The organism is Pseudokineococcus lusitanus, from assembly GCF_003751265.1.
Lineage (GTDB): Bacteria > Actinomycetota > Actinomycetes > Actinomycetales > Quadrisphaeraceae > Pseudokineococcus > Pseudokineococcus lusitanus.
In genome coordinates, this window is record NZ_RJKN01000013.1 from 1 (window position 1) to 49,923 (window position 49,923).

Sequence of the window (49,923 nt, forward strand, 5' to 3'; positions counted from 1 at the left end):
CCGCCGCCGAGGCCGTGGACGCCGGAGACCTCGCGGGTGGCGATGCCGGCGATCTTGGAGACGACCTGGTCGGCGATCGAGGTGGTGCCCTGCGTCGTCTGGAGCGCCGTGCCCGTCGTGCCCTTGGTGTCGCGGGCGGTGGTGGCGGAGGTCTGCTGGCTCATGGTGGTCCTTCCGTCCTGCGCCCGGCCGTGTGCCGGTCGCGTACACCAGGTCAGACGCGGCTCACGGGCGGTCGTCACGCGCGATCTCTGTGACGTGGGTCACATGGCCGCGTGGCGGCGCTACGGGGCGACGACGAGCTCGGCGGCGACGGTGCTGTCGGTGCCGGAGACGAGGCGGTAGGTGCCCGGCGTGGTCGGGGCCTGGACCGTGACGAGGCGGACGAGGGGGACGTCGACGGTGATCGTCCCGTCCGCGCTGGTGAGGACCTGGTCGGCGGTCGTGTGGTTGACGAAGGAGATGTAGGCGCCGGGGCGGACGGGGCCCTTGACGCGGGTCTGGCCGTGCTCGCCGAGCATGACGGTGACCTCGAGGTCGCCGTGGTCGTGGACGACGCGGCCGTCGGCGCCGACCGTGGTGCCCGGGGCGCTCGAGGAGGCGCTCGAGGGGGCGGTCGTCGCGTGGCAGGCGTGGGCGTCCGCGGGGGCGTCCGCGGGGGCGTCCGCGGGGGCGGCCGTTGCGGCGGTCGTCGGGGGCGACGGCGCGGGGACCGTGCCGTGGTGCCCGCCGGCCGAGGCGGCGGGTCCTGCGTCGGGGCCACCAGCCATGAATCCCCGGCCGAGAGCCCCGGCCAGGAGCACGGCGGTGAGCGCGGTCACGACCTGGAGGGCGCGACCCCGGGCCTTCGTCGACGTCGGCGGTGAGGCGGTCATCCGGCACGCGCCCCTCGGTCGTCGTCGGGCGGCGGGTGGTGCGCCGTGAGGCGCGCGACCGGTCGGTCGCGCGCCCCACGGGTCGTGCAGGTGGTGCGGGTCGGTCAGTCCTGCGCGCCGCGGCGACGCAGGAGGACGACGCCCGCGGCACCGGCGGCGGCCAGCGCCGCACCGCCGACGACGAAGGTCGTCGTGCTGCCGGACCCGGCGACGCCGCCGGCGCCGGTGTCCACGCCGCCGCCCGGCATCGACATCTGGGCGACGTCGAGCGTGCCGCAGGCGGCCGGGTTCGTGGCCTCCTCCGGCAGCGAGGGGTCGAGGTCGGAGGGGGTGTCGCCGTCGTAGGTGCCCGAGCCGTTCTGGTCGACGCCGTGCAGGACGACGACGCCGTCGCCGTCGGCGATCTGGTCGGCGACCTCCTGCGAGACCTCGATGGTCCGCGAGTAGGAGGCGTCGCCGACCGGGAAGCGGTCGACGGCCAGGCCCGAGTCGGGCGAGGTGTCGCCCTCGGTGGTGAGGGAGACGGCGATGGCGCCGTAGCGGTCCGCGGCGTCGGAGACCTGCAGGGCGCCGTCGGCGCCGGAGCCCTCCTCGTCGTTGGACGGGCAGGAGTTCGTGCCGCCGATGTGGATGTGCTGGGCGTGCGGGGCGTCGGCGAGCAGCCCGTTCGGGGTGATGTTGATCCTCAGCTCGGTGCCGTCGATCGAGCCGGTGACCTCGGCGGTGACGCCGGAGTCGTTGAGCTGGGTGAGGTTGCCGGACAGGTCGGTGGCGTCGGCGGCCATGGCCGGGGCGGCCAGCGGCAGCGCCGCGAGCCCCAGGGCCGCGGTGAGGGCGAGCGTGCGCGGGAGAGCGGTCACGTGGATCTCCGTCCGGTGCGGTAGACGTGCGGGAGTCGCGTCGGTGCGACCGCCCGGTCCGAGAGGTCTCGGCCCGGAGGACAGCGGAGCACGCTCTGTCGCAGACGGCTACTTCGAGTGACGACCGTGACCTGATCGTGATCCAGCGGTCACGGCCGGTGCGTCGTTCCGGCGTCGAGCCGGACCGCCAGGACGGCGACGTCGTCCTCCGGCTGCGGCGGCAGCATCCGGGCGAGCAGCCCGTCGACGAGCCCGTCGAGGTCGGCCTCCTCGGTGGCCAGCCCGGCGACCACCTCGTCCAGCCGGTCCAGCCCGTGGCGCAGCGACCGGTCCCGGCGCTCCACGAGACCGTCGGTGAACAGGAGCAGGGTGGACCCGGGCTCGAGGACGACCTCGTGGTCGCTGCGGTCGGTCGAGGGCAGGACGCCGAGGAGGAGGTCGCTGCGCGGGGCCGCCAGGTGCATGACGGCGCCGTCGGGGCGCACCACCACGGCGGGCGGGTGCCCGGCGTTGGACCAGCGGACGCGGGTCACGCCGTCGCCCCGCCCGCCGGGGACCCGCTCGAGGCGGACCACGAGGGCGGTCGCCGTCGTCGTGATGCCGAGGGCGGCCATCGCCTCGTCGGTGCGGGTCAGCAGCCGCGCGGGCGTGTCGTCGCTCGTGGCCCCGAGGGTGCGCAGCGCGCCGCGGACCTGGCTCATCGCGGCGGCGGCGCGGGTGTCGTGGCCGATGACGTCGCCGATGACCACGACGGCGGCGCCGCCGGGCTGGGTGAAGGCGTCGTACCAGTCGCCGCCCACCTGGGCCGCCTCGGCGGCCGGGACGTAGCGCACCACGACCTGGGCCCCGTCGGGCTGCGGGGGGTCGGTGAGCAGCGACTGCTGCAGGCCGGCGGCGAGGTCGCGCTGCTGCCGGTAGAGGCGGGCCGAGTCCAGCGCGGTGCCGGCGCGGTCGGCGACGTCGGCGGCCGTGGCCAGCTCGTCCGCGGTGAGCGGCGCGCGGTCGGGCCCCTGGAAGAGGCTCAGCAGGCCGACGACCCGGCCGCGGCCGCGCAGCAGGAAGACCGCCCCGCTGCTCGGCGCCAGCCGCCGCAGCAGGTCCTTGCCGGGCCCGTCCCCGGGCATCGCGGCGGTCAACGTGGCCGTGGCGTCGTCGACGACGACGTGGCGGTCCTCGCGCAGCGCGCGCCACACGGGGGCGCTGCCGTCGAGCTCGTCCAGCCGGTGGGCGGCGTAGTCCCGGACGGTGCCGCGGAGCTCCTCGTCGTGGTGCCAGCTGCCGACGTCACGCAGCCCGCGGTGCTCGCGACGGCCCGCTGAGGGCTCCGTCGCCCGGCGCCCCCGTGCCCGACGCGCGGGGCCGACGGCGGGCGCGTCGTCGTCGAGCAGGCTGACGAGGCACCAGTCGGCGAGCTCGGGGACGACGAGGCGGGCGAGGGCGCCGACGGCTGCCTCCGGGTCCTCGGGCGACGAGGTGAGCTCGCGCGTGACCGCGGCGAGCAGGGCCAGCCGCGCCGCGGCGCCCTCGGCGGCCTGCTGCGCCCGCTTCCGCGCGGTGATGTCGAGGAAGTACAGCGCGACGCCGTCGCCCTCGGGGGTGGCCCGCACCTCGTACCAGGCGTCCAGCGGTGCGGGGTAGTACGCGTCGAAGGTGACCGGCCGGCCGGTCTTGGCGGCCCGGCGGTAGCCCGCCTCGAACTCGGTGCCGGCCGTCGCCGGGAAGAGGTCCCAGATCACCCCGCCGACCAGCTCCTCCCGGGGGCGGCCGAGGGCCCGGACGGCCTGGGCGTTGGCGAAGGTGACGACCCAGCCGCCGTCCATGGCCAGGTACCCGACGGCCATGGCGTCGAGGATCTGCTCCGTCCGCGTCGCCGCGGCCCGCACGCCGGTGATGTCGAGGGCCGCGCCGAGCAGCCGGACGGGCGCCGACCCCTGCGGGCCCGGGAGGGTGGCGCCCCGGGCGGCGACCCACCGCACCGTGCCGTCGGGCAGCACGATGCGGTACTCGGCCCGGTAGTCGCCGCCGTGGGTGGTGGCCTCCGTGACCGCGGCGACGGTCGCCTCGCGGTCCTCGGGGTGGATGTGGGCGTAGACGTCCTCGGGGCGGCCGCCGAAGGTCCGCGGGTCGAGGCCGGAGAGCTCGAGGAGGCGCTCGTTCATCTCGAGCTCGCCGCTGACCAGGTCGAGGTCGAAGGTGCCGAGCTCGGCGGCGGCGACGGTGAGGTCGAGCAGCAGGCGGCTCTGCCGGTGCTCCGCGGCCAGCGCCGCGAGCTCCAGCTCGGCGGCGGTCGAGTCGGCGACCTGCTGCAGCAGGTCGACGTCGGCCGTCGTCCACGTGCGGGCCGCGGCGTCGAAGGCGCACACCGCCCCGACCGCCCGGCCCTCCGCGTCGAGGAGCGGGGCGCCGAGGTAGGCGCCCACGCCACCGTCGGTCACGGGCCACAGGTGGCGCACGCGGGCGTCGGTGCCTGTGTCGTGGACGACGAGGGTCCGGCCCGAGGCGGCCGTCCGGGCGCACAGCCACTCCGCGAGGTCGAGGGGGCCGTCCGCCGTGCGGTCGCCGTACGCGGGCAGGTCCTCGGGCTGGGGCCCCGCGGCGCCGACGCGCGTCTGGAGGTCGTCGAGGAGGACCACCCGCGCGGAGGCGCTGCCGACGAGCTGCGCGGCCCACCGGGCGAGCACGTCCAGGCGGCGGCGCGTCGCGGCCGTCGCCACGGCGTCGGCGGTCGCCGCCGTCAGCCGGCGGGCTGCGGCGGTGCGGCCGCGGTCGGACCGGAGGGCGGCCGCGGCCCGGGCGGCGTCGTCGGCGGGACCCGACGCGTCGTGTGCCGACGCCCCGTCGTCCCCCGCGCCCGTCATGCCCCCATTGTGGGTCGCCCGCGGGTGCCGGGGGCGGCTCCCGGTGCGACGCTTCCGTTCGCAGCGCCCGGACGGACGGTGCACGACGACGGAGGAGGGGGCGCGGGTGCCCGGGAGCGTGCGGGGGGCGTCGGCCGCCGGCCTCGCCGACGCCGACGACACCGCGCTCGTCGCGCGCGCGCAGGAGGGCTACACCGCCGCCTTCGAGGAGCTCGTGCGCCGCCACCAGGCCCGTGCCTTCACGCTGGCGTTCCGCCTGCTGGCCGACCGCGGCGACGCGCAGGACGCCGTGCAGGAGGCCTTCGTCAAGGCGTGGACCAAGCTCCCGGGCTTCGACGGCCGCGCGGCGTTCTCCACGTGGCTGCACCGTGTCGTCGTCAACCAGTGCATGAGCACGCTGCGGCGTCGCCGGCCCGTGCCGGTGCCCGACGACGTGGAGCGGCCCGCGCCCGTGCGGACCGAGCAGGTCGTCGAGGAGCGGGCGCGGGGGCGGGCGCTGCGGCGCGGCGTCGCGGGGCTGCCGGACGACCTGCGGGCCGCGCTCGTGCTGACGACCGTCCTCGAGCAGGGCTACGACGAGGCGGGGCTCCTCCTGGGGGTCCCCGCGAGCACCGTCCGGGGGCGGGTGGCGCGTGCTCGGCGCACGCTGACGGCGGAGATGGAGGGGTGGTCATGACCGGGGACGAGGACGTCACCGCGGGGGACGTGCTGCCGTGCGGCCGCCCGACGGCGCCCCTGCTCGAGCTCGTCCTCGAGGGGCGGGTGCACCCGCCGGACGACGAGCGGGACGAGCGGGACGAGCACCAGCGCACGTGCCCGCACTGCCGCGCGCTCGTCGACGACGTCGAGCGGCGCTGGTCCGCCGTCACGGCCTCGCTCGTCGAGCCCGAGACGCCGCCCGCCGACCTCGTCGACGCCGTCATGGGCCGCGTCCGGGCGCTCGGGCCGCGCACGGGCCGGGTCGTGCTGCCGGGCGACCGTGGCGAGACGCGCGTGCGCGGCGTCGTGCTCCAGCGGGTGGCGGAGGAGGCCGCGGGCCGGGTGCCCGGGGTGTCGCTGGCGCTCGTCCGCGACGTCGGCGAGGGCACGGGCGGGGCGCCCGCGGCCCTCGTGCTGTCGCTCGTCGCCGTCCACGGGCGTGACCTGCCGGCGCTCGCGGAGCTCGTGCGGCGCGAGGTGGGTGCGGCGCTGGCGGCCGTCGTCGGCGTCGACGGCGTGCGGGTGGACGTGCGGGTCGACGACCTCGCCGTCGGCTGAGGCCCGGGGCGGCGCACCGGACCGCCGCACGCACCGGAGGCCCCGCCGGGTGCACCATCCGGGAGGAGCCGCGACGACGCGGCGCTCGCGACGGAGGGGGCCGGCATGGGCAGCAGCAGGACGCGCGCGGGGGGCCGCCGGAGCCGGGCCCGGCGCCCGGCGTCGCTCGTGGTGGGGGCCGCGGTCGTCCTCGCCGGCTGCGCGACGGGCACGGGCGGCGACACCGCCGACGTCACCTACGACGGCGACGCCGAGGTGTCGGGCGAGCTCGTCGTGGCGGGCTTCGGGACGGGCGACGAGGTGGGCGAGACCCGCTTCGCGCTGGCCCAGGAGGCGCTGCCCGACGTCGACGTGCAGCTCGTCGAGGGCGACCTCGACATCCAGCAGTTCCTCTCCGCCGTCGCGGCGGAGGACCCGCCGGACGTCATCAACGCCAACCGGAACCAGATCGGGACGCTCGCGGCGCGCGGCGCCGTCCTGCCGCTCGACGACTGCCTCGAGGGCGAGGGCGTCGACCCGGGCGTCTACCGGGAGTCGGCGCTGGACCAGGTCACGCTCGACGGGACCCTCTTCGGCGTCCCGGAGTTCAACCAGGTGCAGGTGCTCATGGCGAACGGCGACCTGCTGCAGGCCGCCGGCCTCGACGTCGCCGACGTCGACGGGTCGAGCTGGGAGGGCGTCACCGCGGCCGCCGACGCGATGGCCGTGACCTCGGCCGGCGGGGTCGACGTCATCGGCTACGACAGCAAGCTGCCGGAGTTCCTCCCGCTCTGGTCGGCCGCCAACGGCGTCCGGCTGCTGTCGGACGACGGGCGGACCGCGCAGCTGGACGACCCCGCCGTCGTCGAGGCGCTGACCTTCGCCGCCGACGTCTACGCGCGGCAGGGCGGCTTCGGGGCCGTCAAGGCCAACCGCGACGCCCAGGACTTCTTCGGCGCCGAGAACCAGTACGCCACCGGCGTCCTCGGCGCGATGCCCTTCGAGCAGTGGTACCTCAACGTCCTCAACGAGGTCTCGCCGGACGTCCCGCTCGTCGTCGCGCCGTTCCGCGACCGCCAGGGCGCGCCGATCGCCTACACCGCCGGGTCCGCCTGGGCGGTGCCGACGGGCAGCGCCAACCCCGAGGCCGCCTGCCGGCTGGCCGTGACGATGACGGCGACGGACACGTGGATGGCCGCCGCGCAGGCGCGCGTCGACGCCGTCGAGGAGAGCGGGCGCGTCTTCACCGGCCTCCTGACCGCCAACGACGAGGCGGACGAGCGCATCCGCGCCGAGCTGGTGCCCACCGACGCCGGGGAGCCGTGGCAGAGCGGCATCGACGCGGTCTACGAGGCCAACGACGCCGTCTTCGCGCTCGCCGCCAACCCTGCGGACGCCGCGGTGACGACGGCGTGGCAGGACGCCGCCAACCGCGTGCTCAACGGGCAGGCCGAGCCGCAGGAGTCGCTGGAGCGGGCGCAGGGCGAGGCGCAGGACGCGCTCGACGCCGCGTGGGAGGACTGGGACGCCCGTGGCTGAGGCCACGGCGCCGCGGGCGGGCACGTCCCCCGCGGCGCCGGTGCCCACGGCGCCGGGCAGGGCGGGCCGGGCGCGGCGGCGGCGGGACACCCGCGCGGCGCTCCTCTTCATCAGCCCCTGGGCCGTCGGCTTCCTCGTCTTCACCGCCTGGCCGATGCTCTACAGCGCCTACCTGTCGCTGACGGACTACGACGTCATCAACGCCCCGCGCTTCGTCGGTCTCGACAACTACCGGCAGATGGCCGAGGACCCGCAGCTCCTCCTGGCGATCGAGAACACCGTGGTCTTCACCCTGCTGCAGGTGCCGCTGCAGGTGGTCGTGTCGCTGGGGCTGGCCCTGCTGCTGCACCAGGCCGGCGGACGGGCGGCGGGCTTCTTCCGCACGGCCTTCTACCTGCCGAACATGACCCCGCCGGTGGCCCTCGGCGTCCTGCTCCTGCTCCTCTTCAACGGGCAGGTCGGGCTCGTCAACGAGGTGCTGTCGTGGGTGGGCATCCAGGGCCCCGCGTGGACGACGGACCCCGACTGGGTCAAGCCGGGCCTCGTCCTCATCAGCCTGCTGACGATGGGCTCCTCGGTCATCATCCTGCTCGCCGCGCTGCGCAACGTGCCCGGCGAGCTCTACGACGCCGCCCGGGTCGACGGCGCCGGCTTCTGGCGGCGGACGGCGAGCGTGACCGTGCCGATGATCAGCGGGCCGCTCTTCTTCATCACCGTCGTCAACACCATCGCGGCCCTGCAGAGCTTCAGCGAGGCCTACACCGCCTACTTCGGCGCGGGGAACTCGACGTACAGCAACGACGCCGCGCTCTTCTACTCGATCTACCTCTTCCGGCAGGCCTTCGAGTTCCTGCAGATGGGGTACGCCTCGGCGCTCGCGTGGGGGCTCTTCGTCGTCGTGCTCGCCGTGACGCTCGTCCAGGTGCGCCTGTCGCGGCGCTTCGTCTACTACGAGGGGGAGCAGCGGTGAGCGCCCCGACCGGCAGCGGCGGCCCGGGGGCCGCGCGGGACGACGCCGTCCCCGTGGCGGGAGCCGTGAGCGGGAGCGGGTCCGGCGCCGTGGGCGCCGCCCAGGCCGACCCGGCCGCCGCGCTCGCCGCGCGGGCCTCCGGCGTGACGGGGGAGACCGGCCCGCCCTCGACCCCGCCGGCCGTGCGGCACCGGCGGCGGTGGACGCCCTCGCGGGTCCTCGTGACCGCGGCGCTCGTCGCGGCGACGGTCGTCTTCGTCTACCCCTTCGTGTGGCTCGTCTCCGCGTCCTTCAAGCCGCGGTCGCAGGTCTTCGACAACCGCCTCCTGCCGCAGGACCCGACGCTCGCCACCTACGTCCAGGTGTGGGACGAGGCGCCGCTGCTGCTCTGGCTCGGCAACACCCTGCTCGTCACCGTGCTCGCCGCGACCGCGGTCACCGTCTCGAGCGCCCTCGTCGCGTGGGGGTTCTCGTACTTCCGCTTCCGCTTCCGCGGGGCGCTCTTCGCCCTCGTCCTCGCGACGATGATGCTCCCCGGCGCGGTGACCATGATCCCGACGTTCCTCATCTGGAACTCGTTGGGCCTCACCGACAGCCTCGTCCCGCTCTGGGCGGGCAACCTCTTCGGCAGCGCCTTCTACATCTTCCTGCTGCGGCAGTTCTTCCTCGGGCTGCCGCGGGAGGTCTTCGAGGCGGCGACGATCGACGGGGCGGACAACTGGCAGCTGTTCTGGCGGATGGCCCTGCCGCTGACCAAGCCGGCCGTCGTCGTCACGCTGCTCTTCGAGTTCCAGGCCGCGTGGACCGACCTCATGCGCCCGCTCATCTACCTGCGGTCCTCGGAGAACTTCACGGTGCCGCGCGGCCTCAAGACCCTCGTCGACACCTTCGGCGCGGGCGGCGAGTTCCAGTGGCAGGTCGTCATCACCGCGAGCGTCATCACGACCGTGCCGATGGTCGTCCTGTTCTTCCTGGGGCAGAAGCACTTCGTCGCGGGGATCGCGACGTCGGGGACGACGCGCTAGCGGCGTCCCCGCAGGTCGGGCCGGGCGGCGCGGGCCGCGAGCCCGCCGCCGAGGCAGGCGACGGCCAGCAGCACCGGCACGACGAGGGGCACGCCGCCGTCGGGCCGGACGGTCCGGGGCACGACGAGCACGAGCGCCGCGCCGGCGAGGACGGTCAGCGCCAGCAGGACGACGAAGCGGCGGGCGGACGGGGCGGTCACGCGGCCTCCCGGGCGTCGGGGTCGGTGGTGGGCCCCACACCACCACGGGCGCTCAGGTCGTGGGGCCGGGCGTCGCCGTCGGCGCCGAGCGGTCCAGGGCGTCGGTGCAGGCGACGAGGCCCGCGAGGAGCCGCTGCTCGCCGCCGGGGGGCAGGCCGTCGAGCATCCGGCGCTCCACGGCGGCGACGACGTCGCTCGCCCCCGCCCGGAGGTCCTCGCCGTCCTCGGTGAGCCGGGTCGGCAGCGTTCGCCCGTGCGGGGCCGTCGACGGCCGGGTCACGAGGCCCCGGTCGACGAGGCCGGCGAGCACCGTCTGCATCGACTGCCGCGTCACGAAGGTGCCCCGCGCCAGCGCCGAGGCGGACAGCCCGGGGCGCTGCCCCAGCAGCTCGAGCGTCGAGTACTGCGTGACGGTGAGGCCGAGCGGCGCGAGGGCCTCCTCCATCGCCACCCGCAGCGCCGTCGCCGCCCGCTTGAGGGCGTAGCCCACGGAGGTGCCGAGCTCGATGCCCTCTTGCGCCATGTCCGGAGCCTGACATACCGTGGCCGTGTCAGGAACCTGACACACGACCGGAGGAGCACATCGTGGCCGCAGTCACCGGACCGGACTTCCTCGCGCTGCAGGTGCGCGACGTCGAGGCCTCCGCCGCCTTCTACGAGGAGCACCTGGGCCTGCGCCGCGCACCCGCCTCGCCCCCCGGCGCCGTCGTCTTCGCGACGACGCCGGTCCCCCTCGCCGTCCGGGCACCGCTCCCCGGCCTCGACCTCGACGCGGTGAGCCCGCGCCCCGGCGCCGGCGTCGCGCTGTGGCTGCACGCCGATGACGCCCAGGCGCTGCACGACGCGCTCGCCGCCGCCGGCGTCGAGGTCCTCGTGCCGCCGGCCGACGGCCCCTTCGGCCGGACCTTCACGTTCGCCGACCTCGACGGCTACGCCGTCACGGTGCACGACCGGGCGTGAGGCCGGGTCCGACGTCTCCCGTGATCCCGAGGCCGGGATCACGGGAGACGTCGGACCCGACGCCCGCGCGGCGGGCTCAGTCGCGCCCGGTCTCCGCCCACGCGTCGCCCGTGCCCGCGTCGTCCGCCGCGAGCAGCGCCCGGGCGGCGGCCCCGATGACCGCCGAGTAGGTGGGGTAGGCGTACTGGACGCCGGCGAGCGTGGCGACGTCGACGCCGGCGGCCATCGCCGTCGTCACCGCCTGCACCACCTCGACCGCGCTCTCGCCGACGGCGTGCGCGCCGAGCAGCTGCTCGCGGCGGCGGTCGGCGACGAGCTTGAGGAAGCCGCGGGTGCGGTCGTCGATGACGGCCCGCTCCATCGACGCGAACGGCACCGTCGCGACGACGCAGCGCGGGTCGCGCTCGCGGGCCTGCGCCTCGGTGAGACCGACGTCGGCGTAGTCGGGGTCGGTGAAACCGCCCGCCGGGAGCAGCTGGTGGCGGCGGCTGCGGCGCGGGCCGAGCACGGCGTTGACGGCGGCGTCCTCGGCCTCGCGGTGGGCGGCCTGGACGAGCATCGAGTCCTGGTTCGCGTCCCCGATGGCGTAGACGTGCTCGACGTCGGTGCGCAGGTACTCGTCGACGGGGACGCCCTTGCGGTCGTGCGTCACGCCCGCGGCGTCGAGCCCCAGGCCCTCGAGCCGCGCGGGCCACCCGGTGGCCTGGACGACGACGTCGAAGACCTCCGAGCGCTCGCCGCCGCCGTCGGCCTCGGGCGCGATCCACGTGAGCCGCACGCCCTCGGCGCCCTCGGCGGTGGTGGCCCGCTCGTGCGACGTCACGCCCTGGACGCCGACGCTCACGGCGATGCCCTGGTCGACGAAGGCCTCGTGGACGGCGGCGGACACGTCGGCGTCGGTCTGGGCGAGGATCCGCGGCGCGACCTCGAGGAGCGTCACCTCGCTGCCCAGCGCGCTGAACACCGTGACGAGCTGGGCGCCGGTGTTGCCCGCGCCGATGACGGCGAGCCGACGCGGCACCGCGGGGAGGTCGAGGACGTGCTCGGGGACGACGGCCAGCTCCGTGCCCGGGATCGGCAGCCGTCGGGTGTGGCCGCCCACCGCCAGGAGGACGGTGCGCGCGCGGACCCGGCGGCCGGTGCCCTCGAGCTCGACCTCGTGGGGCCCGACGAAGCGGGCCCGGCCCTCGAGGAGGAGGTCGACGCCGGCGTCGGCGAGGCGGTCCGGCTCGGCCTTGGCCTCCTGCACGGCCTCGATCCGCTCCCGCACCCGGGCGACCGTGCGCGGCCAGTCGACGGGCTGCTCGCTGACGGCGAGGCCGTAGTCGGCGGCCTGGCGGACCTCCCGCACGAGCCGCGCCGTCTTGGCGAGGACGCGCGTCGGCACGCAGCCGGTGTTGACGCACGTGCCGCCCGTCCGGCGGGCCTCCGCGAGCGCCGTCCGGGCGCCGAGCTCGGCGGCCCGCAGCGCCGCCGTCGTGCCGGCGGGGCCGCCGCCGACGACGAGGACGTCGTACTCGGCCGGGCCGTCCCCGGCGTCGGAGGGGCTCGCGGTCGGGGTCGCGTCGTCCACGACGCCATCGTCGGGCGCGGCCCGGCCCGGTGCCATCGGGGACCATCGACCGGTGCGGGAGCGAGGGCGGCCGGAGCAGGACGGCGGGACGGGCGGCGGCGGCGCCGGTCTGGCGGTGCTCGTGCGCGCCGACGACCCCGGGGCGGTGAGCCGAGAGGTGGCGCGGCTGGGCGTCCCGGCCGCCGTCGACGAGCTCGAGCGGCTGGACCGCGGCGCGCGGGCCACCGCCGTCCGGGCGCTCGACGCCCGCACCGGGACGGCGGTCCTCGCCGCGCTCGACCCGCCCCTGCAGGCCGAGCTCCTGCGGGCCCTGCCCGACCCCGTGGGCGCGGGGCTCGCGCTCCGCCTCGACCCCGACGACCGCGCGCGGCTCCTCGACGGCCTCCCCGACGACGTCGCCGAGCGACTCCTCGCCGGCCTCCCCGAGGACGAGCGCCGGATGACCGTCGCGCTCGCGGGCCACCCGCCGGACTCGGCGGGGCGCCGGATGTCGCCCGAGGTCGTCGCGCTGCCCGACGGCTGGGACGTCGGCCGCGCGCTCGACCACGTCCGCCGCGAGGGCGCCGCCGCCGAGACCGTCTACATGCTCCCGGTCGTCGACGACGCCCGGGTCGTCGTCGGCGTCGTCGCGCTGCGGCGGCTCGTCCTCACGCCCGACGAGGTCGCGCTGCGCGAGGTGATGAGCCGGCCCGTCGTCGTGCGCGCCGACGACGACCAGGAGGTCGCCGCCCGCACCGTCCGCGACCACGGGCTGCTCGCCGCCCCGGTCGTCGACGACGGCGGGCGGCTGCTCGGCGTCCTCACCGTCGACGACGCCATGCGGGTCCTCGAGGAGGAGGTGGACGAGGACTCCGCCCGCGGCGGCGGCAGCGAGCCCCTGCGGCGGCCGTACCTCGCGACGTCCGTGCCGCGGCTCGTCCGCGCGCGGGTGGTGTGGCTGCTCGTCCTGCTCGTCGGCGCGGGCCTCACCGTCGGCGTGCTCGGCGCCTTCGAGGCGACGCTCGCGCAGGTGGTGACGCTCTCGCTCTTCGTGCCGCTCCTCATCGGCACGGGCGGCAACGCCGGCGCGCAGGCGGTGACGACGGTCGTCCGCGCGCTGTCGGTCGGCGACGTGCGCCCGTCCGACGTCGGCCGCGTCGTCGCCCGCGAGGCGGCGACCGGCCTGCTCCTGGGGACGTCGCTGGCGCTCGTCGGGGCGGTGCCGGCGACGCTCGTCGCGGGCCCCGACGTCGCCCTCGTGCTCTGCCTGTCGCTCGTCGTCGTCTGCACGCTGGCCACGACGGTCGGCTCGGTCGTGCCCGTCGTCGCGACGAGGGTCGGCGTCGACCCGGCCGTCGTCAGCTCGCCCTTCATCACGACGGTCGTCGACGCGACGGGCCTCGTCGTCTACTTCCTCGTCGCGCAGGCCGTCCTGGGGCTCTGAGGGGCCGGCGACCGGCGCCCCGTGGGCTCAGCCGTCGACCTCCACCCACGCCGCGGCGTCGCCCGGCAGCACCCCGCCCTCGACGGGCTCGGAGGCCACGAGCACCCGCGCCCCGGCCGGCAGGTCCACGGGCGCGGCGCCGAGGTTGACCCACGACTGCACGTGCGAGCCCTCGCGGGCGACGGCGAGGACGTCGGGCGACGGCGTCCGCACCCACCGCATCGGCCCCGCCTGGGCGAGGTGCTGGCGCCGCAGCGCCAGCACCCGCCGGTAGAGGGAGAGCGTCGAGGCGGGGTCGGCGGCCTGGGCCTGCGCGGTCAGCGCGCCCCAGCCGGCGGGCTGCGGCAGGTACGGGTCCAGGGCGGGGCTGCCGTCGGGGCGGCGTTCCGGCGAGAAGCCGAAGGGCGGGGCGTCGCCCGACCACGGCAGCGGCACGCGGGAGCCGTCGCGGCCCGGGTCGGTGCCGCCGGAGCGCGTGAAGATCGGGTCGGTGCGGCGGTCGTCGGGGACGTCCTCGACCTCCTGCAGGCCCAGCTCCTCGCCGAGGTAGACGTAGAGGACGCCGGGCAGCGCGGCCGTCAGCATCACGGCGGCGCGGGCGCGGCGACGTCCCAGCGCGAGGTCGGGCACCTCCGTGGGCCAGCGCGCGCGCTCGGTCTCGTTGGTGCCCTTCTCGGGGAACTGGCTGCGCGCGTAGCGCGTCGCCTGCCGGACGACGTCGTGGTTGGTGAGCACCCACGCGCACGGGGCCCCCGTGAGCCCCGACATCGCGACCGACCGGTCGACGACGTCGCGCCACGGCCCGGCCCGCCACGCGACGTGCAGCGGCTCGAACTCGAAGGCCGTGTGCATCTCGTCGGGCCGGAGGTAGAGCGGCAGCCGCTCGGCGCGGCGGGCGGGCCACGCCTCGGCCACGAAGACCCGCGGCGGGTCGTAGGTGTCGGCCAGCGCCCGCCACTCGCGCCAGATGTCGTGGACCTCGTCCTGGTCCCAGCCCGGGTGCTCCTCGGTGCGGCGGTCGCGCCCGTCGGCGTCGGGCAGCCCGGCCTCCTTGACGAGGCCGTGGGCGACGTCGACGCGGAAGCCGTCCACGCCCCGGTCGAACCAGAAGCGCAGGACGTCGAGCATCTCGTCGTGGACCTCGCGGTTCGACCAGTCGAGGTCGGGCTGCTCGGGCGCGAACATGTGGAGGTACCAGTCGCCCGGCTCCCCCTCGGGCGTCGTCGTCCGGGTCCACGCCGGCCCGCGGAAGCAGCTCTCCCAGTCGTTGGGCGGCTCCTCGCCGTGCTCGCCGCGGCCCGGCCGGAAGAGGTAGCGGGCCCGCGCGGTCTCGTCGCCGGCCAGGGCGGCGCGGAACCACGGGTGCTGCTCGGAGGTGTGGTTGGGGACGACGTCGAGCATCACCCGGAGCCCCAGCGCGTGCGCCTCCGCGACGAGCGCCTCGGCGTCCGCCGTCGTGCCGTACCGCGGGTCGAGGCGGCGGTAGTCGGCGACGTCGTAGCCGGCGTCGACCATCGGCGAGACGTACCAGGGGTTCACCCACACGGCGTCGACCCCGAGCGCCGCGAGGTACGGCAGCCGCGCGCGGAGCCCGGCGACGTCGCCCCACCCGTCGCCGTCGCCGTCGGCGAAGGCCCGCAGGACCACCTGGTAGACGACGGCCGTGCGCCACCACTCCTGCTGCGGCGCAGCGGCGTCGGCGGGGGGCAGGGCGTCCGCGGGCATGGCGGGGGCCGGGACGGCGGGCGCGTCGGGACGCGCGGGGACGCCGTGGGAGGGCGCGGGGTCGGGCACGGTCACGCCCGGCATCGTCGCCCACCGCCCCGGGCGGGGCGTCGGGGGACCTCCCTCAGACGTCCCGGCGGCGCAGGACGAGCGCCGCCGCGCCGAGGAGCACGACGAGCCAGAGGGCCATGACGCCCAGGCCCCCCCACGGGCCGAGCTCGCCCGGGACCACGGACAGCACCTGGGCGCCGGCCTCGCCGGGCAGGTACGCCGCGGCGCGGGAGACCCACTCCCAGCCGAGCAGCGACCCGAGGAGCATGAGGAGGCTCGGCAGGAAGAGCAGGACGGCGAGGACGAGGGCGACGCCGCCCGCCGAGCCGCGCACCAGCCACCCCAGCGCCAGGCCGAGCAGCGCGACGCCGGCGAGGTAGAGCCCGGTGCCGACGACGACGCGCGCCCCGGTGCCGTCGAGGAGCGACGGGGCGTCGGCGCCGTAGAGGGGCAGCGTCACGAGCGCCGAGAGCAGCACGCCGACGACGCCGAGGACGAAGGCCGTGGCGGCGAGGACGACCGCCTTGGCCACGAGGACGGGGACCCGGCGCGGGACGGCGGTCATCGTCGCGCGGACGGCGCCCGTGGCGTGCTCGCCCGTGATGGTCAGCACGCCGAGCACGGCCACGGGGATCTGGCCGAGGAGGACGCCCGTCGTGAGGGACGTGACGTCCGTCGGCCCGCCGACGCCGCCCGTGGCCGCGGTGACGACCGCGAGGAGCGCGGCGATGCCGACGACGCCCGCGAGGGTGAGGGCGAGCGTCCACCACGTCGAGCGGAGGGTGAAGAGCTTGATGCGCTCGGAGCGGACCACCCGGGCGAGGGTGACGCCGTCGCGGGCGCCGGCGGACGAGGGGCCAGGGGCGTGCGTCGTGGCGCTCACGAGGTCCTCCCGGAGGTGGCAGGGGCTGCGGCGGAGGCGTACTCGACGTCGCCGGCCGTGAGGGTCATGAAGGCGTCCTCGAGGGAGGCCTGGCGGGGGGTCAGCTCGTGCAGCGGCAGCCCCTCGGCGGCCGCGAGGTCGCCGACGCGGGCGGCGTCGAGGCCGCGGACGACGAGCGGGGCACCGGCGGCGCCGCCCTCGACGCGGCCGCCGGCCCGGTGGACGGCGGCGGCGACGTCCGCGGCCCGCGGGCTGCGGACGAGGACGGAGGCGTCGCTCACCGAGGCGACGACCTCGGCGACCGTGCCGGTCGCGACGACGCGTCCGCGCCCGACGACGACGAGGTCGTCCGCGGTCATCGCCATCTCGGCCATGAGGTGGGACGAGACGAGGACGGTGCGGCCCCCGTCGGCGAGCCGGCGCACCGTCTGCCGCACCCAGCGCACGCCCTCGGGGTCGAGGCCGTTGACCGGCTCGTCGAGCACGAGCACGCGCGGGTCGCCGAGCAGCGCGGCGGCGATGCCGAGGCGCTGCCCCATGCCGAGCGAGAAGCCGCCGGCACGGCGCCGGGCCACGCCCGTGAGGCCGACGGTCTCGAGGACCTCGTCGACGCGGCCCGCGCCGATGCCGTGCGTGGCGCCCAGGGCGCGCAGGTGGTCGCGGGCGCTGCGGCCGGGGTGGAGGGCGCGCGCCTCGAGGAGCGCGCCGACCTCCCGCAGGGGCGCGGGGGAGTCGACGTACGCGTGGCCGCCGACGGTGACGCGGCCCGCGGTGGGCCGGTCGAGCCCGACGACCATCCGCATCGTCGTCGACTTGCCCGCGCCGTTCGGCCCGAGGAAGCCGGTGACCCGGCCGGGCTCCACGCGGAAGCTCATCCCGTCGACGGCGGTCGTGGCGCCGTACCGCTTGGTGAGGCCCTCGGCGACGATCACCGGAGATCCCCTCGCGCGGTGCCGGTCCCGACCCGGGGGTCGTGGGCGGCTCGTCGCGCGTGCCGTCGTCGGTCCTGCCTCGGGCGTCGGTGAGGTGCCATGACGACGACGCTAGGTCGGCCGACCGGCCCCTGTCGTCGTCCCCAGGGCTGGTCCTCCTCGTCCGACCGGACCGTCCGCCGTCCGACCTGAGGGGGACCCGGCGCCCGGGACGCCCGGCGTCGTCAGCGCCCGGGGGTGGCCCGGGCCGGGCCCGTCCCGCTGCCGCGGTCGACCAGCTCGGGCACGACGAGCCGCCGGGCGGGGGCGCCGGCGGCGGCGTCGAGCCGCGACGTCAGCAGCTCGACGGCGCCGCGCGCCACCCGCCCCGGGGCGCTCTCCACCGAGGTGAAGGGGATGGCGAAGAAGGACGCCAGCCGGGCCGAGTGGAGGCTCACGACGGCGACGTCCTCCCCGGCACGGAGCCCGAGGTCGTGGAGGACCGTCGGGAGCATGGCGGCCGCGGCGTCGTTGTGGACGAGCAGCGCCGACGGGCGGTCGTCCCCGCCGAGGAGGTCGGCGAGGTCGGCGCGCACGGCCTCGGGCGTGGTCGGGCTGTCGTGGTCGACGAGCGCGAGGCCGCGCTCGGCGGCCCGGGCGTGCGCGGCCCGGGCGAAGCGGAGAGCGAAGGTGTGCCCCGCCGCGTAGACCTCCGGGGCCCACCGCACCAGCGTCGCGCGCTCGTGCCCCCGGTCGGCCAGGTGCTCGACGAGGAGCTCGGCCGCCGCGGCGAAGTCGAGGTCGACGGCGTCGGCGGGCCCGGGGTCGGGCGGCATCCCCACGAGGACGGCCGGGAAAGGGCTGCGGCGCAGGGGCTCCAAGCGGGGGTCGTCCTCGAGGACGTCGAGGAGCAGGAGGCCGTCGACCCGTTGCTCCCGCACCGCACGACCGACGGCGGCGGCGGCGTCCTCGTCGGTGATGAGCTGGAGCGAGTAGCCCGCCTCGCGCGCGGCGTCGGCCAGCGCCACGAGGTACGTCGCCATGGCCGGCTCGAACTCGGCGTGGTGGAAGCGCAGGACGACGCCCAGCGTCATCGTCCGGGCGGTCCGCAGCGCCCGGGCGCCGAGGTGGACGGTGTAGTCGAGCCGGGCGATCGCCTCGTTGACCCGGCGTGCGGTCTCGGCGGAGATGGCCCGCTTGCCCGACAGGACGTAGGAGACCGTGCTCGGCGAGACCCCCGCCTCGCGGGCCACGTCGCCGATGGTCGCCACCCGGCTCCCTCCCCGTCCCGTCGCCCCGTCCGACGTGCGCCGTCGCACATCGCGAGGGTATTGCGCCGTTCTGCCGCAGCCGCGTACGGTTCGGCTGTCGAATCGATTCGACAGTTCGACCGCCGGCGCGACGAGGCGCCGCCCGACCACGGGCCGGGAGCGACCGGCCGTGACGCGCACGACGACGAGAGAGGTGCGACGACGATGTCTGCCCACGAACGACGCCACGCAGGACGGAGGCGGCGCACGGTCGCCGTCGCCGCCGTCGCGTCAGCCATGGTCATCCCCACCGCAGGGGCGACGACCGCCGCGACGCGGCCCGCCCCCGCACCGGCCCCCGCCGCTGCGGCGGAGACGCCGGAGCTGGTCCTCCACTACACCTTCGACGACGTGGACCTCGCCGGCGGCGTGGTCCCCGACTCCTCCGCCAAGGGACTCGACGGGCAGCTGCGGGGCGCCGGCGGCGCCACCGTCGTCGAGGGTGCGGCCGGCACGGCCCTCGAGCTCCCGGGCGGGACCCCCGGCACCGACTCCCCCTTCGTCGAGATCCCGGGCGGGGTCTTCGAGGGCCTGGAGGCCGCGACCATCTCGACGTGGGTGCGCTGGGACGGCGGACCGGACTTCCAGTGGGTCTACAACCTCGGCGCGAACAACGAGCGCGCCACCTTCCTCACGCCCTCGTTCAGCGGCGACGCGCGGACGCGCTCGTCGGTCAAGCCGGTCAACGGCAACGCCGAGGTGGGCGTCTCAGGCGGCAGCAAGCTGCCCACCGGGTCCTGGGTCCAGGCCACCACGGTGCTCGACGGGTCGACCGTCGTCTACTACGTCAACGGCCTCGAGGTCGGCCGGCAGTCGGCGGCCCTGGACCTGGACGCCGTCCTGCACGCGGACGGCACGTCCGGTCGCATCGGCCGGGCCTTCTGGGAGGGCCATCCGTTCTTCGACGGAGCGGTCGACGACTTCCAGGTCTTCGACGCGGCGATGTCGCCCGAGCAGGTCGTCGAGCTGTACGGCCAGGACCTGCCGACCGTCTCCGGCCTCGCCACCTCGACCTTCGACGTCCGCACGACCCGGTCGGTGGCGCCCACGCTGCCGCGCACGGTCGACGCGACGTACTCCGACGGCCTGAGCCGCCCTGTCGCGATCACCTGGGCCGACGTGCCCGCCGACGCGTACGCCCAGCCCGGCCGCTTCACGGTCGAGGGGCGCGTCGCGGGCACCGAGCAGACCGTCACCGCCACGGTCGTCGTCACGCTGCCGGGCGAGGTCACCGTCGACCTGGCCACCAGCACCGGCGCCTTCCTGGGCGGCGCGTCCGGGACCCTCTACGGCGTCTACGACGAGGGCCTGCCCACGCGCAACCTCCTCGAGGGCATCGACCTGCAGTCGGTGGCCACCAAGGCGCAGGACGGCCCCCAGCACCCCGGCGCCGACGCGCTCGAGGTGGTCGAGCCGCTCGCGGCCACCAGCGACGGCGACGTCTACGTCTACATGACGGACATCCACCGCGGCTTCCCGTACCAGTGGCCGGGCGACACGCCCGAGCAGCGCATGGACATCTACATGGAGAAGCTGGAGAAGCAGGTCGACCAGGTCCTCCAGCTGCCCGAGGACGAGCAGGACAACATCGTCCTCATGCCGTTCAACGAGCCCGAGGGCAACATGTTCGGCAGCGGTCAGTGGAGCTACAACGGCATCAGCTGGCTGGACGACCCGCAGTACTTCTTCGCGTCCTGGGACCGCGCGTACCGGATGATCAAGGACAAGTGGCCCGAGGCGCGCATCAGCGGGCCCAACACGTCGGTGCTGTACGACCAGGTGCACGGCTTCATGGAGCACGCCGTGGCGGCCGACACCGTGCCGGAGGTCATCTCGTGGCACGAGCTGTCCAACCCGGCGACCATCCGCACCAGCGTGGACCGCTACCGCGGCTGGGAGGAGGAGATCTTCGCCGGCACCGAGCGGGAGGGCACCGAGCTCCCCATCAACATCACCGAGTACGCGTTCAACTACCACACCTCGGTGCCCGGCCAGATGATCCAGTGGGTCTCGGCGCTCGAGGACAGCAAGGTCTTCGGCGACATCGCCTACTGGAACATCGACGGCAACCTGTCCGACTCCGCCGTCGAGGCGAACAAGGCCAACGGCCAGTGGTGGCTGCTCAACGCCTACTCCTCGATGAGCGGCGACACGGTCGAGCTCACCCCGCCCCAGCCGGGCGTCAGCTACACCCTCCAGGGCGTGGCCAGCCTCGACGAGGAGAAGGGGCAGGCCCGCGCCATCATCGGTGGTGCCGAGGGCGAGTCCTTCCTGCGCTTCGACAACGTCCCCGCCGACGTCTTCGGCGAGACCGTGCACGTCGAGGTCAAGGAGATCGGCTGGACCGGCCAGCTCGGCAGCTCGGCCAACCCGCCGACCGTCGCCGAGTACGTCGCCGAGGTGCAGGACGGCGAGCTCGTCGTCCACTTCGGCGGCGAGGAGGTGCCGCTGCTCGACGACGAGTCGGCCTACCAGGTCGTCGTCAGCCCCGGCGAGGGCGCGACGGCGACGTCGAGCAACCCCGTCCTCTGGGACGCCACCTACGAGGCCGAGGACGCCACCCGCCGCGGCGCGGGCATCACCGTCAACGGCCCCGAGGGCGGCCCCACGCGGCAGGGCAGCTTCTACACCTCCGGCGAGTACAACGTCGGTGGCCTCCGGACCGGGGCCGACGTCAGCCTCGACTTCGAGGTCGACGTCCCGCAGGCCGGCGAGTACGACCTCAGCGTCTTCGCCAACTCCCTCAACACGGCGCAGATCAACGCCGAGCAGGGCCCCGTGAACGTCTTCCTGCGGGTCGACGGCCGGGCGGCCTCCGAGCAGGAGCTGTTCATGCCGCTGGGCTACAAGTGGGTCGTCTGGGACCAGGAGAAGACCACCGTCCAGCTCCCGGCCGGCAGGAGCGCCATCACCCTCGCCTCCCGCAGCGCCGACGGCACCGGGTCCACCAAGGGCGACGTGCTCATCGACAAGATCGACCTGTCGCTGGCGAACCCGGCGCACACCGAGGAGACCTACGAGGCCGAGCAGGCGCGTCTGGACGACGGCGCCACCCTCGACCACACCGGGCAGTCCTCCGGCGCGGGCAAGGCCCGCCTCGGCGCCGACCAGGCCGTGACCTTCTGGGTCCACTCGCCCGTGGACGCCGGGGCGACCCTCGCCCTCGACGCCACGAGCGACGGCACCCACACGGTGACGGTGAACGAGAACGAGGTCTCCACCGGCACCGAGGTGACCACGTTCCTGTCCGGAGGCATCAACAAGGTCACCGTCACCGGTGTCTCGGGCACCACGCTCGTCGACCGGCTGCGGGTCACCTGGCCCGACGACGCCCTGCCGAGCACCGAGCACGAGGCCGAGGACGCGACGCTCGCCGGCACCGCACGGGTCGCCGACATGTCGCTCGCCAGCGGTGGCAAGGCCGTCGTCGACGTCGGCGGGGCGCCGGGCAACGGCAGCACGCTGACCTTCGACGACGTCGTGGCCGCCGAGGACGGGAAGCACGCGCTGACCTTCCGCTACTCCAACCAGGAGCAGTCGCCGGCGACGCACTACAACCCCGACCCGGTGGCGCGCTACGCGTACATCTCGGTCAACGGCGGCGAGGCGCAGCGGGTCCCGTTCCCCCACTCCTTCCACCAGAACAACTTCTGGGAGCTGACGGTCCCCGTCGAGCTCACGGAGGGGACCAACACGGTCCGGATCTCCTCCGAGGAGAAGCCGAACTTCGACGGCGTGACGTACGCGTCCGACACGTGGCCGGGCATCCTGCTCCGGTCCGAGTGGGCCCCGAACCTCGACACGCTCCGGGTCACGCCCCTCGTGGCGTCGGACGCCGAGCCGGAGCCGCAGCTCGACGTGGCGGTCGCGGTCGAGTCGCGGTGCGTGGGGCGGAACACGTTCCTCCAGGTCACCATGACGAACGACGAGGACGCCCGCGTGGCCTTCACGGCCACCTCGCCCCACGGCCAGGTGACGGTGCCGCAGCTGGCGCCGGACCGCACCACGGGCCGGGCCATCCGACCGCGCGCCACGTCGGTCCCCGCCGGCGAGGTCACCTGGACGGCCACCAAGGGCGACGTCGTCGCCACCGGGACGGCGGCCTACGCGGCCAAGAGCTGCCGCTGACCCACCCGACGCCCGGCCCTCGGGGGAGGTGAGCTCCCCGAGGGCCGGGACGCCGACCCGCTTCCTGCTGCCGGGTCGGCACCCGGACCACCCGCCCGCCGCTCGGGCGGGTGGTCCGGCGCCCACCGGACGGCCGGCGTCCCCCGCCGTCCTCCCACCGCTCCACCCCGCTCGTCGGGGCCCGCACCACGACCACGGCGCCCCCGGGCGCCGGCACCGGAAGGACCTCGATGCAGCACCTCTCGGCCACCCCCACCGGCCTCGTCTGGCGTGGTGGGGGGCAGACCCTCGTCGTCGAGGCCTGGGGGCAGGACTCGCTGCGCGTCCGCGCCGTCCCCCGTGGGGACGTCCTCGACACCGACTGGGCGCTGCTGCCGCCCGCGCCGACGTCGCCCGAGGTGCGGCTCGAGGACGACGGCGCCACCGGCGTCCTCGTCAACGGCGCGATCACCGCACGGCTGCGCGCCGGCGCCGCCTACGACGAGCAGCTCGGCCACGAGGTCGGGCGCTGCGACGTCACGTTCCTGGACGCCGACGGGCGGGTCCTGCTCCGCGAGCTCGACGCCGGCGGGTCCCTCAAGCTGCCGGCACGGTCGATGCGACCGCACCGCGGCGGCGGCGAGCACGCCCTCACGGCCGCCTTCGAGCCCGTCCCCGGCGAGCGGCTCTACGGCATGGGGCAGTACCAGCAGCACCTGCTGGACATCAAGGGCGCGACCTTCGAGCTCGCCCACCGCAACTCGCAGGCCAGCGTCCCGTTCGTGCTCTCCAGCGCCGGGTACGGCTTCCTGTGGCACAACCCCGCGATCGGGCGCGCGACCTTCGCCACCAACCGCACCGAGTGGACCGCCGAGTCGACCAAGCAGCTCGACTACTGGATCACCGCCGGCGCGACACCCGCCGACATCACGCGCCGCTACGCCGGCGCCACCGGCCACACCCCGATGATGCCGGAGCGCGGTCTCGGCTTCTGGCAGTGCAAGCTCCGCTACTGGAACCAGGAGCAGCTCCTCGAGGTGGCGCGGGAGCACCGGCGACGCGGCCTGCCGCTCGACGTCGTCGTCGCGGACTTCTTCCACTGGCCGGAGATGGGTGACTTCCGCTTCGACGAGGAGTTCTGGCCGGACCCGGCGGCGATGGTCGCCGAGCTCGACGCGATGGGCGTCGAGCTCATGGTGTCGGTGTGGCCGCAGGTCTCGCTGCGCTCGGAGAACGTCGACGAGCTGCGACGCCGGAACCTCCTGGTCACCTCGGACCGCGGCACGGACATCCAGATGGGCTTCGAGGGCGCCAGCGTCTTCCTCGACGTGACCAACCCCGAGGCGCGGACCTGGCTGTGGGAGAAGCTCGAGCAGGGCTACGGGCGGTACGGCATCCGGACCTTCTGGCTCGACGAGGCCGAGCCGGAGTTCGGCGCGTACGACTTCGACGCCTACCGGTACCACCTCGGCCCGGTGCTGGAGGTGGGCAACATCTACCCCCAGCACTTCGCCCGCGCCCTGCACGAGGGGCAGGTCGCGGCCGGCGACCCCGACGTCGTCAACCTCCTGCGCTGCGTCTGGGCCGGGAGCCAGCGCTACGGCGCCCTCGCCTGGTCCGGGGACATCTCCTCCACCTTCGAGGACCTCCGCCGTCAGATCACCGCGGGCCTGCACATGGGCGTCGCGGGCATCCCGTGGTTCACCACCGACATCGGCGGCTTCCACCACGGCGACTCCGAGGACCCCGCCTTCCACGAGCTGCTGATCCGCTGGTTCCAGTTCGGCACCTTCTGCCCCGTCATGCGGCTGCACGGCGACCGACTGCCCTACGAGGAGGTCGCCGCCGCCGACGGGTCCCGCCGCCTGCGCTCCGGCGGGCCGAACGAGCTGTGGAGCTTCGGCGAGGAGGTGTACGAGGTCCTCGCCGGCTACGTCCACCTGCGGGAGGCGCTGCGGCCGTACGTCCGCGACGTCATGCGGCAGGCGCACGAGGACGGGCAGCCCGTCATGCGGGCGCTCTTCCACGAGTTCCCCGACGACGACGCCTCCTGGACGGTCGACGACCAGTTCCTCCTCGGCCCGGACCTGCTCGTGGCGCCCGTGACCGTCGCGGGGGCGCGCAGCCGCTCGGTCCACCTGCCCGCCGGCGCCCGCTGGACCGACCTGCGGACCGGGGACGTGCACGAGGGCGGGCAGCGGGTCGAGCTCGACGCCCCCCTCGCGGAGATCCCCGTGCTCGCCCGCGACGGCGCCCTCGCGCACCTCGTCGGCCGTGCCGTCCGGGCCGCCGGGGCGTCCGGCGCCGACCCCGCCCCCGGGGTCCTGACGCCGTGACGACCGGGCGCCGGGTCCTGGCCCTGACGGGCCGTCCGACCGCTGCCCGCCGGGCCCCCGGCGAGCAGCGGTGCCTCGACGGCGCGACGTCCACGGCCCTCCGGCTGGGCTACGACGTGCTCGTCCTCGACGGGGCCGAGGGCGGCGGCGGGGGCGTCGGGGGCGCGGCCGGGGTGCTGCGCCGCCGGCTCGACGCGGGCGACGTCGACGGCGTCGTCCTCCTCGACGTCGTCGACGCCGACCCGCGCCTGCCGGTGCTCCGCGCCGCCTCCCAGCCCGGCGTCGTCGTCGGCGCCCCGGTGGGGGCGGAGGGGCTGGACGCCGTCGAGCTCGACCTCGAGGAGGCCGGCCGCCTCCTCGTCGCGCACCTCGCCGACCTCGGGCACCGCGACGTCGTCCTCGTCGGCCGGGGGGACCCCTCGCCCTTCCGCCGGCCCCCTCGCGCCCGGCGCCTGCAGGACGCGGCGCGCGAGGAGGCGCGGCGCCGCGGCGTGCGCCTCGGCGTCCACCCGCTCGTCGGGGACGCCGCGGACCCGGAGGGGGAGCTGGCCCGGGCGCTGGGCGCCCGTCCGGGGGCGACGGCGGTCGTCCTCGACGACGAGGAGGCGGCCGTGGCGGTGGCCGGGGTGCTGGCACGGCGCGGGACGTCGGTGCCGGAGGACCTGTCCGTGCTCGTCCGGTGCGCCCTGGAGGTCGTCGAGGGGTTGCCGACGCCGTGGACGGCCGTGGGCACCTCGGCCGGGCGGCTCGGGGAGCTCGCGGTGCGGCAGCTCGTGCGACGCCTGGAGGCGACGGGTCGCCCGGAGCCGCGGGCGACGAGGCTGCTGACGCCCGCGCTGGTCGACCGGGGGACCACGGCGCCGCCGCGCGGTCGCGGCTGACGGAACACCGGGGGGCGCCGGGGTGCTCGCGGGAGGGTGAGCACCTCCTCCGCCGACCACCGTCCCGCCGACCCGTCGTCGACGGCCGACCTCCCCGACCGCGCCCCCACGCCGGTCCGCACCCCTCCGGAGGGCGCGCACGCGCTCGTCGTCGGCGCCACCGGCATCACCGGCTCGGCGCTCGTGCGGCAGCTCGTCGAGGCGGGCTGGCGCACCACCGGCCTCTCGCGGCGCCCGCCGGCCGACGACCGCGCGGCACACGTGGCCGCCGACCTCACCTCGCGCGCCTCGCTCGAGGAGGCGCTGGCCGACCTGCGCCCGACGCACGTCTTCGTCGGCGCCTGGGCGCGGCAGGACACCGAGGCGGAGAACATCCGCGTCAACGGCGGGATGGTCCGCGACCTGCTCGCCGTCCTCGGCCCGCAGGGCTCGCTGCGGCACGTCGCCCTCGTCACCGGCCTCAAGCACTACCTCGGGCCGTTCGAGGCGTACGGGCAGGGCGACCTGCCGGACACGCCCTTCCTCGAGGACGCCGAGCGGCTGCCCGTCGACAACTTCTACTACGCGCAGGAGGACGAGCTCTTCGCCGCCGCTGCGGCGCACGGCTTCACGTGGAGCGTCCACCGCTCGCACACCGTCCTCGGCCACGCCGTCGGCAACGCCATGAACATGGCCGCGACGCTCGGCGCCTACGCCGGCATCCAGCGGCGTCTCGGCCGCCCGTTCGTCTTCCCGGGGTCGCGGGCGCAGTGGGACGGCGTCGTCGACCTCACCGACGCCGACCTCCTCGCCGACCACCAGGTCTGGGCGGCGACGACGCCCGCCGCCGCGGACACGGCGTTCAACGTCGTCGACGGCGACGTCGTCCGCTGGCGCCGCCTGTGGCCGCGCCTCGCCGAGCACCTCGGCGTCGAGCCGCAGGGCCCGGGCGACGAGCCGCAGCCGCTCGAGGAGCAGATGGCCGGCGCCGAGGGCGTCTGGGCCGACCTCGTGGCGGAGGAGGGCCTCAGCGAGCCGGAGCTCGCGCGGGTCGCCTCGTGGTGGCACACCGACGCCGACCTCGGCCGCCCGATGGAGGTGCTCGCGGACATGACCCGCAGCCGCCTCCTCGGGTACACGGGCTACGTGAGCACGGAGCGGGCGCTGCTGCGCCAGGTCGACGCCTACCGCGCGGAGCGCCTCGTCCCCTGACGCCCGCCCGGGGCGCCCGGCACCCCGGGTCCTCGACGTCGCTGCCGAAGGTGAGCCACCGGCCCCTCTCCCCGACTTCGGCAGCGAAGTGGGCAGGAGGGGGCCCGTCTCCTCGACTTCGGCAGCGAAGTCGGGAGGAGGGGCGGGCCGGACGGGCGCGACGTCGCCCCGCGGGTGACCATCGGCCCGTGCCCCTGCTGCCCGCCCCGCCGACCGACCGGGACGGCGTCGTCGCCTACGTCGCCGAGCACCTGTCCCACCTCACCTGCGACGAGCCGGCGGCCTACGGGACGTCGGACATCCGCGGCGGGCAGGCGGCGGCCGACGCGGCGCTCGCCGCGCTCGACCTCACGGGGTACGCGCGACGTCGCAGCGTCGTCGCCCCTGAGTCCGGCCGCGGCGCCAGCCGGCTGAGCCCGTACATCCGGCACGGCCTGCTGACGCTCCCCGAGGTGTGGGACGCCGCGGGGGACGCGCCGCCCAAGGACAAGCAGCGGTTCCGCGACGAGCTGCAGTGGCAGGAGTACGCCCGCCACCTCTACGCGCGCGTGGGCCGCGACCTGCGGGAGCCGTTGCGCGCCGGGGACCCCCGTCCCGAGCCGGGCGCCCCGCTGCCCGACGCGACGACGGACGACCCGTGGCCGGGGCGCATGGCGTGCATGGCCGCGACGACGCGCGAGCTCCACGAGCGCGGCTGGCTCGTCAACCAGACCCGCATGTGGATGGCGTCGCAGTGGGCGGTGCGCGCGGGCGCGGACTGGCGCGAGGGCCGCGACGAGATGTACCGCCACCTCCTCGACGGCTCGCCCGCCGCCAACGGGCTCGGGTGGCAGTGGACCGCGGGGACGGCGACGGGCAAGGTCTACAGCTTCTCGCGGTGGCAGGTCGAGAAGCGCGCGCCGGCGCTGTGCCGCTCGTGCGCGCTGCGGGACGCCTGCCCTGTCCAGGACTGGCCGGCGGCGACGTCGGGCCCGCGCCTCGAGGGGCCGCCCGGCCTCGGCGGCGGCCCGACCGACGCCGGCCCGCGCAGCCCGGAGGTGACCGGCGAGCCCGAGGCGGTGTGGCTGACGGCGGAGTCGCTCGGCACGTCGGACCCGGCGCTCGCGGCGCACCCGGACCTGCCTGCCGTCTTCGTCCTCGACGAGCCCCTGCTCGCGCGGCTGCGGCTGTCCGGCAAGCGACTCGTCTTCCTCGTCGAGACCCTCGCGGAGCTCGGCGTCGACGTGCACCTCGGCGATCCCGTCGCCGAGCTGGCGGGCCGGCGCCTGGCGACGACGTGGACGTTCCCCCCGGGCTGGCGCCGCCGCGCCGACCGCCTCGACGTCGTCGCCCTCCACCCGTGGCCGTGGCTGCGCCGGCCGGGCTCGGGCTCGGTGCGCTCCTTCTCCGCGTGGGTCCGCAGCGCGCCCGGGCGCGGGCGGTGACGGCGGTGCCTGCGGGGGTGCCCGGGTGAGCCGCGGCGGCGGCCGCACCGGCCGGGGCTCCGCGCGGGACGCCCTGCCGACGAAGCCGTGCGTCGTCTGCGGGCGGACCATCACGTGGCGCAAGGCGTGGGAGCGGGACTGGGACGACGTCCGCTACTGCTCGCAGGCCTGCCGCCGGTCGGGCCTCTCGTCGACCGACCGCGAGCTCGAGGCGGCGGTCCTGCGGCTGCTCGACGCGCGGGCCGGCGGCGCGACGATCTGCCCGTCGGAGGCGGCACGCGCCGTCGGCGGCGACGACTGGCGACCGCTCATGGAGCCCGCCCGGGCCGCGGCGCGGCGGCTCGTCGCGGCCGGCGAGGCGGAGATCACCCAGGGCGGGAGCGTCGTGGACCCCTCGACGGCGAGGGGCCCGATCAGGGTCCGGCGGGTGCGCCGGGGCTGAGCCGCGGAGGGTCTGCCCGGCAGGGGCTCTCGCCGGCATGCGGGCACCCCGCCCCCGGTCTAGCGTCGGCGTGCCGTCCTCGAGACCGGCGGGACGGCCGCACCACGCACCCGACCCGCGGGAGACCGCGCGAGAGGACCACCCCCATGAGCCAGCAGACCCCCGCCGCGACCCCGGGGACCTCCGGCCGCCCCACCACCGGGTCCTCCGGCAGCGCCCTCGTCACGCCCCGCGGGACGACCACCGTGGCCGACCGCGTCGTGACGACGATCGCCGGCCTCGCCCTGCGCGAGGTGCCCGGCGTCCACGCCGTCGGCGGCGGCGCCGCCCGCGCCACGGGCGCCCTGCGCGACCGCATCACCGGCGGCGGCGGTGACGAGGGCCGCGGCGTGACCGTGGAGGTGACCGACGGCTCCGCCGCCCTGGGCGTCCGCCTCGTCGCGCGGTACGGCGTCCCGCTCGCCGACCTCACCGCCACCGTCCGTCGGGACGTCTCCACCGCCGTCGCCCGCCTCACCGGGCTGACGGTCAGCCGGGTCGACGTCACCGTCGACGACGTCCACCTCGACGGCCTCGACGACGACGCCGACGACGGCTCCGCCGCCGCGGTGCACGCGACCGGGCGATGATCACGAGCCCCACCGGATGGGTGCCCGTGGACCCGCCCGGTCCGGGGGCCGCCGCCGCCGTGACCGGGCCGTCCACGGACCCCGAGGACGGGACCGGCACGCCGACCGGCTGGGTGCCGGCGGCACCGACCCCCACGGCCGCGCCGGCAGCTGCTCCGGCGGCCCCGGTGCCGGCGGACCCGGCGGACCCGGTGGACCCGGTGGACCCGGCGCCCACGGCCGCCGCCCCGACGGCCGACGTCGCGCCCGACGACGCTCCCGCGGCCCCCGACGACCGTCAGCCCGCCGAGGTCGTCCGTGACGCGGTGCTCACCGCGCCCGGCGTCGTCGCCCTGTCCGGCGGGGCGCTCGGCGAGGTCGCCACCTTCCTGCCCGGCCGTCGGGTGCCGGGCGTCCGGCTGGGGCCGGGCCCCGGCGACCCGCTCGAGGTCCACGTCGTCGCGGCGTACGGCACCCCGGTCGCCGCGACGGCGGCCGCCGTCCGTGCGGCCCTCGCGGGCCTGCCCGCGTCCGCGGGCGTGGCGGGCCGGCCGGTGCACGTCGTCGTCGACGACGTCGCCCTCCCCGGCGCGCCGGGCACGGACGCCGGCGCCGCCGGTCCACGCTGACCCCCACCACCGTCCCCCGAGCACACCCCTGAGCCCACCCCCGAGCCGCACGGCTCCCGCCCCCCGGAGGCACCCATGCCCCGCTCGCTCGTCGGTCTCCTCGTCGGCCTGCTCCTCGCCCTCGCGGCGGCGGTCGGCGGCTTCGGCGCGTTCCTGCTCGCCGTCGTCCTCGGCGCCGTCGGCTGGGGGATCGGGGCGCAGCTCGAGGGCCGCCTCGACCTCTCCGGGCTCGCGCGCGGGCGCGGCCGTGGCTGACGCCGTCGGCACGGCACCTCCCGGTGCCCGCGCCGGCACGTCAGGCCCCACGACCGGTGCCACCACCGGTCCGGGCACGGACCCGGGCCGGCGCGGTCGCCTCCACGTCGCCGACCGGGCGCTCCAGCGCATCGCCGTCCGCGCCGCCGAGGGCGTCGACGGCGTGCTGCCGGCCGCCGTCGGCCGGGTCGCCGGCCTCCTCGGCTCCGGCCTGCCCGCCGTCGAGCTCGAGCGCGCCGGCCGCCACGTCCGCGTCCAGGTCGACGTCGCGATCCGATGGCCCGCCCCCGCCCCGCGGGTGACGGCGCAGGTCCGCGACGCCGTCTCGGCGCAGGTGGCCCGCACGGCCGGCCTCGTCGTCGACGCCGTCTCGGTGACCGTCCGCGACGTCGTCCGTGCCCCCGAGGGGCCCGTCCCGGTGCGGGTCGTCCGGTGAGCGCCGCCACGTCCCGCCGGACCGGGCAGGCCGGGTCCACGGGCACGCCCGGCGACGGCCGCACGCCGCTGCGCCCGGCGAAGCAGCGCACCGGCTCCGGCGCCGTCCCCGTCCTCGGGGTGCTGCTGGCGCTGTGCGTCCTGGCGCTCGCCGCCGTCCTCGTCCGGGACGGGCTCGTCCTCCTCGGCGCCTTCGGCGGGACGCCGTGGACGGAGACCGCGGTCGGTGCCGTCAGCGGCACCGCCCCGGCCACCTGGCTCGCCCCGGCGGGCGTCGCGGTCGCCCTGCTCGGGCTCTACCTCGTCGTCGCGTCGCTCGGGCGCCGCACGCGCAAGGAGGTCCGGCTGCGCCGCGCCCCCGCCGTCACCATCACCCCGCGCGACGTCGCCCGGCTCGCCTCGGCGGTCGCCCGCGACGTCGACGGCGTCGCCACCGCGCGCAGCACGGCCAGCCGCCGTGCGGTCGACGTCACGCTCTCCACGACGGGGGAGCCGACCGTCGGCGACGCGGTGAAGGACGCTGTCACGCGTCGCCTGTCCGTGCTGGACCCGTCGCCCCGGGTCCGGGTCCGCGTCCTCGGGGGCGACCGGTGATCCGCCGGCGCACGCTGGCGCTCGACCGGTTCGCGACCTTCGTCGCCGGCCTCGTCCTGCTCGCGCTCGGCGCGGCCGCCGTCGCCTGGTGGGGCGGGTGGCTGCAGCAGCTGTGGTCGCGCACGCCCGACGAGCTGACGCTGCGCACGGCGTCCGACGTGCTGTCCGCGTCCTGGTGGCCGGCGACCGCCGTCGTCGGCGGGGTCGTCCTCGGCCTCCTCGCGCTGTGGTGGCTGGCGGCCCACCGCACGCACCGCAGCACCGGGCCGGTGCGGCTCGACGGCTCCGGGCCCGGCGGGCAGCTGCTGCTCGTCGGCACCGCCGCGGTCTCCGCGGCGGCCGGCCAGCTCGCGGAGGCCCGCGGCGTCCGCAACGCCAAGGGCCGCTTCGGCCGCGACCGCGGCCAGCTCGTCGCCGACCTCCAGGCCGTCGTCGACCCGGCCGCCGACCTCGACGCCGTGGCCGACGAGGCCGACCGGGCCCTCGCCGACCTCGCCGTCGTCCTGGGCCGGCCCGACGTCGTCGCCCGCGTGCGGCTCGTCGTCGCGCAGGACTCGCGGCCGGAGCGCCGGGTCGAGTAGCGGCCTCCCGACCTCACGACGACGACGCCCGTCCGGTGCCGAGCACCGGACGGGCGTCGTGCGTCGGGCCCTCGCTCAGGCCCCGAGCAGCGCCTCGACGCGCCGGGCCAGCGGCTCGCCCGGCGGCGTGCCGCCGCGGCTCGGCACGACCCGGGCGGCCCGCACGAGCGGCAGGTCGAGGAAGCCGCCGAGCATCGACGCCACCTCCGCGTCGTCGCGGCCGACGCCCGCCTCGACCATCGCGGCCACGACCTCCGGCCAGCGCTCGGGGTCGGCCATCGCCTCGCGCGTCGTCGAGGTGGTCGTCGCCCGCGCCGGGCCCCCCACCGCGGCCACGTCGGCCGGGAGCTCGAAGCGGTGGGTCCCGCTCCCGACCTCCTGGGCCGCGCTGCCGTCGGGGAGGTGCACCTCGGCCGTGGTGCCCGTCGGCACGACGACCTCGAGGTGCCACCGGTCGCCCTCCACGTGCCACGCGACCGCGGCCCGGCCGTACGGGGTGACGTGCCGGGCCGCGGCCCGGGTCAGGCCTCCGCCGGGCAGCGGGCGGACGAGCAGCCGGCGGTAGCCGGGCTCGGCGGGGGCCAGGCCCGCGACGGTGCGGTGCAGCCAGTCGGCCACCGCCCCGAGCGCGTAGTGGTTGAACGACGTCATCTCGCCGGGGTTGATGGAGCCGTCCGGGAGCATCGAGTCCCAGCGCTCCCACACCGTGGTCGCCCCCATCGTGACCGGGTACAGCCACGAGGGGCAGCCCTGCTCGAGCAGGAGCCGGTAGGCCACGTCGACGTGCCCCGTCGTCGCCAGGGCGTCGGTGACGAGCGGCGTCCCGACGAAGCCCGTGGCGATCCGGAAGCCGGCCGTCCGCACGAGGTCGGCCAGGCGGTCCGCCGCGTGCGCCCGGGCGCCTTCCGGCAGGAGGTCCCAGCAGAGCGCCACCGCGTAGACGGTGGGGCAGTCGGAGAGCACGCGGCCCGACGGCGTCACGTACTCCGCGACGAAGGCGGCCTCGACGCGCTCCGCCGTCGCGCGCCAGCGCGCCTCGTCCTCGGTGCGCCCGAGGACGCGGGCCGCCCGCTCGACGAGCCGGGCGGCACGGGCGAGGTGGGCGGTGGCGACGACGTCCGGGTCCGCCTGGGCGGCGGCCGGCGCGTCCGGCGGGGCGGTCGGGTCGAGCCAGTCGCCGAACTGGAAGCCGCCCGTCCAGAGCAGGTCGTCGCCGGCCTCGCGGAGCAGGCGCTCGGCCCACGCCACCATGCTCGGCCACTGGCGCCGCAGCACCTCGACGTCGCCGGTGCGCTCGTGCACCACGGTGGGCACGACGACGGCGGCGTCGCCCCACGCGGCGGCGGGCACGGGGCCGTCGTCGTCGGAGAGGACGTCCGGCACGACGAAGGGCACCGCCCCGTCGACCTGGTCCGCGGCGACGTCCTTGAGCCACGAGACCCAGAAGCCGCCGCTCGCGGCGAGGAAGGACGCCGTCGGCGCGAAGACCTGCGCGTCGCCGGTCCAGCCGAGGCGCTCGTCGCGCTGGGGGCAGTCGGTGGGCACGTCGAGGAAGTTGCCCTGCATGCCCCGGCGCACGTTCTCGTGGAAGGTGTCGAGCAGCTCGTGCGACGAGGAGAACTCGCCGGTGCGCGGCAGGTCCGAGGTGAGGACGACGGCCTCGACGTCCTCGGCGCGCAGGTCCGGCACGCCCCGGACCTCGGCGTAGCGGAAGCCGTGGAAGGTGAAGCGCGGCTCGAGGACCTCCGGCTCCCCGTCGGCCGCGCCCGCGAGGTCGTAGGTGTCCGTGGCCCTCGCGGAGCGCAGCGGGCGGACGCCGAGGGCGCCGTCCTCGAGCACCTCGGCGTGGCGGACGACGACGCGGTCGCCCGCGGCGCCGCGGACCCGCACCCGCAGGCGCCCGACGACGTTCTCGCCGAGGTCGACGAGGAAGCCCTCCTCCGGCGAGGGCTCGACCGACCGTGCCGGCACCGTCCGGACCGCCCGCACCGGCGGGGCGTCGGCGGCGACGAGCGGCACCTCGGAGCGGCCGAGGACGGTCACGGGCTCCCAGCCCGAGTCGTCGAAGCCCGCTGCCGCCCAGGCGTCGTCGCGCCGGCGGAGGTCGACGTGCTCGCCGTCGTAGAGGTCGTCGTCGAGGACGTGCGACGGCGCCCAGCGCCAGTCCCCGTCCGTGACGACCCGCTCGGTGCGGCCGTCGGCGTAGGTCAGCTCGAGCTGGGCGAGGAGGGCGCGCCGGGTGCCGTAGAGGGCCCGCCGGTCGCCCCAGGTGAGACGGCCGCGCCACCAGCCGTTGCCGAGCAGCGCGCCGAGGACGTTGTCGCCGGGCTCGAGCAGGTCGGTGACGTCGTGCGTGCGGTAGCGCAGCCGGGACCGGTAGGCGGTCCATCCCGGCGCGAGCTCCTCGTCGCCGACCCGCTGCCCGTTGACCCAGGCCTCGACGAGCCCGTGGCCCGTGAGCCGCAGGCGGGCCCGGACGAGCCCGTCGTCGACGTGGAGCGTGCGGCGCAGCGCCGGCGCGGGCGAGGGCACCGGGGCGCCGGGCGAGCCCTCGGGGTCGGCGGTGACGAGGACGGCGTCCCAGTCCTCGTCCGCGAGCAGGGCGGCCTCGACCGGCTCGGGCGCGCTCCACGCCGTGGCCCGCCCGTCGTCACCGGTGACCCGGACCTGCACGAGCACGCCCTCGCCCGACGACAGGGGGACGAGCGGCCACGGGACCAGCACCTGGTCCGCCCCGGCCGGTCCGTCGACGACGACGGGCTCCTGGGCCTCGGCGTCGCCCACGGCCCGGCGGACCTCGTAGCGCCGCTGACGCCAGCCGTCGGGCGCGTCCTCGACGCGCCACGAGAGCCGGGGCGCGGCCTCGCCGACGCCGAGGGCCTCCCCGGGGGCGTGGTGCTCGGCGCGGAGGTCGACGACGCGGGGGGTGCCCGTCGTCGCGGCGGAGGTGGTCGGGGTGTCGCTCGTCATGGGGTGCGTCTCGTCCTCGCAGGTGGGGGAGCGGTGCCGCCGGGACGGACCTCCCGTCGGCACCGCCCGTCGGGGGAGGGCCTCAGCCCTTGACCGCGCCGGACGTCATGCCGGCGACGATCTGGCGGTTGAAGAACAGGAACATCACCAGGGGCGGGATGGTGATGAGCAGGATGTTGGTGAAGAGCAGGTTGTACTGCGTGCTCAGCTGGCTCTGGAAGTTGTAGAGGGTCAGCTGGACGGTGGCGTTGCGCTCGCCGGGCAGGAAGTAGAGGGCGTTCTGGAAGTCGTTGAAGACGGCCACCGACTGCACGACGACGACGGTGACGACGACCGAGCGCAGCACCGGGAAGATGACCCGGAAGAAGAGCCGGAGCGGCCCCGCGCCGTCCAGCGTGGCGGCCTCGTCGAGGTCGCGCGGGATGGTCGCGATGAAGGCGCGCAGCAGCAGGATGGTGAAGGACAGGCCGAAGGCGATCTGCACGAGGATGAGCCCCGGCATGGTGCGGAACAGGCCGATGCCCTGGAGCACCCAGATCGTCGGCACGACGGCCGGCGGGATGATGAGCCCGGACAGCACGAGCAGGTTGATGAGGCCGTTCCAGCGGGTCTTCCGCCGCTGCAGGACGAAGGCCACCATCGCCCCGAGCACCACCATTCCCGTGACGCTCGCCACGGTGAGGATGACGCTGTTGATGAAGGCGATGACGAGCAGGTAGTCCCGGGTCTCGAGCACGGTCCGCACGTTGTCGACGAGCGCGATCTCCGTGGGCCAGGTGAACTCGAGGAGGTTCGCCTCGGCCGGCGTCTTCATCGCGGTGACGAGGATGAAGGCGAAGGGTACGAGGAAGACGACGGCGGAGGCGACGACCGCCGCCGCCCCGCCGAGGACCTTCGTCGTCGGCCTCACAGCTCGACCTCCTTGCGGTTGAGGGCCACCGAGAGCGGCAGGACGATCACCGTGACGAGCAGGAAGAGCACGACGTTGCCCGCGGTCGAGAGGCCGTAGAAGCCGGCCTGGTACTGCTTGTAGATGACCGACGCGATGACGTCGGAGGTGAAGCCGGGCCCGCCCCGCGTCATGGCCCAGACGAGGTCGAAGGACCGCAGGCCGCCGATGAGCGAGAGCAGGACCACGGTGACGGTGGCCGGTCGGGCGAGCGGCAGCATGATGTGGCGCACCATCGACAGGGGGCCGGCGCCGTCGACCCGGGCCGCCTCGCGGAACTCGGCGGGGATGGACACGAAGCCGGCGATGTAGATGACCGTCGCGAGCCCGACGCCCTTCCAGACGTCGACGAGCGCCACCGACAGCAGCGCCAGGCGGGGGTCGGTGAGCCAGCCGGGCCCGTCGACCCCGACCGTCCCCAGCGCGGTGTTGACGAGACCCGTCGTCGGGTCGAGGAGCGCCTGGAAGGTGAGCCCGACGCCGATGGTGCTGACGAGCACGGGGAAGAAGACGACGGAGCGCAGGTACCCCCGCGCGACGATCTGCGACGTCAGCAGCAGCCCGAGGGCGAAGCCGAGCACCACCTTGAGGCCCGACGTCACGACGGCGTACACCACGGTGTTCCGCAGGCCCGTGAGGAGCGACGGCTCGGAGAAGAACTGGACGAAGTTGTCCAGCCCGATGAACTCCGACTCGAAGAGCGTCCAGCGGGTGAGGCTGTAGTAGAAGGACGCGACGGTCGGCACGAGGAACAGCACGGCGTAGATCACGGCCGCCGGCAGGTAGAACCAGCCGGGGTACATGCTGCGGGCCCGGCGGGGGGTGCGGCGCGCGGCGGCCGCGCTGGACCCGGGGCCGCCCGGGTCGGTCATCTCGCTCGCGACGACGGTGGCCACGGCGCTCCTCACGGTCGGCCCGGGGCCCGGCCGCCCCTCGTCGGGCGGTCGCGGGGAGGGCGGGTCGGTCAGGGGGTGCCGCGCCGCCCGGCGGACCGGGCGGCGCGGCAGGGGGTCAGCTCCAGCCCTCGAGGCCGAGCTGCTGGGCCTGCTTGCGGACGTCCTCGTCGTAGAGGGCGGCGCCGTCCTCGGCGGAGCGGATGCCGGAGCCGACCTCGACGGTGATCTGCTCGAGCGCCGGGCCCTTGATGGGGCTGAGGAACTCCAGCGCGGGGCTCACCGCGCCGCGGTCGTAGTAGGCGACGAGGTCCTGCACGGACTGGGCGACGTCGTCGGGCAGCGTGCAGTCGGTGACCGCGTACGGGCCGGTGGGCGGGAAGGCCTCGGACTGGGCGTCGCAGCCGGCGGGGCTGGCCGCGAAGGCGAGCAGCTCCTGGACCGCCTCGAGCTGGGGGCCCTCGGTCGTCGTCGGCACGTAGAGGCCGTTGGCGGACCAGACGGTGATGGCGTTGGTGGCCGCGTCGTCGCCCGGGATGGCGAAGACGCCGATGTCGGCCAGCTGGGCCTCGTCCTCGATCTCGAGCGCCGCGCTCGTCAGCATGGGGAAGTGGGCCGCCTCGCCGGACGCCAGCCGCTGCAGGCCCTCGGCGTAGGCGGTGGAGGCGAAGTCCTCGTTGAGGTAGCCCGCGTCGTGCACCTCCTGGAGGTGCTGGAAGCCGGCCAGGGCCGCCGGGGTCGTCGCGAACTTCGCCTCGTTGGCCGTGTACTGCTCCGCGAAGTCGGGGTCGGCCGCGGCGACGTTGGCGAAGTCGCCGAGGACGAGGAGCTGGGACGTCCACGTGTCGGTGTAGGTCTGCAGGACGGGCGTCACGTCGCCCGCGTCGAGGACGGCCTGGTTGTTCGCCATGAAGTCGTCCCAGGTCTCCGGGACCTCGAGGCCCAGCTCCTCGTAGACCGCGCGGTTGTAGAGGATCGCGCCGGCGAACGAGGTGCCGAGGGGGGCGCCGTAGACGCTGTCTCCCGAGGAGACGACCTCGGCGAAGGTCGGGTCGAGGCTCTCGACCCAGGCCTGGTCGTCGAGCGGCTGGAGGTTGCGGGCCGGGTCGAGGGCCTGCAGCAGGGAGCCGGAGTTGTAGAGGAACAGGTCGTTCATGTCCCCGGTGGCCAGCCGGGTCTTGATGATGTTGTCGCCCTCGGCGCCGCCGGGGCGCTGCTCGACGGTGACGGTGACGTCGGGGTTCTCGGCCATGAAGGCCTCGGCGACGCCCTCGGCCAGCGCGACGTTGCCGGCGGCGTTGTCGACGAGCCAGGAGATCTCGACGCCGTCGCCGTCCCCGCCGCCGCTGCTGGAGCCGAGGCTCCCGGCGCTGCAGGCGGTCAGGGCGACGGCGGTCGTGGCGGCGAGGGCGACGCACCAGGCGCGGCGTCGCGGGAGGGAGCGGGGGAGGGGCATCAGGACCTCTTCGTCGAGACGGCGCCGGCGGCGGCGGTGGCCCTTGAATCGATTCAAGGAGTGGCGCGACGGTAGGCGGCGGCGCGACGCCCGTCAAGGCACCGATCGGTCACGACCCCGTCGCGGGCGTGGCGGCACCCGGATGGTGCTGCGGGGCAGGCGGTCCCCGGTGTCGGTGCGGCGCGGTCAGGCCTCGGGAGGTCGCGCGCTCGAGGCGCGCTCGACGAGCTCGGGGGCGTAGACGACCTGGGCGGGGTGGCTGCTGCCGCCCGGGCGCAGCGCGTCGACGAGGAGCTGGACGGCCGTGCGCCCCAGCTGCTGGCGCGGCTGGCGCACGGAGGTCAGCGGGACGGTCGTCGTCGCGGCGAAGGAGATGTCGTCGTAGCCCACGACGGAGAGGTCGTGCGGCACCCGCAGGCCCCGCCGCAGGCACTCGTTGAGGACGCCGATGGCGATGAGGTCGTTGGCGCAGAAGAGCGCCGTCGGGCGCTCGGCCGCCGGCAGCCCCACCACCTGCGCGGCCGCCTGCGAGCCGGCCCGCACCGACAGGGCGACGGTCTCGACGACGTCCACGCGGGCGTCCGGTCCGACGGCGCCGCGGAAGCCGTGCAGGCGCTCGGCGACCTGGCGGAGCCCGGGCGGCCCCCCGACGTAGGCGAGGCGACGGTGTCCGAGGCGCCGCAGGTGCTCGCCGGCGAGACGGCCGCCGTGGACGTCGTCGACCGAGACGGCGCGTTGGCCGGGCTCCTGCGCCCCGCGGTCGAGGAGCACGACGCTGGTGCCCCGGCGGCGCACGTCGAGCAGCGCGGGCGTGGCCTCGTCGCCGACCGGGCTCAGCAGGACGCCCATGACCCGCTGCTCCTCCAGCCGCAGCAGGTGGCGGCTCTCGCGGTCGGTGGACCCGGCGCTGTTGCAGACCACGACGAGCGCGTCGTGCTCCTCGGCCGCCTCCTCGGCGCCCGCGACGACGTCGGCGAAGAAGGGGTTGGCCACGTCGAGCACGACGACGGCGATGGTGCGGCTGGAGCCGGCCCTCAGCTGGCGCGCCGACTCGTTGCGCACGAAGCCGAGCTCGTCGATGGCCTGCTCGACCCGGGCGCGGAGCGGCGGGCTCACGCCCTCGGGGCGGTTGAGCACGTTGCTCACCGTGCCCACGGAGACGCCCGCGGCACGGGCGACGTCCTTCACGCTGGCCACGGCACCTCCCACCCGGGGCGGGCCCGGGGCCGTCCCGGGGGCGGACGCCCGGGGCGACGCTAGTGCCGCGGCGCCGGCCGTCCGCACGTGCGCCGGGTGTTGACCCGCCCGGTCGGGAGCGCCTACGTTCCGTGGAACGTTTCACCGCGTCCGACGACGGGCGCGCCTCCTCCTGACCCCTGGAGCGCCCTGTGAGCACCCCCGACGAGCGGCGGACCGCGGCGCTGCAGGCCCTGGCGCAGCAGACGATCGAGCTGCCGAGCTGGGCCTTCGGCAACGCCGGCACGCGCTTCAAGGTCTTCACCACGCAGGGGGTCCCGCGGGACCCCTTCGAGAAGGTCAGCGACGCGGCGCAGGTCCACCGGGTCACCGGGGCGGCGCCGCGGGTGTCGCTGCACGTCCCGTGGGACCTCGTCGACGACTTCGGCAAGCTCGCCGCCCACGCCGCGGACGAGGGCGTGACGCTGGGGACGATCAACTCGAACCTGTTCCAGGAGGACGAGTACAAGCTCGGCAGCCTGACGAATGCCGACCCCGCGGTCCGGCGCCGCGCGGTGGGCCACCACCTGCGCTGCCTCGACGTCATGCGCGAGGTCGGCTCGACGGACCTCAAGATCTGGCTGCCGGACGGCACCAACTACCCGGGCCAAGATGACCTCCGCGGTCGGCAGGACCGGCTCGCGGAGTCGCTGCAGGAGATCTACGCCGCGCTGGACCCCGACATGCGGATCGTCCTCGAGTACAAGTTCTTCGAGCCCTACTTCTACGCGATGGACATCCCCGACTGGGGCACGTCGCTCGTGCACTGCCTCGCGCTCGGCGAGCGGGCGATGGTCGTCCTCGACACGGGCCACCACGCGCCGGGCACGAACATCGAGTTCATCGTGGCGCAGCTGCTGCGCGTCGGGCGCCTCGGCGCCTTCGACTTCAACTCCCGGTTCTACGCCGACGACGACCTCATGGTCGGTGCGGCGGACCCGTTCCAGCTCTTCCGGATCATGCACGAGATCGTCCGCGGCGACGCCCTGCGCCCCGACTCGGGGGTCAACTTCATGCTCGACCAGTGCCACAACGTCGAGGAGAAGATCCCCGGCCAGATCCGCTCGGTGATGAACGTCCAGGAGGCGACGGCGAAGGCGCTGCTCGTCGACCGGGACGCCCTCGCCGAGGCGCAGCTCGCCGGCGACGTCCTCGCGGCCAACGGGGTCCTCATGGACGCCTACTCGACCGACGTCCGGCCGCTGCTCGCCGAGTCCCGCGAGTCCCGGGGGCTGCCGGCCGACCCCTACCGGGCCTTCATGGCCTCCGGCTACCTCGAGCAGGTCCGCGCCGAGCGCGTCGGCGGCACCCAGGCCGGGTGGGGCGCGTGAGCGCCCCCCGACCCACGACGACCACCACCGACCCCGGGGAGCAGCCCGTGCCCTCGAACGACCCCACGCCCGTCGCCGACCTCGTCGCCCGCTCGAACGCCCTGGGCGCCGACCCGACGACGACGAACTACGGCGGCGGCAACACGTCCGCCAAGGGGACGGCCGTCGACCCGGCCACCGGCGGCGACGTCGAGCTCCTCTGGGTCAAGGGCTCCGGCGGCGACCTCGGCACGCTCACGGCCGACGGCCTCGCCGTCCTGCGCCTCGACCGGCTCCGCGCCCTGACCGGCGTGTACCCCGGCGTCGAGCGCGAGGACGAGATGGTCGCCGCCTTCGACTACTGCCTCCACGGGCGCGGCGGCGCGGCGCCGTCGATCGACACGGCCATGCACGGCCTCGTCGACGCCCCGCACGTCGACCACCTCCACCCGGACTCCGGCATCGCGCTGGCGACGGCGGCCGACGGCGAGGCCCTCGTCCGCGAGGTCTTCGGCGACCGCGTGGTCTGGGTCCCGTGGCGCCGTCCCGGCTTCCAGCTGGGGCTCGACATCGCCGAGGTCGCCCGGGACAACCCGCAGGCCGTCGGCTGCGTCCTCGGCGGGCACGGCATCACGGCGTGGGGCGCCACGAGCGACGAGTGCCGCGAGCGGTCGCTCGAGATCGTCCGGACCGCGGCGTCCTTCCTCGCCGAGCGCGAGGCCGCCTCGGGCCGGCACCCCTTCGGCGCGGAGCTCGACGGCTTCGGGCCGCTGCCGGACGCCGAGCGGCGGGAGCGCGCGGCGGCCCTGCTGCCGGTGCTGCGCGGCCTGGCCTCCACCGACGCCCCGCAGGTCGGGCACCTCGACGACGCCCCCGCCGTCCTCGACTTCCTCGCCCGCGCCGAGCACCCGCGGCTCGCGGCGCTCGGGACCTCGTGCCCGGACCACTTCCTGCGCACGAAGGTCCGCCCGCTCGTCCTCGACCTGCCGCCGACGGCGCCGCTCGAGGATGCCGTGGCGCGGCTGCGCGAGCTCCACGCCGCCTACCGCGAGGACTACACCGCGTACTACGAGCGGCACGCCGACGCGCAGAGCCCGGCCATGCGGGGCGCCGACCCCGCCGTCGTGCTCCTGCCCGGCGTCGGGATGGTCACCTTCGGCGCCGACAAGCAGACCGCCCGGGTCGCCGCGGAGTACTACCGGAACGCGATCGCCGTCATGCGCGGCGCCGAGGCCGTCAGCACCTACGCGCCCATCGACGAGGCGGAGAAGTTCCGCATCGAGTACTGGGCGCTCGAGGAGGCCAAGCTCGCGCGCAAGCCGCGGCCGAAGGCGCTCGCCACCCGCGTCGCGCTCGTGACGGGCGCCGCCTCCGGCATCGGGAAGGCGATCGCCACGCGCCTCGCGGCCGAGGGGGCGTGCGTCGTCGTCGCCGACCTCGACCTCGAGACAGCGCAGCGGGCCGCCGCCGAGATCGCCGGCGGCAAGGGGGCCGACGTGGCCGTCGGCGTCGCGGCCGACGTCTCGGACCCCGCCGCCGTCGCGGCGGCCGTCCAGGAGGCCGTGCTGGCGTTCGGCGGGCTGGACCTCGTCGTCAACAACGCGGGGCTGTCCATCTCGAAGCCGCTGCTGGAGACCACGGAGCGGGACTGGGACCTCCAGCACGACGTCATGGCCAAGGGCAGCTTCCTCGTGGCCCAGGCCGCGGCGCGGGTGCTCGTCGCGCAGGGGATGGGGGGCGACGTGGTCTACATCTCCAGCAAGAACGGCGTCTTCGCGGGGCCCAACAACATCGCCTACTCGGCGGTCAAGGCCGACCAGGCACACCAGGTCCGGCTGCTCGCCGCCGAGCTCGGCGAGCACGGCATCCGGGTCAACGGGGTCAACCCCGACGGCGTCGTGCGCGGCTCGGGGATCTTCGCCGGCGGGTGGGGCGCCCAGCGCGCCAAGACCTACGGCATCCCGGAGGAGGAGCTGGGCGCCTTTTACGCGCAGCGCACCCTGCTCAAGCGGGAGGTGCTGCCGGAGCACGTCGCCGACGCGGTCTTCGTCCTCGTGGGCCCGGAGATGTCGCGCACCACCGGCCTCCACGTGCCGGTCGACTCCGGCGTCGCCGCCGCCTTCCTCCGATGACGCGGCCCGCCCCGGGCGGTGGCCCGGGGACGCACGCGGCCGTCGACCTGGGGGCCTCCAGCGGCCGCGTGATGCTGGGGCGCGCCGGGCCGGACCTGCTCGAGCTCGAGGAGGTCGCGCGCTTCCGCAACGGTGCGGTGGAGGTGGCCGCCGGGCCCGACGGCACGGCCGCGCGCCTGCACTGGGACGTCCTCGGGCTGTGGCGCGACGCCGTCGCCGGGCTGGCCGACGCCGCGCACCGGGCCGGGCCGGACGGCGTCCGCAGCGTCGGGGTCGACACGTGGGCGGTGGACTACGCCCTCCTCGACGCGGACGGCGGGCTGCTGGGCACGCCCCGCTCCTACCGCGACGCCCGAACCGACGGGGTGGCCCGGCTCGTCCACGAGCGTCTCGACGCCCCGGCGCTGTACGCCCGGAACGGGCTGCAGCACCTGCCCTTCACGACGATCTACCAGCTCGTCGCCGAGGGCCGCGGCCCGCTGCTCGACGTGGCCGCCCGCCTCCTGCTCCTGCCCGACCTGCTCGGGTACTGGCTCTCCGGGCACCAGGTGGCGGAGTCGACCAACGCGTCGACGACGGGCCTGGCCGACGTCCGGACCGGTCGCTGGGCCCCCGACCTCGTCGCGCTCGCCGGCGTGGCGCCGTCCCTCCTGCCGGACGTCGTCGACGCCGGCACCGTGCTCGGCCCCCTGCTCCCGGCGGTCGCCGACCGCACCCGCCTGGCGGGCACCGAGCTCGTCGCCGTCGGCAGCCACGACACCGCGTCCGCCGTCGTCGGGGTGCCGGCGGAGGACGAGCGCTTCGCCTACGTCGCCTGCGGCACGTGGGGTCTCGTCGGTGTCGAGCTCGAGGAGCCCGTGCTGACGCCCGAGAGCCTCGCGGCCGGCTTCACCAACGAGCGCGGCGTCGACGGCCGGGTCCGCTACCTCCACAACGTCATGGGCCTCTGGGTCCTCCAGTGCTGCCTCGACGAGTGGCGCGGCGAGGGGGAGGCCGACCTCGGCCGCCTCCTCGCGGCGGCCGAGGAGCTGCCCCCGGGCGGGCCCGTCGTCGACGTCGACGACCCCGCCTTCCTCCCGCCCGGGCCGATGGTGGGTCGGGTCCGCCGGGCCTGCGAGGCGGCCGGGCAGCCGGTCCCCGTCGAGCGGGCCGCCGTCGTGCGCTGCGTCCTCGACAGCCTGGCCGCCGCCTTCGCCCGCGCCGTCGAGGACGCCGTGCGCCTGTCCGGCCGCGACGTCGACGTGGTCCACCTCGTCGGCGGCGGGGCGCGCAACGAGCTCCTGTGCCGGCTCACCGCCGACGCCTGCGGGCGGCCGGTGCTGGCCGGCCCCGTCGAGGCCACGGCGCTGGGCAACGTCCTCGTGCAGGCCCGGGCCACGGGCGCGCTGACCGGCGCGCTCGAGGACCTCCGCGCGCTGGTCCGACGCACCCACGCGCTGCGCCGGTACGAGCCCGCGGCGAGCCGTCGCCGCTGACCCGCCCGTCCCCGGGACGACGCCGTCCCCCGCCCCGGCCGCCGGGGCGACCGTCACGTCAGGAGGCACCGATGAGCCGCACCGACGACCACCACGGCACGGCCGGCCCCACGGCCGGCACCACCGACGTCCGACCCCTCTTCGAGGGCGACCGGCCCGACCGCCGCCACTGGACGCTCGCCGTGGCGGCGGGCATGGCGTCCTACCTCGACTCGGGGATCATCGTGTCGCTGGGCGTCGGGCTGGCGCTCATCGGCGAGGAGTACGGCATCGGGGCGTGGGGCCTCGGGGCCCTGTCGGCGGCCCTGACTTTCAGCATCGGCGTCGGCGCCCTCGTGGGAGGGCGCGTCGCCGACCTCGTCGGCCGCCAGCGCGCCTTCACCGCCTACATCCTCGTGTACGCGGTCGGCATGACGGCGATGGCCGTCTCGCCGTCGGCGGGCGTCCTCTTCGCGGGCGTCGTCGTCGCCGGCCTCGCCGCGGGCGCGGACCTGCCGACGTCGGTGGCGGTCGTCTCCGAGCGCTCGCCGGCGCGGGCGCAGGGCCGCCTCGTCAGCGTCACGCAGGTCATGTGGGTCGTCGGCATCGCCGTCACGCAGGTCCTCGGCTTCGCGGTGGCCGGGCTGGGCCTGCTGGGCATCCGCCTCATCTTCGCGGAGCTGGCCGTGCTGGCCGTCGTGACCTTCCTCGTGCGGCGCTTCTCGCCGTCCGTCCGCTCCCTCGAGGAGGACGCCCGGGAGGCCCGCAGCCACCAGCCCGGCGCGGGCGCGGGCGGTGCGGGCGGTGGGGCCGGTGCCCGCGAGCGGGGCGGTCTGCCCCTGCGGACCATCCTCACGACCCGGGCGATGGTCGTCCCGCTGCTCCTGACGACGGGCTTCTACGTCGCGTGGAACCTCGTCGCCAACACCTTCGGCCAGTTCCAGGTCTACTTCCTGCGCGAGGCGGCCGGGGCGAGCCAGGCGGTGGCGACGGGGGTGGGCGCGGCCGTCATCCCGCTCGGGATCATCACCTCGCTCGTCCTCGTGCGGCTCGTCGACACCCGCTGGCGCACGACCGTGCTCGTCGTCGGCATGGTCATCCAGGCGGTGGCGATGACGATGCTCGGTCTGGGCGCCGGCGTCCTCGCCGTCTACGTCGCGGCGATCGCGCTGTACCAGCTGGGCAGCAACTCGGCGGGCGAGGCGCTGTACAAGGTCTGGACGCAGGAGAGCCAGCCCGTCGAGGCGCGCTCGACCGTGCAGGGCGCCACCTACGCCGTGGGGCGCTTCGCGGTCGGGCTCTTCGCCCTCGTGACGCCGACCCTCATCGAGACGGCCCGCACCCCGCTGCTGTTCTTCCTCGTCCTGTGCGTGCTCGTGGCGCTCGGGTTCGGGCTCGTGCTGGTGCGCCACATGCGGGCGCGGGGGCTGCACCCGGGGTCGGAGCCGCCCGCCGTCGAGGACGTGGCTGCCGCGCGATGAGGTCGTGCCTCAGGCCCGTCGGTCGAGGGACGTCTCGGCGTAGAAGCCCGTGATGTGCGCGCGGACGGCATCGGCGGCGGCGTCGGCGTCGCCCGCGCGGACGAGCGCGACGACGGCGTGGTGCTCGGCGCGCAGCCGCCGGGCCGTCGTCGGCCAGCTGGGCAGCGTGGCGACGGCCGCCATGACGTAGGCGTTGACGGCCTGGCGCAGCGACGCCATGACCGCCTCGACGACGGCGTTGCCGGCCGCGGTGGCCAGCGCGACGTGGTACTCGGCGTCGAGGGCGTGGAAGCGGGCGGCGTCGTCGGGCGCCTCCTCCACCGCCCGGTCCATGGCCGCGAGGAGGCGGTCGGCCTCGGCCAGGTCGGGAGCCGCTGCGGCCGAGCCGCTCCCGCCGTCGGCGGGGGAGGCCGCCGCCGCGCACCGCCGGGCGGCCTCCGCGACCGCCCAGGTCTCGAGCAGGACCCGGGTGGCGACGACGTCGCGCACGGGGAGCCGCGACGTCGCCGCGTGCAGCCGGAGGGCGAGGCCCATGGACGCCGCCGGGTCGCCGACGACGACGGCCCCGGCGTCCGGTCCTGAGCCGACGGCCGTGCGCACGACGCCCATGGCCTCCAGCACGCGGACGGCCTCGCGGACCGACCCGCGGCTGACGCCGAGCTGCTCGGCGAGGGCGCGCTCCGCCGGCAGCCGGCCGCCGAGGGCCACGCGGCCGGCGACGAGCTCGGCCTCGAGGTGGGCGAGGACCTGCTCGTGGGCGCGCACGTCCCGAGGGTAGGACGCAGGTCACCGCCTGTGGTCCGACCACATGGCCTACCCTCGTCCCGACGCGGCCGGACCCTGCCCGGCCGCCGGCGACGAGGAGGTCGGGGTGCGCATCGCCGTCATGACCACGTGCCTGGGGGACGCCGTCGTCCCGCAGGCCGTGCGGGCGACCGTCGAGCTGCTGGAGCGGCTCGGCCACGACGTCGTCCTCCCGCCGGGCCAGACCTGCTGCGGGCAGATGCACGTCAACACCGGGTACCTCCGCGAGGCGGTACCCGTGGTGCGGCACAGCGTGGACGTCTTCGGCCCGGTCGCCGACGGCGACTGGGACGCCGTCGTCGCGCCGTCGGGCAGCTGCACCGGGTGCGTGCGCCACCAGCACGCGATGGTCGCCCGCCGGGCGGGGGACGAGCGGCTGGCGTCGCGCGCCGAGGCGGTGGCCGCGCGCACGTACGAGCTGTCCGAGCTGCTCGTCGACGTCCTCGGCGTCACCGACGTCGGCGCGTACTACCCGCACCGGGTGACGTACCACCCGACATGCCACTCGCTGCGGATGCTGCGGGTCGGCGACAAGCCGCTCCAGCTGCTGCGGGCCGTGCGCGGCATCGAGCTCGTCGAGCTCCCCGACGCGGAGGTCTGCTGCGGCTTCGGCGGCACGTTCGCCCTCAAGAACGCCGACACCTCGACGGCGATGCTCGCGGACAAGATGTCGGCGGTCCTCGCCACCGGCGCCGAGGTCTGCTCGGCGAGCGACTCCTCGTGCCTGCTCCACATCGGCGGGGGGCTCGGGCGGCTGCGCACCGGCGTCCGCACCGTCCACCTCGCGGAGATCCTCGCGAGCACCGACGGCTCGGGCGCCGCGGTGGCCGCGCCGAGCCGGGCCCAGAGCGGGCCCGCGCCCGACGTCGAGCAGGAGGCCCCGCTGTGAGCACGACCGACCTGCCGACGCCGGTGCTCCGCGGCGCCGCTCCCGCGCACGCGCCCGCCGGGACGGGCCACCTGCGCGGCACGCGGTCCTTCCCCGCCGAGGCCCGGGACGCGCTGCAGGACACCCAGCTCCGCCGCAACCTCGGCAAGGCGACGGGCGTCATCCGCGCCAAGCGGCAGGCCGTCGTCGACGAGGTGCCGGACTGGGAGGAGCTGCGGCTCGCCGGCTCGGCCATCAAGGCCGACGTCATGGCCCGCCTGCCGGAGCTGCTCGAGCAGCTGGAGGCGAACGTCGTCGCGCGCGGCGGCACGGTGCACTGGGCGCGGGACGCCGAGGAGGCCAACGCGACCGTCCTGCGGCTCGTGCGCGAGGCGGGCGCCGACGAGGTCGTCAAGGTCAAGTCGATGGCCACGCAGGAGACGGGGCTCAACGAGGCGCTCGAGGCGGGCGGCGTCGCCGCGCTGGAGACCGACCTCGCCGAGCTCATCGTCCAGCTCGGCCACGACCGGCCCAGCCACATCCTCGTGCCGGCGATCCACCGCAACCGGGCCGAGATCCGCGAGATCTTCCTCCGCGAGATGCCGGACGTGGACCCGGACCTCACCGACGAGCCGCGCCGCCTCGCCATGGCCGCGCGGGCGCACCTGCGGCGGAAGTTCCTCTCGGCGAAGGTGGCCGTCAGCGGGGCGAACTTCGCCGTCGCCGACTCGGGCACCCTGTCGGTCGTCGAGTCCGAGGGCAACGGCCGGATGTGCCTGACGCTGCCGGAGACGCTCATCACCGTCATGGGCGTCGAGAAGGTCGTGCCCACGTGGTTCGACCTCGAGGTCTTCCTCCAGCTGCTGCCGCGCAGCTCGACGGGCGAGCGGATGAACCCGTACACGTCGACGTGGACGGGCGTGACGCCCGGCGACGGGCCGCAGGCCTTCCACCTGGTGCTCATGGACAACGGGCGCAGCGGCGTCCTCGCCGACCCGGACGGCCGGGCGGCGCTGCACTGCATCCGGTGCTCGGCCTGCCTCAACGTCTGCCCGGTCTACGAGCGGGCCGGCGGCCACGCCTACGGCTCGGTGTACCCGGGGCCGATCGGCGCCGTCCTGTCGCCGCTGCTCACGGGCATCAGCGGGGAGGACGACCCCAACGCGTCGCTGCCGTACGCGTCGTCGCTGTGCGGGGCGTGCTTCGACGCGTGCCCCGTGCGCATCGACATCCCCAATCTGCTCGTGCAGCAGCGGGCGGCGTCGGTCGAGAGCCACCGCCGCCCGACCGGGCAGGACGTCGCGATGCGCGCCGCCCGGGTCGCCATGACGTCGCCCGGCCGGTTCACGGCCGCGGAGAAGGCCATGTCGCTGGGCCGGGTGCTCGGCGGGCGCAGCGGGCGGATCACCGCGCTGCCGTGGCCGGCGTCGCGGTGGACGGCGAGCCGCGACGTCCCGGCACCGCCGAAGGAGACCGCGCGCGAGTGGTTCGCCCGCACGCGGCCCGGGCAGGAGCGGTGAGCGCCCGCGAGGAGGTGCTGGCGCGCCTGCGCACCGCGCGCGACGCCGGCGCGCCGCGGACGCCGCTCGGCGACGTGCCGCGCGACTACCGCCGCCGCGGCGAGCACGACCCGGGCAGCGAGGGGGCGCTCGTCCAGCTCGTGGAGCGGGTGGAGGACTACCGCGCCACGGTGACGCGCGTCGCCGGTCCCGACGACGTCGCCACGGTCGTCGCCCGGCTCCTCGAGGACGCGTCCTCGGTGGTGGTGCCGTCCGGCATGGACCGGGCCTGGCTCGCGGCGGCCGGGGTGCGGGTGCTCGTCGACGGCGAGCCGGACGTGCTCGACGTCGCGGCGCTCGACGCCGTGGACGCCGTCGTCACCGGCGCGGCGGTGGCCGTGGCCGAGACGGGCACGCTCGTCCTCGACGCCGCCGCCCCCGACCAGGGCCGGCGGGCGCTGACCCTCGTGCCGGACCACCACGTCTGCGTCGTCCGGGCGGCCGACGTCGTCGGCACCGTGCCGGAGGCGCTGGCGCGGCTCGACCCGGTGCACCCGCTGACGTTCGTCTCGGGTCCCAGCGCGACGAGCGACATCGAGCTCGACCGGGTCGAGGGCGTCCACGGGCCGCGGCGGCTGGACGTGGTGCTCGTCGGCTGAGGCGCTCGGTGGTCGCCGTCGCGGCTGCGGTCACGGTCGTCGGCGCGGTGGCGCGGTAGTGCCCCGGGCGACCCGAGCACTGGGCGGGCCGACGCCCCGGCGACCGGGCGGGGTGATGCCCCGGCGCCTGGGCGGCCCGACGAGCTCGTCGGTCAGAAGGGCGGCGGGTCGTCCACGACCGGCGGGGTCGGCGGTGACGGCTGCGGTACTTCGCGGTGGTGCAGCGGCGTCGTCCCGGCGCTGATGAGCAAGAGCGCGCCGGGCCAGGCCATGTCGGCGGTGGGGTAGGAGCAGTCGAGCGGCTGGCCGTGGTCGCCCCAGCCGGCGGGC

43 protein-coding genes are annotated in these 49,923 nt (G+C 76.2%); 26 read left to right on the plus strand and 17 right to left on the minus strand.

Features of this window, described 5'->3' with window-relative positions:
• The 4 genes from EDC03_RS18620 to EDC03_RS16920 all read right to left on the minus strand — a co-directional run.
• Positions 1 to 164: Asp23/Gls24 family envelope stress response protein (locus EDC03_RS18620; protein ID WP_148058135.1), on the minus strand; the 164-nt coding region annotated here is incomplete at its 3' end.
• A 120-nt stretch (positions 165 to 284) separates the two neighbouring features.
• Positions 285 to 875: a hypothetical protein gene (locus EDC03_RS16910; protein WP_123381444.1), complete on the minus strand. Its 591-nt coding sequence runs from the start codon at positions 873 to 875 to the stop codon at positions 285 to 287.
• A 104-nt stretch (positions 876 to 979) separates the two neighbouring features.
• Positions 980 to 1,735: a hypothetical protein gene (locus EDC03_RS16915; RefSeq protein ID WP_199720376.1), complete on the minus strand. Its 756-nt coding sequence runs from the start codon at positions 1,733 to 1,735 to the stop codon at positions 980 to 982.
• A 149-nt stretch (positions 1,736 to 1,884) separates the two neighbouring features.
• Positions 1,885 to 4,593: a SpoIIE family protein phosphatase gene (locus EDC03_RS16920; protein WP_123381445.1), complete on the minus strand. Its 2,709-nt coding sequence runs from the start codon at positions 4,591 to 4,593 to the stop codon at positions 1,885 to 1,887.
• Between the two features lie 106 nt (positions 4,594 to 4,699).
• On the opposite strand from EDC03_RS16920, the gene EDC03_RS16925 reads away from it, so the two are divergent.
• The 5 genes from EDC03_RS16925 to EDC03_RS16945 all read left to right on the plus strand — a co-directional run bounded on the left by EDC03_RS16925 (position 4,700) and on the right by EDC03_RS16945 (position 9,363).
• Positions 4,700 to 5,269, plus strand: a complete 570-nt coding sequence (locus tag EDC03_RS16925; protein ID WP_158674346.1) for an RNA polymerase sigma factor — start codon at positions 4,700 to 4,702, stop codon at positions 5,267 to 5,269.
• Positions 5,266 to 5,850, plus strand: a complete 585-nt coding sequence (locus tag EDC03_RS16930) for an anti-sigma factor (protein ID WP_148058137.1) — start codon at positions 5,266 to 5,268, stop codon at positions 5,848 to 5,850. The genes EDC03_RS16925 and EDC03_RS16930 overlap by 4 nt, the downstream gene beginning before the upstream one ends.
• A 105-nt stretch (positions 5,851 to 5,955) precedes the next feature.
• Positions 5,956 to 7,368 carry an ABC transporter substrate-binding protein gene (locus tag EDC03_RS16935; protein ID WP_123381448.1) on the plus strand — a complete coding sequence of 471 codons (1,413 nt, stop codon included), beginning with the start codon at positions 5,956 to 5,958 and terminating at the stop codon, positions 7,366 to 7,368.
• 40 nt (positions 7,369 to 7,408) lie between these two features.
• Positions 7,409 to 8,338, plus strand: a complete 930-nt coding sequence (locus tag EDC03_RS16940) for a carbohydrate ABC transporter permease (RefSeq protein ID WP_422393841.1) — start codon at positions 7,409 to 7,411, stop codon at positions 8,336 to 8,338.
• A 143-nt stretch (positions 8,339 to 8,481) separates the two neighbouring features.
• Complete coding sequence (locus tag EDC03_RS16945) at positions 8,482 to 9,363, plus strand: carbohydrate ABC transporter permease (RefSeq protein ID WP_422393842.1); 882 nt, start codon at positions 8,482 to 8,484, stop codon at positions 9,361 to 9,363.
• On the opposite strand, the gene EDC03_RS16950 is transcribed toward EDC03_RS16945, so the two are convergent.
• Entirely contained in the window at positions 9,360 to 9,563 is a 204-nt protein-coding gene (locus tag EDC03_RS16950) for a hypothetical protein (RefSeq protein WP_123381449.1), read from the minus strand. The genes EDC03_RS16945 and EDC03_RS16950 overlap by 4 nt on opposite strands.
• Before the next feature lie 52 nt (positions 9,564 to 9,615).
• Entirely contained in the window at positions 9,616 to 10,086 is a 471-nt protein-coding gene (locus EDC03_RS16955) for a MarR family winged helix-turn-helix transcriptional regulator (RefSeq protein WP_123381450.1), read from the minus strand.
• A 62-nt stretch (positions 10,087 to 10,148) separates the two neighbouring features.
• On the opposite strand from EDC03_RS16955, the gene EDC03_RS16960 reads away from it, so the two are divergent.
• A complete protein-coding gene (locus EDC03_RS16960) occupies positions 10,149 to 10,523 on the plus strand; it encodes a VOC family protein (protein WP_199720379.1) in 375 nt (124 codons plus the stop codon).
• Between the two features lie 76 nt (positions 10,524 to 10,599).
• On the opposite strand, the gene EDC03_RS16965 is transcribed toward EDC03_RS16960, so the two are convergent.
• Positions 10,600 to 12,096 carry a dihydrolipoyl dehydrogenase family protein gene (locus tag EDC03_RS16965; protein ID WP_241967245.1) on the minus strand — a complete coding sequence of 499 codons (1,497 nt, stop codon included), beginning with the start codon at positions 12,094 to 12,096 and terminating at the stop codon, positions 10,600 to 10,602.
• A 52-nt stretch (positions 12,097 to 12,148) separates the two neighbouring features.
• Between EDC03_RS16965 and mgtE the strand changes: the two genes are divergently transcribed.
• The gene (mgtE, locus tag EDC03_RS16970) at positions 12,149 to 13,519 is read left to right on the plus strand and encodes a magnesium transporter (protein WP_123381453.1); all 1,371 of its coding nucleotides are present in this window, start codon (positions 12,149 to 12,151) and stop codon (positions 13,517 to 13,519) included.
• 27 nt (positions 13,520 to 13,546) lie between these two features.
• Here mgtE and EDC03_RS16975 read toward each other — a convergent pair whose 3' ends face one another.
• The 4 genes from EDC03_RS16975 to EDC03_RS16990 form a co-directional block, all read right to left on the minus strand.
• On the minus strand, positions 13,547 to 15,244 hold the full coding sequence (locus EDC03_RS16975; protein ID WP_123381479.1) for a glycoside hydrolase family 13 protein: 1,698 nt from the start codon (positions 15,242 to 15,244) through the stop codon (positions 13,547 to 13,549).
• A gap of 124 nt (positions 15,245 to 15,368) precedes the next feature.
• Positions 15,369 to 16,178, minus strand: a complete 810-nt coding sequence (locus tag EDC03_RS16980; protein ID WP_123381454.1) for an ABC transporter permease — start codon at positions 16,176 to 16,178, stop codon at positions 15,369 to 15,371.
• Positions 16,175 to 17,110 carry an ATP-binding cassette domain-containing protein gene (locus EDC03_RS16985; RefSeq protein WP_123381455.1) on the minus strand — a complete coding sequence of 312 codons (936 nt, stop codon included), beginning with the start codon at positions 17,108 to 17,110 and terminating at the stop codon, positions 16,175 to 16,177. The genes EDC03_RS16980 and EDC03_RS16985 overlap by 4 nt, the downstream gene beginning before the upstream one ends.
• Before the next feature lie 224 nt (positions 17,111 to 17,334).
• Complete coding sequence (locus EDC03_RS16990; protein ID WP_158674347.1) at positions 17,335 to 18,360, minus strand: LacI family DNA-binding transcriptional regulator; 1,026 nt, start codon at positions 18,358 to 18,360, stop codon at positions 17,335 to 17,337.
• Between the two features lie 276 nt (positions 18,361 to 18,636).
• Between EDC03_RS16990 and EDC03_RS16995 the strand changes: the two genes are divergently transcribed.
• From EDC03_RS16995 to EDC03_RS17055, 12 genes are all read left to right on the plus strand, one after another.
• Positions 18,637 to 22,527 carry a LamG-like jellyroll fold domain-containing protein gene (locus EDC03_RS16995; RefSeq protein ID WP_123381457.1) on the plus strand — a complete coding sequence of 1,297 codons (3,891 nt, stop codon included), beginning with the start codon at positions 18,637 to 18,639 and terminating at the stop codon, positions 22,525 to 22,527.
• A gap of 230 nt (positions 22,528 to 22,757) precedes the next feature.
• On the plus strand, positions 22,758 to 24,842 hold the full coding sequence (locus EDC03_RS17000; protein ID WP_123381458.1) for a glycoside hydrolase family 31 protein: 2,085 nt from the start codon (positions 22,758 to 22,760) through the stop codon (positions 24,840 to 24,842).
• Positions 24,839 to 25,723: a substrate-binding domain-containing protein gene (locus EDC03_RS17005; RefSeq protein WP_123381459.1), complete on the plus strand. Its 885-nt coding sequence runs from the start codon at positions 24,839 to 24,841 to the stop codon at positions 25,721 to 25,723. Before EDC03_RS17000 ends, EDC03_RS17005 begins: the two co-directional genes overlap by 4 nt.
• 36 nt (positions 25,724 to 25,759) lie before the next feature.
• Positions 25,760 to 26,914, plus strand: coding sequence for an SDR family oxidoreductase (locus tag EDC03_RS17010; protein ID WP_123381460.1), 1,155 nt, complete (start codon positions 25,760 to 25,762; stop codon positions 26,912 to 26,914).
• A 188-nt stretch (positions 26,915 to 27,102) separates the two neighbouring features.
• Positions 27,103 to 28,338, plus strand: coding sequence for an FAD-binding domain-containing protein (locus tag EDC03_RS17015; protein WP_123381461.1), 1,236 nt, complete (start codon positions 27,103 to 27,105; stop codon positions 28,336 to 28,338).
• A gap of 25 nt (positions 28,339 to 28,363) precedes the next feature.
• Positions 28,364 to 28,780, plus strand: a complete 417-nt coding sequence (locus tag EDC03_RS17020; RefSeq protein ID WP_241967247.1) for a DUF2256 and DUF3253 domain-containing protein — start codon at positions 28,364 to 28,366, stop codon at positions 28,778 to 28,780.
• 146 nt (positions 28,781 to 28,926) lie between these two features.
• Positions 28,927 to 29,409, plus strand: a complete 483-nt coding sequence (locus EDC03_RS17025) for an Asp23/Gls24 family envelope stress response protein (RefSeq protein WP_123381462.1) — start codon at positions 28,927 to 28,929, stop codon at positions 29,407 to 29,409.
• Positions 29,406 to 30,017 (plus strand): hypothetical protein, encoded by a 612-nt coding sequence (locus EDC03_RS17995; RefSeq protein WP_199720380.1) that lies wholly within the window; start codon positions 29,406 to 29,408, stop codon positions 30,015 to 30,017. Before EDC03_RS17025 ends, EDC03_RS17995 begins: the two co-directional genes overlap by 4 nt.
• Positions 30,018 to 30,092: 75 nt before the next feature.
• Positions 30,093 to 30,272 carry a DUF2273 domain-containing protein gene (locus EDC03_RS17040; protein WP_123381464.1) on the plus strand — a complete coding sequence of 60 codons (180 nt, stop codon included), beginning with the start codon at positions 30,093 to 30,095 and terminating at the stop codon, positions 30,270 to 30,272.
• Positions 30,265 to 30,708 carry an Asp23/Gls24 family envelope stress response protein gene (locus tag EDC03_RS17045; protein WP_123381465.1) on the plus strand — a complete coding sequence of 148 codons (444 nt, stop codon included), beginning with the start codon at positions 30,265 to 30,267 and terminating at the stop codon, positions 30,706 to 30,708. The genes EDC03_RS17040 and EDC03_RS17045 overlap by 8 nt, the downstream gene beginning before the upstream one ends.
• On the plus strand, positions 30,705 to 31,301 hold the full coding sequence (locus EDC03_RS17050) for a DUF6286 domain-containing protein (protein WP_123381466.1): 597 nt from the start codon (positions 30,705 to 30,707) through the stop codon (positions 31,299 to 31,301). Before EDC03_RS17045 ends, EDC03_RS17050 begins: the two co-directional genes overlap by 4 nt.
• Positions 31,298 to 31,882, plus strand: coding sequence for a hypothetical protein (locus EDC03_RS17055; protein WP_123381467.1), 585 nt, complete (start codon positions 31,298 to 31,300; stop codon positions 31,880 to 31,882). The genes EDC03_RS17050 and EDC03_RS17055 overlap by 4 nt, the downstream gene beginning before the upstream one ends.
• Positions 31,883 to 31,957: 75 nt before the next feature.
• Here EDC03_RS17055 and EDC03_RS17060 read toward each other — a convergent pair whose 3' ends face one another.
• The 5 genes from EDC03_RS17060 to EDC03_RS17080 form a co-directional block, all read right to left on the minus strand.
• Entirely contained in the window at positions 31,958 to 34,852 is a 2,895-nt protein-coding gene (locus EDC03_RS17060; RefSeq protein ID WP_123381468.1) for a glycoside hydrolase family 78 protein, read from the minus strand.
• Positions 34,853 to 34,934: 82 nt separating this feature from the next.
• The gene (locus EDC03_RS17065; protein WP_241967248.1) at positions 34,935 to 35,762 is read right to left on the minus strand and encodes a carbohydrate ABC transporter permease; all 828 of its coding nucleotides are present in this window, start codon (positions 35,760 to 35,762) and stop codon (positions 34,935 to 34,937) included.
• Positions 35,759 to 36,673, minus strand: coding sequence for a carbohydrate ABC transporter permease (locus EDC03_RS17070; protein ID WP_123381483.1), 915 nt, complete (start codon positions 36,671 to 36,673; stop codon positions 35,759 to 35,761). Before EDC03_RS17070 ends, EDC03_RS17065 begins: the two co-directional genes overlap by 4 nt.
• Before the next feature lie 139 nt (positions 36,674 to 36,812).
• The gene (locus EDC03_RS17075; protein WP_123381469.1) at positions 36,813 to 38,150 is read right to left on the minus strand and encodes an ABC transporter substrate-binding protein; all 1,338 of its coding nucleotides are present in this window, start codon (positions 38,148 to 38,150) and stop codon (positions 36,813 to 36,815) included.
• Positions 38,151 to 38,336: 186 nt separating this feature from the next.
• A complete protein-coding gene (locus EDC03_RS17080) occupies positions 38,337 to 39,347 on the minus strand; it encodes a LacI family DNA-binding transcriptional regulator (RefSeq protein WP_123381470.1) in 1,011 nt (336 codons plus the stop codon).
• A gap of 191 nt (positions 39,348 to 39,538) precedes the next feature.
• Here EDC03_RS17080 and rhaI point away from each other — a divergent pair, with 191 nt between their 5' ends.
• From rhaI to EDC03_RS17100, 4 genes are all read left to right on the plus strand, one after another.
• The gene (gene rhaI, locus EDC03_RS17085; protein WP_123381471.1) at positions 39,539 to 40,717 is read left to right on the plus strand and encodes an L-rhamnose isomerase; all 1,179 of its coding nucleotides are present in this window, start codon (positions 39,539 to 39,541) and stop codon (positions 40,715 to 40,717) included.
• Between the two features lie 47 nt (positions 40,718 to 40,764).
• Positions 40,765 to 42,828, plus strand: a complete 2,064-nt coding sequence (locus EDC03_RS17090) for a bifunctional aldolase/short-chain dehydrogenase (protein ID WP_123381484.1) — start codon at positions 40,765 to 40,767, stop codon at positions 42,826 to 42,828.
• Positions 42,825 to 44,303, plus strand: coding sequence for a rhamnulokinase (locus EDC03_RS17095; protein ID WP_123381472.1), 1,479 nt, complete (start codon positions 42,825 to 42,827; stop codon positions 44,301 to 44,303). Before EDC03_RS17090 ends, EDC03_RS17095 begins: the two co-directional genes overlap by 4 nt.
• A gap of 71 nt (positions 44,304 to 44,374) precedes the next feature.
• Positions 44,375 to 45,763, plus strand: coding sequence for an MFS transporter (locus EDC03_RS17100; RefSeq protein ID WP_123381473.1), 1,389 nt, complete (start codon positions 44,375 to 44,377; stop codon positions 45,761 to 45,763).
• A gap of 9 nt (positions 45,764 to 45,772) precedes the next feature.
• Here the strand turns inward: EDC03_RS17100 and EDC03_RS17105 are convergent, their stop codons facing one another.
• Positions 45,773 to 46,528 (minus strand): FadR/GntR family transcriptional regulator, encoded by a 756-nt coding sequence (locus EDC03_RS17105; protein WP_123381474.1) that lies wholly within the window; start codon positions 46,526 to 46,528, stop codon positions 45,773 to 45,775.
• A gap of 106 nt (positions 46,529 to 46,634) precedes the next feature.
• On the opposite strand from EDC03_RS17105, the gene EDC03_RS17110 reads away from it, so the two are divergent.
• The 3 genes from EDC03_RS17110 to EDC03_RS17120 are packed head-to-tail and all read left to right on the plus strand — an operon-like array spanning position 46,635 to position 49,593.
• The gene (locus tag EDC03_RS17110; RefSeq protein WP_123381485.1) at positions 46,635 to 47,456 is read left to right on the plus strand and encodes a (Fe-S)-binding protein; all 822 of its coding nucleotides are present in this window, start codon (positions 46,635 to 46,637) and stop codon (positions 47,454 to 47,456) included.
• Complete coding sequence (locus EDC03_RS17115; protein WP_199720382.1) at positions 47,453 to 48,955, plus strand: LutB/LldF family L-lactate oxidation iron-sulfur protein; 1,503 nt, start codon at positions 47,453 to 47,455, stop codon at positions 48,953 to 48,955. The genes EDC03_RS17110 and EDC03_RS17115 overlap by 4 nt, the downstream gene beginning before the upstream one ends.
• On the plus strand, positions 48,952 to 49,593 hold the full coding sequence (locus tag EDC03_RS17120; RefSeq protein ID WP_123381475.1) for a LutC/YkgG family protein: 642 nt from the start codon (positions 48,952 to 48,954) through the stop codon (positions 49,591 to 49,593). The genes EDC03_RS17115 and EDC03_RS17120 overlap by 4 nt, the downstream gene beginning before the upstream one ends.
• Positions 49,594 to 49,923: the final 330 nt, after the last annotated feature.

Coding starts and splice junctions, on each gene's coding strand:
- EDC03_RS16910 (WP_123381444.1), bottom strand. CDS start 875: ATGACCGCCTCACCGCCGACGTCGACGAAGGCCCGGGGTCGCGCCCTC.
- EDC03_RS16920 (WP_123381445.1), bottom strand. CDS start 4,593: ATGACGGGCGCGGGGGACGACGGGGCGTCGGCACACGACGCGTCGGGT.
- EDC03_RS16930 (WP_148058137.1), top strand. CDS start 5,266: ATGACCGGGGACGAGGACGTCACCGCGGGGGACGTGCTGCCGTGCGGC.
- EDC03_RS16935 (WP_123381448.1), top strand. CDS start 5,956: ATGGGCAGCAGCAGGACGCGCGCGGGGGGCCGCCGGAGCCGGGCCCGG.
- EDC03_RS16955 (WP_123381450.1), bottom strand. CDS start 10,086: ATGGCGCAAGAGGGCATCGAGCTCGGCACCTCCGTGGGCTACGCCCTC.
- EDC03_RS16975 (WP_123381479.1), bottom strand. CDS start 15,244: ATGCCCGCGGACGCCCTGCCCCCCGCCGACGCCGCTGCGCCGCAGCAG.
- EDC03_RS16995 (WP_123381457.1), top strand. CDS start 18,637: ATGGTCATCCCCACCGCAGGGGCGACGACCGCCGCGACGCGGCCCGCC.
- EDC03_RS17000 (WP_123381458.1), top strand. CDS start 22,758: ATGCAGCACCTCTCGGCCACCCCCACCGGCCTCGTCTGGCGTGGTGGG.
- EDC03_RS17025 (WP_123381462.1), top strand. CDS start 28,927: ATGAGCCAGCAGACCCCCGCCGCGACCCCGGGGACCTCCGGCCGCCCC.
- EDC03_RS17995 (WP_199720380.1), top strand. CDS start 29,406: ATGATCACGAGCCCCACCGGATGGGTGCCCGTGGACCCGCCCGGTCCG.
- EDC03_RS17040 (WP_123381464.1), top strand. CDS start 30,093: ATGCCCCGCTCGCTCGTCGGTCTCCTCGTCGGCCTGCTCCTCGCCCTC.
- EDC03_RS17060 (WP_123381468.1), bottom strand. CDS start 34,852: ATGACGAGCGACACCCCGACCACCTCCGCCGCGACGACGGGCACCCCC.
- EDC03_RS17070 (WP_123381483.1), bottom strand. CDS start 36,673: ATGACCGACCCGGGCGGCCCCGGGTCCAGCGCGGCCGCCGCGCGCCGC.
- EDC03_RS17075 (WP_123381469.1), bottom strand. CDS start 38,150: ATGCCCCTCCCCCGCTCCCTCCCGCGACGCCGCGCCTGGTGCGTCGCC.
- EDC03_RS17095 (WP_123381472.1), top strand. CDS start 42,825: ATGACGCGGCCCGCCCCGGGCGGTGGCCCGGGGACGCACGCGGCCGTC.
- EDC03_RS17100 (WP_123381473.1), top strand. CDS start 44,375: ATGAGCCGCACCGACGACCACCACGGCACGGCCGGCCCCACGGCCGGC.